The 45,650-nt window shown below is 65.5% G+C and carries 40 protein-coding genes and 1 pseudogene; 29 read left to right on the plus strand and 12 right to left on the minus strand.

Going from position 1 to position 45,650, the window contains the following annotated elements:
- Window positions 1-194: 194 nt before the first annotated feature.
- The 4 genes from B1C78_RS12835 to B1C78_RS12850 all read right to left on the minus strand — a co-directional run bounded on the left by B1C78_RS12835 (window position 195) and on the right by B1C78_RS12850 (window position 5,202).
- Window positions 195-845: a thiol:disulfide interchange protein DsbA/DsbL gene (locus B1C78_RS12835; protein ID WP_077279571.1), complete on the minus strand. Its 651-nt coding sequence runs from the start codon at window positions 843-845 to the stop codon at window positions 195-197.
- Window positions 846-853: 8 nt separating this feature from the next.
- Window positions 854-2,215 (minus strand): c-type cytochrome biogenesis protein CcsB, encoded by a 1,362-nt coding sequence (gene ccsB / locus B1C78_RS12840; RefSeq protein ID WP_139349928.1) that lies wholly within the window; start codon window positions 2,213-2,215, stop codon window positions 854-856.
- A 48-nt stretch (window positions 2,216-2,263) separates the two neighbouring features.
- Entirely contained in the window at window positions 2,264-4,381 is a 2,118-nt protein-coding gene (locus B1C78_RS12845) for a cytochrome c biogenesis protein ResB (protein ID WP_077279572.1), read from the minus strand.
- 203 nt (window positions 4,382-4,584) lie between these two features.
- Window positions 4,585-5,202, minus strand: a complete 618-nt coding sequence (locus B1C78_RS12850) for a c-type cytochrome (RefSeq protein WP_077279573.1) — start codon at window positions 5,200-5,202, stop codon at window positions 4,585-4,587.
- Window positions 5,203-5,387: 185 nt separating this feature from the next.
- Between B1C78_RS12850 and yihA the strand changes: the two genes are divergently transcribed.
- The 3 genes from yihA (at window position 5,388) to dtd (ending at window position 7,782) form a co-directional block, all read left to right on the plus strand.
- Window positions 5,388-5,981 carry a ribosome biogenesis GTP-binding protein YihA/YsxC gene (gene yihA / locus B1C78_RS12855; RefSeq protein WP_077279574.1) on the plus strand — a complete coding sequence of 198 codons (594 nt, stop codon included), beginning with the start codon at window positions 5,388-5,390 and terminating at the stop codon, window positions 5,979-5,981.
- A gap of 416 nt (window positions 5,982-6,397) precedes the next feature.
- Window positions 6,398-7,348, plus strand: a complete 951-nt coding sequence (pip, locus tag B1C78_RS12860) for a prolyl aminopeptidase (RefSeq protein WP_077279575.1) — start codon at window positions 6,398-6,400, stop codon at window positions 7,346-7,348.
- Window positions 7,345-7,782: a D-aminoacyl-tRNA deacylase gene (gene dtd / locus B1C78_RS12865; RefSeq protein ID WP_077279576.1), complete on the plus strand. Its 438-nt coding sequence runs from the start codon at window positions 7,345-7,347 to the stop codon at window positions 7,780-7,782. Before pip ends, dtd begins: the two co-directional genes overlap by 4 nt.
- 89 nt (window positions 7,783-7,871) lie before the next feature.
- On the opposite strand, the gene fnr is transcribed toward dtd, so the two are convergent.
- The gene (fnr, locus tag B1C78_RS12870) at window positions 7,872-8,636 is read right to left on the minus strand and encodes a fumarate/nitrate reduction transcriptional regulator Fnr (protein ID WP_077279577.1); all 765 of its coding nucleotides are present in this window, start codon (window positions 8,634-8,636) and stop codon (window positions 7,872-7,874) included.
- 164 nt (window positions 8,637-8,800) lie between these two features.
- Between fnr and hisB the strand changes: the two genes are divergently transcribed.
- The 10 genes and pseudogenes from hisB to gpmI all read left to right on the plus strand — a co-directional run bounded on the left by hisB (window position 8,801) and on the right by gpmI (window position 16,268).
- The gene (gene hisB / locus B1C78_RS12875; RefSeq protein ID WP_077279607.1) at window positions 8,801-9,394 is read left to right on the plus strand and encodes an imidazoleglycerol-phosphate dehydratase HisB; all 594 of its coding nucleotides are present in this window, start codon (window positions 8,801-8,803) and stop codon (window positions 9,392-9,394) included.
- Between the two features lie 49 nt (window positions 9,395-9,443).
- Complete coding sequence (hisH, locus tag B1C78_RS12880; RefSeq protein WP_077279578.1) at window positions 9,444-10,094, plus strand: imidazole glycerol phosphate synthase subunit HisH; 651 nt, start codon at window positions 9,444-9,446, stop codon at window positions 10,092-10,094.
- Window positions 10,095-10,120: 26 nt separating this feature from the next.
- Window positions 10,121-10,849 (plus strand): 1-(5-phosphoribosyl)-5-[(5-phosphoribosylamino)methylideneamino]imidazole-4-carboxamide isomerase, encoded by a 729-nt coding sequence (gene hisA, locus B1C78_RS12885; RefSeq protein ID WP_077279608.1) that lies wholly within the window; start codon window positions 10,121-10,123, stop codon window positions 10,847-10,849.
- Between the two features lie 90 nt (window positions 10,850-10,939).
- Window positions 10,940-11,710, plus strand: coding sequence for an imidazole glycerol phosphate synthase subunit HisF (gene hisF, locus B1C78_RS12890; protein ID WP_077279579.1), 771 nt, complete (start codon window positions 10,940-10,942; stop codon window positions 11,708-11,710).
- Between the two features lie 100 nt (window positions 11,711-11,810).
- A complete protein-coding gene (hisI, locus tag B1C78_RS12895) occupies window positions 11,811-12,206 on the plus strand; it encodes a phosphoribosyl-AMP cyclohydrolase (RefSeq protein ID WP_077279580.1) in 396 nt (131 codons plus the stop codon).
- Window positions 12,203-12,535 (plus strand): phosphoribosyl-ATP diphosphatase, encoded by a 333-nt coding sequence (locus B1C78_RS12900; RefSeq protein ID WP_077279581.1) that lies wholly within the window; start codon window positions 12,203-12,205, stop codon window positions 12,533-12,535. The genes hisI and B1C78_RS12900 overlap by 4 nt, the downstream gene beginning before the upstream one ends.
- Window positions 12,536-12,578: 43 nt before the next feature.
- Window positions 12,579-12,854, plus strand: coding sequence for a twin-arginine translocase TatA/TatE family subunit (tatA, locus tag B1C78_RS12905; RefSeq protein ID WP_077279582.1), 276 nt, complete (start codon window positions 12,579-12,581; stop codon window positions 12,852-12,854).
- Between the two features lie 59 nt (window positions 12,855-12,913).
- Window positions 12,914-13,187: pseudogene (tatB, locus tag B1C78_RS18085) on the plus strand (Sec-independent protein translocase protein TatB); the annotation flags it as partial.
- Between the two features lie 174 nt (window positions 13,188-13,361).
- Window positions 13,362-14,504: a twin-arginine translocase subunit TatC gene (tatC, locus tag B1C78_RS12915; RefSeq protein WP_077279584.1), complete on the plus strand. Its 1,143-nt coding sequence runs from the start codon at window positions 13,362-13,364 to the stop codon at window positions 14,502-14,504.
- A 213-nt stretch (window positions 14,505-14,717) separates the two neighbouring features.
- Window positions 14,718-16,268, plus strand: coding sequence for a 2,3-bisphosphoglycerate-independent phosphoglycerate mutase (gene gpmI, locus B1C78_RS12920; protein WP_077279585.1), 1,551 nt, complete (start codon window positions 14,718-14,720; stop codon window positions 16,266-16,268).
- 77 nt (window positions 16,269-16,345) lie between these two features.
- On the opposite strand, the gene B1C78_RS12925 is transcribed toward gpmI, so the two are convergent.
- Window positions 16,346-16,867 (minus strand): FHA domain-containing protein, encoded by a 522-nt coding sequence (locus tag B1C78_RS12925; RefSeq protein ID WP_077279609.1) that lies wholly within the window; start codon window positions 16,865-16,867, stop codon window positions 16,346-16,348.
- 312 nt (window positions 16,868-17,179) lie between these two features.
- On the opposite strand from B1C78_RS12925, the gene gspL reads away from it, so the two are divergent.
- From gspL to B1C78_RS12950, 5 genes are all read left to right on the plus strand, one after another.
- Window positions 17,180-18,382, plus strand: coding sequence for a type II secretion system protein GspL (gene gspL / locus B1C78_RS12930; RefSeq protein WP_077279586.1), 1,203 nt, complete (start codon window positions 17,180-17,182; stop codon window positions 18,380-18,382).
- Complete coding sequence (gene gspM / locus B1C78_RS12935; RefSeq protein ID WP_175628308.1) at window positions 18,379-18,864, plus strand: type II secretion system protein GspM; 486 nt, start codon at window positions 18,379-18,381, stop codon at window positions 18,862-18,864. Before gspL ends, gspM begins: the two co-directional genes overlap by 4 nt.
- Before the next feature lie 310 nt (window positions 18,865-19,174).
- On the plus strand, window positions 19,175-21,193 hold the full coding sequence (locus B1C78_RS12940) for a TonB-dependent receptor family protein (RefSeq protein WP_425443978.1): 2,019 nt from the start codon (window positions 19,175-19,177) through the stop codon (window positions 21,191-21,193).
- 144 nt (window positions 21,194-21,337) lie between these two features.
- The gene (locus B1C78_RS12945; RefSeq protein WP_077279589.1) at window positions 21,338-22,042 is read left to right on the plus strand and encodes a fumarylacetoacetate hydrolase family protein; all 705 of its coding nucleotides are present in this window, start codon (window positions 21,338-21,340) and stop codon (window positions 22,040-22,042) included.
- A 69-nt stretch (window positions 22,043-22,111) separates the two neighbouring features.
- Complete coding sequence (locus tag B1C78_RS12950; RefSeq protein WP_077279590.1) at window positions 22,112-22,555, plus strand: DUF4019 domain-containing protein; 444 nt, start codon at window positions 22,112-22,114, stop codon at window positions 22,553-22,555.
- A gap of 157 nt (window positions 22,556-22,712) precedes the next feature.
- On the opposite strand, the gene B1C78_RS12955 is transcribed toward B1C78_RS12950, so the two are convergent.
- Window positions 22,713-22,919: a hypothetical protein gene (locus B1C78_RS12955; protein WP_077279610.1), complete on the minus strand. Its 207-nt coding sequence runs from the start codon at window positions 22,917-22,919 to the stop codon at window positions 22,713-22,715.
- A 32-nt stretch (window positions 22,920-22,951) separates the two neighbouring features.
- Window positions 22,952-26,179, minus strand: a complete 3,228-nt coding sequence (locus B1C78_RS12960; RefSeq protein ID WP_077279611.1) for a sensor domain-containing protein — start codon at window positions 26,177-26,179, stop codon at window positions 22,952-22,954.
- Window positions 26,180-26,562: 383 nt separating this feature from the next.
- Here B1C78_RS12960 and B1C78_RS12965 point away from each other — a divergent pair, with 383 nt between their 5' ends.
- Together B1C78_RS12965 and B1C78_RS12970 are read left to right on the plus strand one after the other, a co-directional pair.
- Entirely contained in the window at window positions 26,563-27,141 is a 579-nt protein-coding gene (locus B1C78_RS12965; RefSeq protein WP_139349929.1) for an HPF/RaiA family ribosome-associated protein, read from the plus strand.
- 50 nt (window positions 27,142-27,191) lie between these two features.
- The gene (locus B1C78_RS12970; protein ID WP_077279592.1) at window positions 27,192-27,641 is read left to right on the plus strand and encodes a CBS domain-containing protein; all 450 of its coding nucleotides are present in this window, start codon (window positions 27,192-27,194) and stop codon (window positions 27,639-27,641) included.
- A gap of 283 nt (window positions 27,642-27,924) precedes the next feature.
- Here B1C78_RS12970 and B1C78_RS12975 read toward each other — a convergent pair whose 3' ends face one another.
- From B1C78_RS12975 to hrpA, 3 genes are all read right to left on the minus strand, one after another.
- Window positions 27,925-28,740, minus strand: coding sequence for an arsenite methyltransferase (locus B1C78_RS12975; protein ID WP_077279593.1), 816 nt, complete (start codon window positions 28,738-28,740; stop codon window positions 27,925-27,927).
- Between the two features lie 58 nt (window positions 28,741-28,798).
- Window positions 28,799-29,854, minus strand: coding sequence for an SO_0444 family Cu/Zn efflux transporter (locus B1C78_RS12980; protein WP_077279594.1), 1,056 nt, complete (start codon window positions 29,852-29,854; stop codon window positions 28,799-28,801).
- A 157-nt stretch (window positions 29,855-30,011) separates the two neighbouring features.
- A complete protein-coding gene (gene hrpA, locus B1C78_RS12985; protein ID WP_077279595.1) occupies window positions 30,012-33,869 on the minus strand; it encodes an ATP-dependent RNA helicase HrpA in 3,858 nt (1,285 codons plus the stop codon).
- Window positions 33,870-34,023: 154 nt separating this feature from the next.
- Here hrpA and B1C78_RS12990 point away from each other — a divergent pair, with 154 nt between their 5' ends.
- Window positions 34,024-34,302 carry a type II toxin-antitoxin system RelE/ParE family toxin gene (locus B1C78_RS12990; protein WP_077279596.1) on the plus strand — a complete coding sequence of 93 codons (279 nt, stop codon included), beginning with the start codon at window positions 34,024-34,026 and terminating at the stop codon, window positions 34,300-34,302.
- A complete protein-coding gene (locus B1C78_RS12995; RefSeq protein ID WP_077279597.1) occupies window positions 34,302-34,595 on the plus strand; it encodes a HigA family addiction module antitoxin in 294 nt (97 codons plus the stop codon). The genes B1C78_RS12990 and B1C78_RS12995 overlap by 1 nt, the downstream gene beginning before the upstream one ends.
- Before the next feature lie 106 nt (window positions 34,596-34,701).
- Here the strand turns inward: B1C78_RS12995 and B1C78_RS13000 are convergent, their stop codons facing one another.
- Window positions 34,702-36,726, minus strand: a complete 2,025-nt coding sequence (locus B1C78_RS13000) for a methyl-accepting chemotaxis protein (RefSeq protein ID WP_077279598.1) — start codon at window positions 36,724-36,726, stop codon at window positions 34,702-34,704.
- A 502-nt stretch (window positions 36,727-37,228) separates the two neighbouring features.
- On the opposite strand from B1C78_RS13000, the gene B1C78_RS13005 reads away from it, so the two are divergent.
- The 7 genes from B1C78_RS13005 (at window position 37,229) to B1C78_RS13040 (ending at window position 45,540) form a co-directional block, all read left to right on the plus strand.
- Window positions 37,229-37,459: a hypothetical protein gene (locus B1C78_RS13005; protein ID WP_139349931.1), complete on the plus strand. Its 231-nt coding sequence runs from the start codon at window positions 37,229-37,231 to the stop codon at window positions 37,457-37,459.
- The gene (locus B1C78_RS13010) at window positions 37,456-38,178 is read left to right on the plus strand and encodes a hypothetical protein (RefSeq protein WP_077279600.1); all 723 of its coding nucleotides are present in this window, start codon (window positions 37,456-37,458) and stop codon (window positions 38,176-38,178) included. Before B1C78_RS13005 ends, B1C78_RS13010 begins: the two co-directional genes overlap by 4 nt.
- A gap of 200 nt (window positions 38,179-38,378) precedes the next feature.
- Complete coding sequence (locus B1C78_RS13015; RefSeq protein ID WP_139349932.1) at window positions 38,379-39,506, plus strand: helix-turn-helix transcriptional regulator; 1,128 nt, start codon at window positions 38,379-38,381, stop codon at window positions 39,504-39,506.
- The gene (locus B1C78_RS13020; RefSeq protein ID WP_077279602.1) at window positions 39,503-40,366 is read left to right on the plus strand and encodes an alpha/beta fold hydrolase; all 864 of its coding nucleotides are present in this window, start codon (window positions 39,503-39,505) and stop codon (window positions 40,364-40,366) included. Before B1C78_RS13015 ends, B1C78_RS13020 begins: the two co-directional genes overlap by 4 nt.
- A gap of 382 nt (window positions 40,367-40,748) precedes the next feature.
- Complete coding sequence (locus B1C78_RS17965) at window positions 40,749-42,728, plus strand: PDZ domain-containing protein (RefSeq protein ID WP_077279603.1); 1,980 nt, start codon at window positions 40,749-40,751, stop codon at window positions 42,726-42,728.
- Window positions 42,729-42,732: 4 nt separating this feature from the next.
- Window positions 42,733-44,664 (plus strand): MORN repeat-containing protein, encoded by a 1,932-nt coding sequence (locus B1C78_RS17455; protein ID WP_175628309.1) that lies wholly within the window; start codon window positions 42,733-42,735, stop codon window positions 44,662-44,664.
- Window positions 44,665-44,841: 177 nt separating this feature from the next.
- The gene (locus tag B1C78_RS13040) at window positions 44,842-45,540 is read left to right on the plus strand and encodes a hypothetical protein (RefSeq protein ID WP_077279605.1); all 699 of its coding nucleotides are present in this window, start codon (window positions 44,842-44,844) and stop codon (window positions 45,538-45,540) included.
- The last annotated feature ends 110 nt before the right edge of the window (window positions 45,541-45,650 follow it).

The following is a 45,650-nucleotide window of genomic DNA, read 5'->3' on the forward strand; positions in this document are numbered from 1 at the left end:
GGGCTCGGCTTTCACGGGGCAGGGGTCACTCATTGTCTGCGGTCAACGCATCAGACTGGCCAACGGGTGGATGGTTCAACGGGACCTCCATTGTCCCATGGCGCACGGACCGTGCAACCGGCTGTGCACCGGATGGTTCATCGGACACGACGGATGGCGGGGCGTGCTAAACCACACGGATCCACCCGCGCGGTTCACTGGCGCGATGCGGTGGTCTCCTGCGCAGCCCGTTCCACCAGGTAGTCCATGACCCCGACCATTCTCTCGAAACTGCCGCTCATGCTCGGGCTGACCAGGTGCCGCCCGTCGACCACCACCGCGGGCACCCCCTCGATGCGGTACTCGCGGGTCATCTGGATGGCCTCGCGCACCTTGGCCGTGACCTCGTCCGAGATCATCGCGGCACGGAACCTGGCGGGATCGACCCCTTGCTGCTCAACGAAGCGCAGCACGGAGCGTTCGTCGGCCATGCGACGACCTTGTGCATGGATGGCATGGAAGAACGGCGTGTGCAGCGTGTCCAGCAGATCCAGGGCCTCGGCGGCGTAGAACACACGGGCGTGGAAGGCCCAGAGGTCGTTGAACACCGCCGGGATGTAACGGAAGGTCACGTTGTCCGCGTGGCGTTCCTTCCACTGGTGCACGTGCGGCTCGAAGTTGTAGCAGTGCGGACAGCCGTACCAGAACAGTTCGACCACCTCCACCCGGCCCGCTTCGGCCTGGGTGGGGACCGGGTCGATGACCTGGTAGTCGATGCCCTCGGCCGGTTCGTTGGCCTTCGCCCCCAGCGCCAGCAGGCTGGAAAGAGCAACCAGTGTCAGGAGTCGTGTGAGTGTGCGTGTCATGTGCCGCCTCAGAGTTCACCGTAGGAATGCAGGCCCGAGAGGAACATGTTCACGCCCAGGAACGCGAACGTGGTGATGAACAGTCCGCCGATGGACCACCACGCCATGCCGACGCCGCGCCAGCCCTTGGTGAAGCGCATGTGCAGCCAGGCCGCATAGTTGAGCCAAACGATCAGCGCCCAGGTCTCCTTCGGGTCCCAGGACCAGTAGCCGCCCCAGGCCTCGGCCGCCCACAGGGCGCCCAGGATGGTGGCGATGGTGAAGAAAGCAAAGCCGATGGCGATGGCCTTGTAGCTGACGTCGTCGATGACCTCTCTCGACGGCAGGCGGGTGGCCAGCAGACCATTCGGGTTGACCCGCTCGCCGCGTGCGCGCAGCAGGTAGGCCACGCCCAGCATGGCGGCGATGGCGAAGCCGCCGTAGCCGACGAAATTGGTGGGCACGTGGATCTTCATCCACCAGCTCTGCAGCGCCGGCACCAGCGGCTCCACGATGTGCGCCTGGCGGTCGGTGATATACCACAGCAGGAAAGCCACCGAGGCGCTGACCACCAGCATCACGAAACCGCCCATGGCCTGGCTGCGGCTGCGCTGCTCGTAGTAGAGGTACATCAGCGTCGTCATCACGGCGAACAGGATGAAGACCTCGTAGAGGTTGCTCACCGGGATGTAACCCCAGGTGGCATCGTGCAGGAAGGTCTCGCGCCAGCGCACGAACAGGCCGGCCAGGCCCATGACCGAGCCGGCCCATGCCAGTGCGGTGCCCACCTGGGCCGGGAAGTCGCTGCGCGCGAACAGGCCGATGAAGGCGGCGGCGGTCAGGATCAGGAACATGGGGGCAATGAACTCCACGCCCGAGACCATGTTGGATGAGCCGACATACCAGAAGCCGGCACCGATCAGGCCGGTCACCGCCATGATCGTCAGGGCGGGCCGCAGGGCCGGCGTGCCGTCCTTGTAGCGGAACAGGCTGGCCAGGTATGCGGTGGTGGCGGCGAAGTACAGCGCACACATCCACATGGTGGCCGACTGGCCGGACACCAGGTACTTGAGGAAGAAATTGGTCTCGTTGCGCGCAAGATCGCCCGTGCCGCTGAATACTCCCCCGTAACTCAGCACGCCGATGAGCGACAACGCGCCCACCACGATGGCGTACGGCTGAAATGCGCGCCAGTACCAGCCCATCCAGACTGTGCCCCCCGCACTCAGCAGCAGCACGCCGATCTCGTAGCGGTCCATGCGCTCCCCGTAGACGGCCAGGATGAACGTGGTTGCGGCAACCACGAACACCCCCCACGCCCAGTCGCGGGTGCTCAGGCTGCGAAAAAAGCCGGGTGATTCAATCTCGATCGCTTCGTGGGGGACAGACATCTATTGCACCTCTCCAGTACATCGCATGCGGCGGTTAGTGGGCAGCCGTCAGGGGGTCTTTTCGGGAGACTCTTGGGTGTCTGCACCGGGCCGATGGCCCAGGGCGGCGGCGGACAGCTGCTGAAACTCCTTCCCGAATTCCACCATATTCCGGTTGCTGGTACCAGCCAGCACCGCGCGGCTGCCCTGTTCTCCCGGCTTGACCCAGACCCAGACACGCCGGTGGGCCACGTAGAACAGCAGGAAGATGCCGAGGGTCAGCATGGCGCTGCCGAAATAGACCACATTCTTGTAGGGGGCTTTGGTGATCATCAGGCCGGAGGCCTCGATGTGGTTGAAATCGGCCAACTGGAAAAACACCGGTGCGCCATAGAATCGGGCGGCATTGATTGCGCTTACGGCGTCCTCGAGGAACACCATGTCCGCCTCGGAGATTTGCTCCACGCCTTCCTCGGCCAGCACCTCCAGGTAGAGGGCCTGCAGGCCGGCGTGAAGGACGCGCACGAACACGTCCGTGACCTGCTCCACCTGATCCGGGGGCGTACGCGTCTCGATCTCATGGGCCAGGGCGTCGTAGCCACCCTGGGCGAACACGTTCAACAGGCGCCCCATGGTCTGCGCCACCTGAGTCTGCATGGCCTCGTCACCCACGGGCATGGCGCCGGAGGTGACGGACTGCTGCACCACCCGCTCGATCACCTCGGGGTTGCTGAGCATGGCCTGGAAGGTCATGAAGCGTTCGATGCCCGTAGGGCCGGGGCCGGCCCCCATGACAGGGTCGCCCATGTGGTCGGCGCGTGCCTGATCTGGCCGGAGGTCTATCAGCCGTTCATGGCCCGGCGCCACGGGAATGTGCAGGAAGCGGAACTCCTGTGTGGCATCCTCGCGCATGCCGCTCAGAAAGAACAGGCGGCCCTCCTCTTCTACCGGGTACATGTAGTTCTCGAACTCCCAGGATTCGCCGGCCTGGTTGCGCAGACGCAGGTGCACACTGGGACCCAGGTGGCGCGTCACCGCCTTACCGTCATCGTCGATAAACCGGTTGGAGTTGTGCACCTCCAGATTCATAATCTCCACCAGCCAGTTCCCGTGGCCATCCACCTCCATGGGATAGTTCTCGAACACCTTGCCTTCGAACTGCACAGGCTCCACGCCCCGGGGCCCGAACGGCCAGATGTTGAAATTCAGCTCGGAGCCGCCGTCGGCGAAGCTGGCCTGGTAGATGGCGTGACCCTTGTAAATGAGGGGGTGGTTCACGCGGATGGTGTGCTCCAGGGGCTCGTCCAGATCGTCGTCGTAGATGACCAGATCGCTCTCGAACAGGCGCGGTGTCCCGGTATCGAAATGCTCCATGCGGAATTCGCGAACCTCCACCCGGAAGGGCAGTTCCTGTACCACGTAGCCGTCGCGCACGGTGATGAACACGATGCCCGCGCTCTGGCCCTCGGCCAGCTCCACGCCGCCGCGAAACGAGGGGTTGTTGGGGCCGAGCCGGCTGATGGCCGGCACCTGCGAGGCCGGGATGTCGCGGGTTTCCACCACCAGGCGGCCGGTGAGCTCGGCCAGCTTCAGGGGCATGCGCCCGTCCAGCAGGGCGCCCACGCAGATGACCACGATGGCGACGTGGGTGAAGAGATACCCCAGGCGGTTGGTGGCCCCCTTCATGGCGGACATCACCTGGTGGTCACCGTGGTCCTTGACCCTGACCCGGTAGCCGCGGCTGGTCAGGGCCCGACGGGCCCTGTCAAGCACGGCGTCGGGGGGTGACTCCAGGTCCAGCGCGACGTTGTGCCGGAAGCTGCGCAGCGACTTTTCCTTCACCGACAGGCGGAACTGGCGCATCTCCCGGATCATGGACGGGGCATGCCGGTACACGCACACGGCGGTCGATGTCACCAGGAACGTCATGATGAACAGGAACCAGCCGGCGGAGTACACGTCGTACAGGGCCATGCCGGCGAAGATCTCGTGCCAGAACGGTCCGAAATTCAGCAGGTATTCCTGGTAGGGGCGGTTCTGTTCCAGAACCGTGCCGATGATGGATGCAATGCCGACGGCCACCAGCAGCGTGATGGCCAGATTCATGGAACCCAGGAACTCCAGAACGATGACCGTAGTGGAGCGTCCCCTGGGCTGGCGCCGGGTCTCGACAGTGGTACTGCTCATTTACCTACTCATCTCCCATCGAGGCCGGGGCCGACCCTATGGGGCCCCTCTCCGGCCAGGGACCCCCTTTACCAACGCGGGCCACTGTGGTTTGACTGCGAACATGCCACAAGTTCACCTGCAACCGGGAGGGAGCCGGGTGCACTGCAGACGAAACGGGGCGGCTAGTGTCGTGTCCCGGACCTGACATGACACCCGGTGGTTCAGTCCCGACTCAATCCGGCCATGTACTGTGAGACCGCCTCGATCTCCTCGTCCGTCATGCGCCGCACGGTGTTGCGCATCATTCGCCCGGCATCGTTGGCGCGCGCGTTGTCGCGGAACTGGCGCAGCTGGTCGGCACTGTACTGGGCGTGCTGACCTGCCACCTTGGGGAACATGGCCGCCGGGTTACCGGCACCGTTGGGGCCGTGGCAGGCGATGCAGGCAGGCACGCCGGTGGCGGCGTTTCCGCCCCGGTAGACCTGCTCACCCAGTTCCACCATCGCTTCGTCAGCGGTCTCCGTGGTGGTGCTTTGTTCGGCGTAAAAGGCGGCCAGATCACGCATATCCTGCTCGCTCAGGCCCGCCACCTGGCCGGCCATGATGGCGTTCTCGCGGCGCCCTTCCTTGTAGTCCATGAGCTGCTTGAACAGATAGGGCTTTCCCTGTCCGGCGAGCTTCGGCCACTCCGGATTGACGCTGTTGCCGTCCTCGCCATGACAGGCGGCACAGGCCGCGGAAAGTTCCTTGCCGCGGGTCGGGTCACCGGCGTCCGCCATCAGCGGGGCGGACAGGGACAGGCCGACGGCGGCCAGGACGATCACGCCATACTTCTTCATCGTGGATTCACTCCTGAGCTTCAAGACAAAAGTAATCTGGTAAGGTGACCGACAGGACAAACCCGGCGCGTTGACCCGGGGGCGGTGAATGTCGAAAAATGGCGGACTGTATACCACAAACACCCCTCACCCGCAAAAGCTTCAGGGGCGCTGCCCCGGGCCCCGAGACCCCGCCGGAGCACCCCTTGAATCCCCTCTACCGTCAGGCCCGTTTCCTCACCAGCGCGGCCCGGATCAAGGGCCTGCCGCCCGACGAGGGGCGCGAAGTCGCCTTTGCCGGTCGGTCCAACGCGGGCAAGTCCAGCGCCATCAACGTGCTGTGCGACCAACGGTCCCTGGCCCGCACCAGCAAGACGCCGGGTCGGACCCAGATGATCAATTTCTTTTCCCTGGACGGGCAGCGCCGGCTGGTGGACCTGCCGGGCTACGGTTATGCCCGGGTGCCGGTGGCGATGCGCGACGCCTGGCGCCGCCTGATGTCCCGCTACCTGAGTGAACGCCAATCCCTGGTCGGGCTGGTGGTGGTCATGGACATCCGCCACCCCCTGACCGGGCAGGACCGCGAGATGCTCGGCTGGGCAGCGGCGCGTGGACTCCCGGTCCACGTGTTGCTTACCAAGGCCGACAAGCTGCGCCGCGGCCCCGCCATGGACACCGCCCGGCAGGTGGCCGCCGCCCTGGGTGAGGCAGGCATCGAGGCCACCGTACAGCCCTTTTCCGCCCTCCGGCGCGAGGGGGTGGAAGATGCACACGGGGTCCTGGATGACTGGCTGTTTTGAAGTGAGAAGTGGGAATTTGGAAGTGGGAAAGCTGAATGCTGATTGCTGAGTGCTGAGTGCTGAGTGCTGAGTGCTGAAGAAAAAAGACCCCGGCACTCCTGTGCCGGGGTCCGGGCCGTCCTGGCCAATTGGTGAATGAAGCTCCGTGGTGACATCCCTGCCACGCCCGGGCCCGGCGTCCTGCCGGGAATGCCCGGATGTCCTGGGTCCTCCCCTCCGTGGTTGCAGGAAAATGATCCGCCTTTGGTGCAAGGGGTGGAAGTGGGCAAAAACCGGGTTTTTGTGAGAATCTTCCACAAATCCTTGTAGGATTTGGCCTACACGGACGCTTTTCGGGGGGCGAGGCCTGTCCGGGGTCCCGGATGCCGGGCCAGCCCCGAACCCGGCGCCTGTCGAGCACAAGCAACGGATTTCCCATGAGAACGCTCTATCCACCCATCGAACCCCATCGCGTTGAAACCCTCCCTGTAGACGATCCGCACCGGCTCCACCTGGAAATCTGCGGACGGTCGGACGGCCTGCCCGTGGTGTTCCTGCACGGGGGTCCCGGGGCGGGATGCGAGCCCTGGCATCGGCGATTCTTCGATCCGGCCCGCTACCGGATCGTGCTCTTCGACCAGCGCGGCTGCGGCCGTTCGAGGCCGCACGCCGCCCTGGAGGACAACACTACCGGGCACCTGGTGGCGGACATGGAGCGCATCCGCGAGCATCTGGAGATCGACCGCTGGGTGGTGTTCGGGGGGTCCTGGGGCTCCACCCTGGCGCTGGCCTACGCCGAGACGCATCCGGAGCGGGTGCTGGGGCTCGTGCTGCGCGGCATCTTCCTGTGCCGGCCTCAGGATATCCAGTGGTTCTACCAGGCGGGTGCCGGGCGTCTGTTTCCCGATTACTGGGCGGATTTTCTGGCCCCCATCCCGGAAGCCGAACGCGCCGACATGGTGGCTGCCTATTACAAGCGGCTCACGGGCGAGGACGAGGTGGCACGCATGGCCGCGGCCAAGGCCTGGTCCGAGTGGGAAGGGCGTGCCGCCACGTTGTTGCCCAACCCGGCGGTGGTCGGTCACTTCCAGGACCCGCACGTGGCGCTGAGCCTTGCCCGCATCGAATGTCACTACTTCATCAATGATGCCTTCCTGGCGCCGGATCAGCTGTTGCGTGACGCCCATCGTCTGGCGCATATCCCCGGCGCCATCGTCCACGGCCGTTATGACGTGGTGTGCCCGCCGGACCAGGCCTTTGCCCTGCACGCGGCGTGGCCCGGCGCCCGGCTGGAGATCATTCCGGACGCCGGCCACTCCGCGGGCGAGCCGGGTATCGTGGATGCTCTGGTGCGGACCACGGACGAACTCGCGGAGCGCTTCGGGTGATCGCACTGCTGCAGCGGGTCACCCGGGCCTCGGTGGCGGTGGAAGACGAGACGGTGGGCGAGATCGGGCCGGGCATCCTGGCCCTGGTGGGTGTCCAGCGGGCCGACACCGAGGCCCGTGCCGCGCGCCTGCTGGAGCGCATCCTGGGCTATCGCCTGTTCGAGGACGCGGCGGGAAGGATGAACCTGAGCCTGAACGACACGGGCGGGGGACTGTTGCTGGTGCCCCAGTTCACGCTGGCCGCGGACACCCGCAAGGGCATGCGCGCCAGCTTCACCCCCGCCGCCGACCCGCAGGCCGGCCGCCGGCTCTTCGAGGAACTGGTGGCACGGGCGCGCGTCGCCCACCCGCAGGTGGCCACGGGACGCTTCGGCGCCCACATGCGGGTGAGCCTGGTGAATGACGGGCCGGTGACGTTCTGGATTGAGGGGTGAGGAAGGCGATTCAAGATTCAAGATTCAAGATTCAAAGGGGGGCTGAACCCCTTGAATCTTGAATGTTGAACCTTGAATTCGGTTTATAGTCAGCCGCCCTTCTTGCCCGAGCGGGGTTCGTCCACGGCCTGGGCGCCGGCGACCTGGTGCAGCCGGTCCATGTCGAGAATCTTCACCAGCTTGCGGTCCACGGCCAGCAGGCCGTTCTCCTGGAAGCGGGTGAACAGGCGGCTGACCGTCTCCACCGCCAGCCCCAGATAGTTGGAGATGTCGTTGCGGGACATGGTCAGGTTGAACTCCTGACGTGAGAAGCCGCGTTTGCCGAAGCGGCTGGAGAGGCTCAGCAGAAAGGCGGCCAGGCGCGCATCCGACGACTTCTTGGCAAGCAGCGTCATCAGGTGTTCGTCGGACTGGATTTCCCGGCTCATGATGCGAAACAGCTGGCGTTGCAGGCCCGGGATCCGGCCTGCGAGTTCCTCAAGCCGTTCAAAGGGGATCTCGCACACGGAAGTGGTTTCGAGCGCCCGTGCCGCACAGGGGTGGGTGCCGTCGCTGATGGCGTCGAGGCCCAGCAGTTCTCCGGGGAGGTGGAAACCGGTGACCTGTTCCTGTCCGTCGTCACTCAACGCCGAGGTCTTGACCGACCCGGAACGCACGGCGTAGAGGGCCTCCATGCTGTCCCCCGGGCGGTACAGGTAGTCCCCCCGGTGCAGGGGGCGCCGGCGGTTGATGATTCGTTCCAGGGCCTCGAGCTCCTGGTCGCTGACGCCCATCGGGATGCACAGGTCATGGAGGCTGCAACTGCTGCAGGCCTGCTTGAGTCCGTGGAGGTCGATGATGTTGTTGGGCGGCATCTGCTTCGGGGTCCCTGGCTCGCGGCGCTGGGCCGGCGCGTCTCCAAGATACCCCAGGGTGGTCAACCCCACAACCTGCCCCAAAGTAATAATACCGTGTCCAAACAGGTGCCTGTGCTATGATGAACGCCCGTTACCCCACTGCGGATTCACCTCAAGCCAGCATGTCCGAGCGAATCGCCGAAGTCTCCCGGGACACCCTGGAAACCCGGATCCGTGTGCGCGTCGACCTGGACGGATCCGGACAGGGCAGCTTTGACACCGGTGTCCCCTTTCTCGAGCACATGCTCGACCAGGTGGCGCGACACGGCGTCATGGATCTGTCCGTCGAGGCCAAGGGGGACCTGCACATCGACGCCCACCATACGGTCGAGGATATCGGCATCACGCTGGGCCAGGCCATGGCCAGGGCGCTCGGGGACAAGAAGGGCATCCGTCGCTACGGGCACGCCTACGTGCCCCTGGACGAGGCGCTGTCCCGGGTGGTGGTGGACTTCTCCGGCCGCCCCGGCCTGGAGTATCACGTGGATTTCCCCAGGGCCCGCATCGGCGAGTTCGACGTGGACCTGTTCGGAGAGTTCTTCCAGGGCTTCGTCAATCACGCCGGCGTGACCCTGCACATCGACAACCTGCGCGGGCGCAATGCCCACCATGTGGCCGAGACTGTCTTCAAGGCCTTCGGCCGGGCGCTGCGCATGGCCGCCGAGGCGGACCCGCGTATCCAGGGCGCCACGCCCTCCACCAAGGGAAGCCTCTGAACAGGCCGGACAACCCACGACACCCCGAAAGCCCCCGGATTACCCTGAAATGAACACCGTGGCAGTGGTCGATTACGGCATGGGCAACCTGCGCTCCGTGGTCAAGGCCCTGGAGCATGAGGCGCCTTCGGGCACCCGCGTGTTGCTCACCGAGGACGCCGCGACGATCGGCGAGGCCGAGCGGGTGGTGTTTCCGGGCCAGGGGGCCGCCCGGGACTGCATGGCGGCCCTGACCGCCCGCGGGCTGGACCGGGTGTTGAAGGGGGTGGCTCTGGATCGTCCCTTTCTCGGCATCTGCATGGGCATGCAGGTGCTCGTGGACTATAGTGAGGAGAACGGAGGCACCGATTGTCTCGGCGTGCTGGGGGGTCGGGTGCGGTTTTTCGGAGAGGATCTGCGGGGGCCGGACGACGGTCTCCGGCTGAAGATTCCCCACATGGGCTGGAACCAGGTACATCAGGAAACCGATCATCCCCTGTGGCGGGGCATCGCCCAGGACAGTCGCTTCTATTTCGTACACAGCTATTACCTGGAGGCCGGTGACCCCGCTCTGGTGGCCGCCTCCACCGACTACGGCATTCGTTTCACGTCGGCCATCGCCAGAGAAAATATCTTCGCCATCCAGTGCCATCCGGAAAAGAGTGCGGCCCCCGGCCTCACGCTGCTGAGAAATTTCATGCGCTGGGACGGCAAGGAGTGAACATGAGTTTCGTGGGAGATACGGGCATGTTGGTGATACCGGCCATTGACCTCAAGGACGGCAAGTGCGTGCGCCTCCGCCAGGGCAGGATGGATGATGCCACCGTCTTTTCGGACGATCCCGTGGAAGTCGCGGGACGCTGGCTGGAGGCGGGTGCGCGGCGCCTGCACGTGGTGGACCTGGACGGGGCGGTGTCCGGCGAGCCGCGCAACGCCGGCATCATCAGCGAGATCGTCGAGCGCTATCCGGACCTGCCCGTGCAGGTGGGCGGCGGCATCCGCGACGACGACACGGTGCAGGTCTATCTGGAAGCAGGGGTACAGTGGGTCATCATCGGCACCAAGGCGGTGAGCGCGCCGCACTTCGTCAATGACATGTGCCTGGAGTTCCCCGGGCGCATCATCGTCGGCCTGGACGCGAAGGACGGCAAGGTGGCCATCGACGGCTGGTCCAAGCTCTCCAACCACGACGTGATCGACATGGCCGTGCACTTCGAGCAGGACGGCGTGGCGGCCATCATCTACACCGACATCTCCCGCGACGGCATGATGCAGGGCGTGAACGTGGACTCCACGGTGAAGCTCGCCCAGGCCGTGCACGTGCCCGTGATCGCCTCCGGCGGCGTGACCAGCCTCGACGACATCCGCCGCCTGTGCGAGGTCAGCGACGAAGGCATCGACGGCGTGATCGTCGGCCGCGCCCTCTACGAGGGCACCATCGACCTCGCCGAAGCCCAGAAACTTGCGGATAGTTGAAATTCAGTTACAAGGGAAAAGATACAAGGTACAGGGGGAAAAACCCCTGGCCTTCAACCCTTGTCCCTTGTCCCTTGTACCTTTCCCCTTATGCTAGCCAAACGCATCATCCCCTGTCTCGACGTCGACCGCGGCCGCGTGGTCAAGGGCGTCAACTTCGTGGAGATCCGCGACGCCGGCGATCCCGTGGAGATCGCCCAGCGTTACGACGCCGAGGGCGCCGACGAGATCACCTTCCTGGACATCACCGCGAGCCATGACGAACGCGAGACCATGGTGCACGTGGTGGAGGAAGTGGCCTCGCAGGTGTTCATCCCCCTGACCGTGGGTGGTGGCATCCGCCGGGTGGAGGACATCCGCCGGCTGCTCAACGCCGGCGCCGACAAGGTGTCCATCAACACCGCCGCGGTCTACAACCCGGAGTTCGTGCGCGAGGCGGCCGAGCGGGTGGGGTCCCAGTGCATCGTGGTGGCCATCGACGCAAAGCGCGTGTCCGCACCGGACGAACCGCCGCAGTGGGAGATCTTCACCCACGGCGGCCGCAAGCACACCGGGCTCGATGCCGTGGACTGGGCGCGCCGCATGGTGGCCTGCGGGGCTGGCGAGATCCTGCTCACCAGCATGGACCGTGACGGCACCCGACAGGGCTTTGACATTGAACTCACCCGCGCCGTCTCCGACGCCGTGCGCGTGCCCGTCATCGCCTCCGGCGGGGTGGGGACCCTGCAGCATCTGGTGGACGGCGTCACCCTGGGGCACGCCGATGCCGTCCTGGCGGCGAGCATCTTCCATTTCGGCCAGCACACCGTGGGTGAGGCCAAGCACTACATGGCGGAAAGGGGCGTGGAAGTGCGCCTTTGAACCGGCCCCGGCGGTCCGGCCCGGGATGCCGCGTGGTTTAAACTTCCGCCATTAGCGTATAAAGTCGCAGATTGCGCCGGATCCGCCGCCCGAGCACCTCATGTCCCCAGACTGGCTAGACACGATTCACTGGAACCCGGACGGCCTGATTCCTGCCATTGCTCAGGAGACGGGCACCGGCAAGGTCCTGATGCTTGCCTGGATGAACCGGGAATCCCTTCAGCGCACCCTGGCCACCGGCGAGGCCGTCTACTGGTCACGCTCGCGCCAGCGCCTGTGGCACAAGGGCGAGAGCTCGGGCAACACCCAGCGGGTGGTGGAGATTCGGCTCGATTGTGACGGGGACACGTTGCTGCTGGAGGTGGAACAGCGCGGCGGGATCGCCTGTCACACGGGTAGGCACAACTGTTTTTATCAGCGCTTCGAGGAGGGCGGCTGGCGGGTGGTCGAGCCGGTGCTCAAGGACCCCGGAGAGATGTATGGTGGCAAGTCATGACCGGCGGTGATGCGGTGCTCAGCGAGCTCGCCCGGGTGCTGGAGGAACGCAAGCAGGCAGCGCCGGACAGCTCCTACGTGGCGGGTCTGTATGCCAAGGGGCTCGACGCCATCCTCAAGAAGGTGGGCGAGGAGGCGACCGAAACGGTGATCGCCGCCAAGGGCGGGGATGCCGCCCAGCTGGTCCACGAGACGGCGGATCTGTGGTTTCACTGCCTTGTGATGCTGGCGCACCAGGGCCTCGGGCCGGAGGACGTGCTCGCCGAACTGCAGCGCCGGTTCGGCGTCTCGGGGATCGACGAGAAGGCCGGCCGGGCCGCAAACAAATAACAATCATTAACTGAATACAGGCATACATTTCGGAGAAAGCATCATGGGTATTGGTGGCATCAGCATCTGGCAGCTCCTGATCATTCTGGTGATCGTCGTTCTTCTGTTCGGCACCAAGAAGCTGCGCAACATGGGCGGCGATCTCGGCAGCGCCATCAAGAGTTTCCGCAAATCGGTTCGCGAAGGCGACGATGCCGACAAGGAAGAGGGCGAAGACACCACGCAGCGCCGCGAGGTCGAGGACCAGACCGAGGGCCGGGTGATCGACGCCGAGGTCAAGAAGGAATCCGACGCCAAGGACAAGGAACGCCAGGCCTGATTCCCCCCGGTCACGACGCGCACAGCGCGGCTGCGTGATCGTGGCGGCAGAGCATTGCCATGTTCGACATCGGCTTCTGGGAAATTCTCATCATCCTGCTGGTGGCCCTGCTGGTCGTGGGTCCGGACCGTCTGCCCGGACTCGCCCGCGAGGCGGGGCTCTGGGTGCGCAAGATGCGCAGCTTCGTGAGCAGCGTGCGCTCGGATATCGAGCAGGAATTCCAGACCGAAGAGCTGCGCAAACTGCTCAATGAACAGAACAAGGAGATCAGTCAGCTAAAGGACATGATGAAGGACACCGAGGAGAGCCTGCGCAGTGAGGTGGAAGAGACCTCCTACCTGGTGAAGTCCATCGAGAAAGAAGTCAAGGACGAACCCGACGCCTCCACCGGTGGCGACTTCGAGTCCGAGGCCACCGAACTCGTGAAGCAGCGCAAGGCGGATGCCTCGGAGAAGACCGCCAACGCACCGAGTACCGCCGAGACGCCTCCCGCACGAAAGGATCGTGATGAGTCCCAAAGCTGAGCGGCCGGAAACCGACGGCTCGCAGGCCGAAGGGACACTACTGAGCCACCTGTTCGAGCTGCGCAACCGGCTGTTGCGCATCGTGCTCGCCATCCTGGTGGTGTTCCTGCTGCTGTTCCCCTTCGCCAACCAGATCTACACGCTGCTGGCCGGGCCGCTGATGGTGCATCTGCCGGAAGGCAGCAGCATGATCGCCATTGAGGTGGCGGCCCCCTTCCTGATCCCGTTCAAGCTGGTGCTGCTGCTGGCCGTGGTGCTCACCATCCCCTACCTGCTCTACCAAATATGGGGTTTCGTAGCGCCGGGACTGTACCGCCACGAGAAGCGCATGGCGGTGCCGCTGGTGATCTCCAGCACCCTGCTCTTCTACGCGGGCATGGCGTTCGCGTATTTCGTGGTCTTCCCGCTGATCTTCGCCTTTTTCACCAGCACGGCCCCGGAAGGCGTGGCGGTGATGACGGATATCGCGCGCTACCTGGATTTCGTGATCATGCTGTTCATCGCCTTCGGCATCGCCTTCGAGATGCCGGTGGCCACCATCCTGCTGGTGTCCATGGGCGCCACGACGCCCGAGAAACTGGCGGCCAAGCGTCCCTACGTGATCATCGGCGTGTTCGTGGTAGGCATGGTGCTTACGCCGCCGGACATCATCTCCCAGACCCTGCTGGCGTTGCCCATGTGGCTGCTGTTCGAGGTGGGTCTGGTGCTGTCGCGCATGATGCAGCGCCGCCGGGCGCGCGAGGCCGCAGCGGCGGAAGGGGCAGACGACTCGGGCTGGGATCAGGATGATCTCGACGAGGGCGGTGCCGCACGGGCCGCAACGGGTCCGCGTCCGGGCCCGGCGCCGGCCGGTGCCGCGGCTGCCGCAAGCGGCGCCGCTTCCGCCGCGCAGGAGCGCCCTGCTGCCCCGGAGGATGATGAGTATCGTCCGCTGAGCGAGGAGGAGATGGATGCGGAGCTGGACCGCCTCGCCGAGGAACAGTCACGTGGCTGGCGCGCGCCCGAAGAGACGCCAACCGATGAGACCGGTGCATCCGGGGACAAGGACGACGAGGCCGAACCGTCTCGCGACGACGCCGGGACCACCGGCAAGCCCGACAAGGACAAGGGCGACGACCGGACCTGAACCTCCGCCACCCGCTGACTCTAGCCCGCATATCTCACCGGGATCGCGGTTCAGGCTCGTCTTCGCCTGCTCCCGCGATCCCGGTGAGATATGCGGGCTAGACTCGCGGTGTTCCGTCGCGACGCATTCCCGGCTTGCTGTTAGAATGTGCCTCCCCGAGCGGGCCCCGGGCCGGGCCCGGACACATGAACCGGATGGAGACGGAACAGCCCCATGAGCGAAGAGCACAAGACGCCCCGCTGCCCCACGCTTCTGGTGATTCTTGACGGTTTCGGCATGAATCCCAGCAAGCTGAACAACGCGGTCCAGGAGGCCCGCACACCGCGTCTGGACGAGTACATGTCCACTCATCCCCATACGGTGCTGGAGGCGTGCGGCCGCGCGGTGGGTCTGCCGGACGGGCAGATGGGCAACTCCGAGGTGGGGCATCTGACCCTGGGCTGCGGGTCCGTGGTGCGCCAGGACCTGGTGCGTATCGACGACGCCATCGGCGACGGTAGCTTCTTCGAGAATTCCGCGCTCACCGGCGCTGTTCTGGCCGCCCGGGATGCGGGTCGGCCCGTACACCTGCTCGGACTGGTGTCCGACGGCGGCGTGCACAGTCACGTGCGTCACCTGCATGCCCTGATCCGCCTGTGCCAGCAACTGGAGGCGACGCCCCTGGTGCACATGATCACTGATGGCCGGGATACCGCACCCAAGTGCGCCGCAAGCTACCTGGAGGCCCTGGAGCCGCTGCTTGAAGCCGCCGGGGGTCGCGTGGCCACGGTGAGCGGGCGTTACTACGCCATGGATCGCGACAAGCGCTGGGACCGCACGCAAAAGGCCTTCGATGCCATCGTTCACGGCAAGGGGGAGCGGGCGGCGTCCGCCGCCGAGGCGATCCGCGCCGCCTACGAGGCCGGCGAGGCCGACGAGTTCATTCAGCCGCGCATCATTGATCCCGAGGGCATGCTCAGGCCCGGCGACTCACTGGTGTTCTTCAATTTCCGCAACGACCGCCCGCGGCAACTGGCCGCGGCGCTGGGGTTGGACGAATTCAAGGCCTTTGATCGCGGCGATTTCCGGACCGTCTCCGTGACCTGTCTGACGGAGTACGACCCGCGTTTCCTGTCGCCCATCGGCTTCCCGCCGGAGCGCCCCTCGGTGACGCTTGCCGAGGTGATCAGCACCGCAGGCATCCGCCAGTTCCATTGTGCGGAGACCGAGAAGTACGCCCACGTCACCTTCTTCTTCAACGGCGGCAAGGAGGAGCCTTTCGCCGGTGAGGACCGCGTCATGGTGCCCTCGCCGCCCGTGGCCACGTATGACCTGCAGCCGGAGATGAGCGCCAGGGAGGTGGCCGACGAGACCATCAAGGCCATCGAAAGCGGCCACTACGGTTTCGTCGTGGTGAATTTCGCCAATGGCGACATGGTGGGCCATACGGCGGTGCGTGACGCGGTCATCGCCGCGGTGGAGGCCATGGACACCCAGGTGGGGCGGGTACTGGATGCCGCGGTGGCGAGAGGGTTCTCGGTGGTGCTGACCGCAGACCACGGCAACTGCGACGAGATGGTCGATCCGGTGACCGGCGAGCCCCATACACAGCACACCATGTACCCGGTGCCCCTGATGATCATCGACAAGGCCCGCTGGCGGCTCACTTCCTGCGGCGGGCTGAGCGGGGTGGCGCCCACGGTGCTGCAGCTCATGGGCATCCCCCAGCCCAAGGCGATGCGGGGTCGCTCACTGCTCCTCGAAGAGGTGTCGGCCGCGGCCTGAGTCTGACCCGCGCATCTCACCGGGACCAAATGAAAAAGGGCGCCGGAGGGCGCCCTTCTCGTCTGAACCCCGGCGATCTATGTGCCTGTTTCCATGCGGGTGCGCTGCGGTTCCCGGTGGAAGTAGTAGATGAGGTTGTCGCCGTTCTCCATGAGCGTCTGGCCGAGGCTGATGTAGCCCGATCCGGTCAGGACCAGTTCCTCCTGGTGGATGTGCACCACTTCGCCGTTGTGCAGGCGCACATAGGTGCCGTTGAGGCTCTGGTCGATCAGCACGAAGTCGTTGTCGCGGAAGACGATCCGTGCATGTTCCCGGGACACGAAGTCCTGGTTGGCCACGAGGTGGCAGGTCTGGCGACGGCCGAGGATGAACGGATCCTTGCGCGCGTGCAGGTTCACGACCTGATCGTGGTAATGGAGCATCAGGGACCCGAGGTTCACCTCGCGGGCGGCCTCCAGGGACTCCAGCGCCGAGCGGTTGAAACGCCGGTCCACCAGGCGGCGCCGATTCTGCGTCACCCACTGACCCCCACTGTCCCGAAACGGAAACTCGGGATGCTTCCCGAAGCGACGACGCTCCCCACGTCTGCGGATATCCATGGCATGCATCCTTAAGGCATCCCCCAATAGGAAGTCTAGGAATCCGGACGGACACCGATCATCCGTTCAGCCGCCTGCCTGAGGCGTGCGTCGGGTCGGCCGGCTGCTGAGTCGGCATTGCAGCCAGTGACCGGCCGGACATTCATTTTCGATCCAAAGTGTAGCCCATCGCCGTGACGGCGGGGAGCCCTGCGCAACCGCCCCGGAAAGATTTGCCGTGCAGCACCCCGTCATGGTGCCCGCGGCGTCCCGGCCGAACCGCCGGCTCTGGTAGCATGGGGCCCCTGACGACCCCATGCAAGAGATACCTGGATGATTCAGCGACAACTCCTGCTGCGCTTGCCGGACGACGAGGGCCCCGTGTCCTACGTGCTGCAGGACAGCGCCGGCAATCTGCTGATGTCGGGCGTCGGCGGGCTCGACAAGGTAGCCGGCCTGGCCGGCAGCGTGCCCGTGCCCGCGGTCCGGGTACTGGCACCCGGCACGCGCGTGCGGGTCGACTGGTCCGAAGTGGCCGCCAGGGGTCGGGAAGCGGAGGGTGACATGCATCGCGTGGCGGCCCCGGCATGGGGCGATGAGAAGGCGCCCGTGGCAGAAGTGGCGCGCGACTGGATGGACGGCTGGGTGCGGCGACTGGCCGATGCGGGCATTCACCCGCTGGCCATGGTGCCCGAGACCACGGTGCTGCCCGCGGACGATCAGGGCGGCTGGCTGCTGTGGCTGGAAGATGACCGGGCCTGGCTGAACACCGGGTCCGGCAGGGGGATCGTCCTGGAGCGTGGCCGTGCCGCCGAAGGGGTTCTCGATCACCTGGCAAGTTCGGATGGAGGGCAAGGTCCCAGGCGCCTGCTGGTCGTGCGCCACGGATCCGAATGGGAGACTGACAGGGCCCTGCATGTACCCGACGCCTTCGGGCGGCTACCGGTAGAACGGCAGGTGAGCGAGGAATCCTTGCTGGAGATCATCGGCCGCGAGATGCCCGGACAGGAGCCGCTCAACCTGCTCACGGGACCCTACGGCCGGCGGCGTCCGGGCCGCTTTCGCGTGCTGGGCCGGTTTGCGGTCATCGTCGTGGTGCTCTGGGCCGGGGTTCACCTGATCCAGGTGCACACCGAGATCCGTTACAAGGAGCATGAACAGACCATACTGGAAGATCGCATCAGGGAGATCTATCGCAGTGCGCATGGTGTCCGGGAGGTCGGCCAGCCGCGGCGGGACATGGAAGCCGCTCTGGTGGATCTGACCCGGGATACGACCGGGTCGGCGGGTGAGTTCCACGATGCGCTGGCGCGGCTCGCGCCCCTGATGGTGGATACGCCGGACCTGCGGGTTCAGACCCTGGATTACCGCCCGGGCTCACTGGACCTGGAACTGCGCCATCATCGCGCCGAGTCTCCGGAACGCCTCAGACAACGCATCCCCTACACCGATGGCTGGTCCGTGGAGATCACGCAGACCCGCGCGACGGACGGACACGCCTACAGCAGCGTGCAACTGCGGAGGGCCGGCCCGTGAGCGCCCCGGCCTCCGCTTCCCGGTCCCCGCTTCGGCGCAACCTGCTGGTCGGCGGGGTGGTGCTGGCCATCGTGGTGGCATACGGGTGGGCGTGGCAGGTGTTGAACGTGCGGGCCAAGGACATGGATCAGGTGGTCAGCGGCCTTTACCGGGACGTGGCCTGGATGCACGCGGCCGCCGAGCGCGCTCACAGTCTGCGGGCGCAGACGGAAGCTGTCGGTGCGGGGCCTCACGAGGGTTCGTTTGCCGAATTGATGGAGCACGTGCGCCGTGACGGCACGGTAGCAGGGACAGTGACGGAAGTCCGCGCAGAACCGTCCGGACAAGCACGGATATCGATCGAGGCCGCATCACTCGATGACCTTGTCTTGTGGCTCGCCACCCTGGAAAGCCGTTACGCCGTGCGTGTCACCGGCTTGATGCTGGAACGTGACGCCCGGGAAGGGCTGGCCAGCGTGCACCTGACGTTGGAGCAGCAATAGTCCGGGGCCTGGTGCAATGTCCGGGCTAACCCGGACATTACACCAAGGCGGCCGGCGGCTTTGTGTAACCCTCTGGGTGCGTGCAATAAATGAGCGCATCTGTTCGTCAAGGCGCGGCGACAGTTTGGACACCGCCGCCGGCCTATCGCGATGCTTGCAGCCTCTGAGCCTGTCTCGCTTGCTCTTCAGTCGAACCNNCTTCTCCTTCCAGAGACGGCACGAGACAGGCTCAGAGATCACAATCATTCGCGATCCTTGGTGCAATGTCCGGGTTAAAGCCATGACGCAACGCTGGATCAATGCCCTGGCCATGTGTGTCCTCGGGCTGCATGGCGCCCAGGCTGTTGCCGAGACCGTGGAACTGGAGCCGGTGACCGTCACCGCCCCGCGCCTGGAACGGCCCTGGCTCGACACGCCCGCGGCGCTTGGCGTGGTGGAGCGCGAGGATCTGGAACAGGCGCGCCAGGGGTTGCAGCTGGACGAGGCCCTGGTGCGTGTTCCCGGGGTGAGCGCCCAGAACCGCTACAATTTCGCGCAGGACCTGCGTGTGTCCATGCGCGGTTTCGGCGCGCGCGCGGCGTTCGGGATCCGCGGCATCAAGATGCTCGTGGACGGATTGCCCGAGACCACCACAGACGGACAGTCGCAGGTGGACGCCATCGACCTGACGGCACTGGAGCGCATCGAGGTGATCCGCGGTCCGTCCTCGGTGCTGCATGGCAATGCCACCGGCGGCGTGCTGGACATCACCACGCGCTCCGGACCGGCGGAGCCCTTCTTCCAGCCGCGCGCAGAAGCGGGCAGTTATGGCTACCGGCGCCTGGGTCTGCAGGCGGGCGGTTCAGGTGACGCCGCCGCCTGGCACCTGAGCACATGGGACCTGGCCATGGACGGGTACCGGGACCACAGCCGCGCCGAGAAACGCCTCCTGCACGCGCGCACGGACTGGGTGCCTTCGGGGCCGCATCGCCTCACGGGGGTGGTCACGCTGCTGGATGCGCCGCGCACCGATGACCCCGGCGCCCTGACCGCGGCCGAGGTGGCCGATGATCGGCGCGCCGCCGCCCCCAATGCGCTGGCCTTCGATGCCGGGCAGTCCGTCACCCAGCAGCGTGCGGGCCTGGTCTACCGGGGCGATATCTCCGGCTCCGAGCGGCTCGAGGCCCGGGTCTTTCACACCTGGCGCGACTTCGACAACCGCCTGCCGTTTGAATCCGGTGGCATCGTACAGTACGAACGCCAGTTCTTCGGCGGCGGCATCCACTACACCCGGGACAACCACATCGGCGATCTGTCCGGGCGCATGACGGCGGGCCTCGATCTGGAGCGCCAGCGGGACATGCGCCGCCGCTACGATAACCTGCAGGGTGCGCGCGGCGATCTCGCGTTGCATCAGCGCGAGATCGCCGAGGCGGCGGGCGTGTTCGTACAGCAGGAACTGGACCTTACCGAACGGCTCGACGTGACCCTGGGTCTGCGCCGGGACCGCGTGCGCTTCTCCATCGATGACCGCTTCCTGGCCGATGGCGACGATTCGGGGCAGCGGGATTTTCTTGAGACCAGCCAACTGGTCTCCGCCAGCTACGCCTGGCAGCCGCAGCACCGCATCTACGCCACCTGGGGCACGGCCTTCGAGACGCCGTCTTTCACCGAGTTCGCCAATCCCGACGGCGGCGGGTTCAATCCCGAGGTGTCGCCGCAGCAGGCGCGCAACCTGGAACTCGGCTTCAAGGGATTCGCCGGTCGCGTGCAGTACGACGTGGCGGTGTTCCGGGTGGACGTGCGCGACGAACTGGTCCCCTACCAGCTGGAGGACCCGGGCGACGACCGCACGTACTACGAAAACGCCGGACGCACCCGGCGTCAGGGTCTCGAGGCGGGGCTGGTATGGTTCCCCACGGTGGACTGGACACTGACCGGTGCCTGGACCTGGTCGGACTTTCACTTCCGCGAGTTCACCGATGACGAGGGCACTTCGCTGTCCGGCCGCAGGCTGCCCGCGATCCCGCGCCAGCAGCTGTTCCTGGAGGCGGCCTGGCGCCCGGGGCGCGATTACGCCATCGCGGACCTGCTGGTCCAGGGCGGTCAGTACGCGGACAACGCCAACACCGAACGCGTCTCCGCGTCCACCGTGGTGAACGTCCGCGCAGGTCGCGTGCTGCGCCGCAATGGCTGGGACGTGGAGGCCTTCGTGGCGCTCAACAACCTCTTCGATGAAGACTACTTCTCCAACATCCGCCCCAACGCCGGCTTCGGCCGCTACTACGAGCCCGCGCCGGGCCGAAACTTCTTCGTCGGCCTGCACGTGAGGGGACGCGGTTTTGATTGAATTCAGCGGAGAAACGGAAGCGAATCTTTGCAGCGCTCAGCACTCAGCCGACAGCTGATAGCTGATAGCTGATAGCTGATAGCCGACAGCCAATTCCCGGAGCGATAGAATGGGGCCCCAACCGCACGGCTGGAGCACATGCCCATGGCACACGTCCTGCTCGAGGACGGCACGTCCGTACTCGTTCACACCCTCTTCTGCATTGGTCACAACTACGCGGCCCATGCCCGGGAACGCGGCACGCCCGTGCCGGAGTCCCCGGCAGTGTTCATCAAGCCGGACACTGCCCTGGTGACGGACGGTGGCCCGATTCGTCTGCCGCGCCAGAGCGATGACGTACATCACGAGGTGGAGATGGTCGCGCTGCTGGGCGACGGTGTGCAGGCATGGGATGGCCGCGATATTCCGGAGGCCGAAAGCCTGTCCTGTGTTCGCGGTTATGCGGTCGGCATCGATGTGACGGCGCGTGACTTTCAGAAGCGCGCCCGCGAGCTGAGCCTCCCTTGGGCGGTGGGCAAGGGATTCGACACCTTTGCGCCGGTGGGGCGCTTCGCGAGCGCACATCGCGTGGACGATCCGCAGCGGCTCGGCTTGCGCCTGGAGGTGAACGGCGAACGGCGCCAGGAGGCGGGCACGGACGGCATGACCTTCGGGCTCGCCTTCCTGATCCATTATCTCTCGACCATCTTCACCCTGACGCCGGGCGACCTGATCTTCACCGGCACGCCCGGAGGCGTGGCCCGCTTCGAGGACGGTGACCGCCTCCAGGCCGCGCTGATTGATGCGCACGGTGACTGCCTCTCCGCACTGGATGTCCGGGCTTGCCGCGAACCACTGGCCCGGCCGTGATAAGCTTTCGGGCCTCTCCCCGGGCGTGACGGGACCGCCCGGATCCCGATTGATCAACGAGGACCCTGGATGATGTATCGAATTGCCCCTATCGGCCTGTTGCTTGTGCTGTCGCTTTCACTGCTCGCCGCCTGCGGGCCGTCGACCACTGCCGAGAATGACGACGGCGTGGACCCCGCCGCCCTGAGCGAGGCCGAACGCTGGCTCGCCCTGGTGGACGCCAACGACTACGCAGGCAGCTGGGCCGCGACCGGGGACCTGTTCAAGGGTGAGGTCAGCGAGGAGGAGTGGCGGGAGAGCATGGCAGTGTTCCGCGAGGACATGGGGGCCGTGCGCGAGCGCACCCTGCAGGATCAGACTCTGGAGACCATCATGCCCGGCGCACCCGAGGGCGAATACCTGATGCTCGAGTACCGCTCCGTGTTCGACCAGCAGGCCCGCGGAGCCGAGCTGGTCGTGCTTATGCGCCAGGACGACGACTCCTGGCGGGTGATCGGGTACTTTCTTCAGTAAAGGTTGAAGGGTTTTGGGAAGGATGAAGGATGAAGGATGAAGGAGGAGTGTAATCCCTGACTTCCCTCCCCTCATGGGGAGGGCCATTGAGGGGTGGTTTCATTCAACCTTCATCCTTCCACCTTCAACCTTCCCAACGTCCTTCATCCTTCATCCTTTAATTCGGCGGTCCCGGCGGCCCGATGTCCTTGTCCTTGGCCACGAGGTAAACGCCGCCGGCGGCCATGGCCATCCACAGGATCAGGGCCCAGCCGCCGATCAGCTCCCAGAGCTGGCCCATGAACAGCAGCATGACGGCCGCCAGCGCCAGGATGATGTTGCCCAGGATGAAATGCAGGCGCTTGCGGTCTTCGAAGGGAGACATGGGCGCCATTGTAACAGCGTCCCCGTTGCTGCTCAGAGTGTGCCCAGGCTGGGATGTTCGGCGCTGGGACGATCCAGGTGATAACCCTGGGCCATGTCGACGCCGAATTCCCGCAGCATCTTCAGCGTGTCGCCATCCTCCACAAACTCTGCCACCGTAACCTTGTCGAGGCCGCGGGCCACGTCGATCATGGCCTTCACGAAGGCCTGATTATCGCGGTTGTTGGGCAGATCGCGGATGAACATCCCATCGATCTTGAGGATCTGGATGTTCAGGTACTTCAGGTAGGCGAAGGTGGAGAACCCCGAACCGAAATCGTCCAGGCAGATGAGGCATCCGGTGTGTTGCAGGGCCTCGATGAACCGTTGCGCGTCCTGCATCTCCACCACGGCCGCCGTTTCCGTCAATTCGATGATGAACCGTTTGGGTTCCACCTTCTGGCGCCTTAGCTCGTCGTCAATGAACTGCGGCAGGGTCGCATCGTCGAGGCTGCGCGCCGAGATATTCACGGACAGCGCGCTCAGCTTCGGGTGCGCCGCCAGCCTCTCGATGCTGCGCTGTATCACCCAGCGGTCGATCTCCAGAATCTGGCCGGTCTTTTCCGCCACGGGAATGAACTGGTTGGGCATCACCAGGCGTCCCTCATCCATGGGGTCGCGCATGCGCACCAGCGATTCCAGGTGGCTCAGGCTGCCGTCCCGCGTGTGATAGATCCCCTGGAAATGCAGCTCCAGCAGGCCCCGCTCCAGCGCCTGGGCGATACGGCTGCTCCAGGTCATGCGCGCCACCATGGCGGCGGCGGTGTTGCGGTTGGCGTCGTAATGGGCCCAGGTGTTCTTGCCGTTGTCCTTGGCCTGGTACATGGCCGTATCGGCATGAGCCACCAGGTCCTCAGCGTTGTCCCCGTGTTCCGGGAAGCAGGCGATGCCGATGCTCGCGGTCAGGCGCAGGTTGCTGCCCCGGAAGCGGAACGGAATGGCGGAGATGGCGTGAATGATGCGCTCCGCCAGGCCCACCGGTTCATCACCCTTGCGCAATTCCACCAGTACGGCGAACTCGTCCCCGCCCAGGCGGGCGAACATCTCGTCGCTGCGGACAAGGCTTGCCACCTCGCCGGCGGCGCGCACCAGCACCGTGTCGCCGGCCCGGTGCCCGAAGGTGTCGTTGATGTACTTGAACTCGTCCAGGTCGAAATAGAGCAGGGCAAAGCGCCCGTCGGTGCGCCGGGCGCGATTGATCATCTGTTCCAGGTGCTGCTGGAATCGGTGACGGTTGTGCAGCCCGGTCAGGGCGTCGTGTTCGGCCAGATAGATGAGCTGTTGCGCGGTCTGGCGCTCGTGGGTGACGTCCTCGTAGATCCACAGTCTGCCGATGATGCGTCCATCGGGGTCCGGGACCGGGTAGGAGAGCTGCGTGAGGATGCGTCCGTCATAGAGATCCACCTCGAAGCGCTCGCTGATTTCGTGCGTGTCCAGCACGTGCAGGATGTGTTTTGAGGCGTGGTCGGGTCTTGCGAAGCGGTGAGTGGAATGCTCCAGCACCTCGCGGCTGGGGCGGCCCACCAGCTCGATACCCTCCGGTATCGCCCACATGCGACGGAAGGCCGGGTTGACGTACTCCACCCGCTCGTGGCGGTCCTCGAAAAGGATGCCGATGCTCATCCCGGACAGCAGCGCGGCCATGCGGCTTTGCTCGCGCTGTGCGACCGACAGCAGTTCCGCCTGCTTGCGCTCGGACTCGCGCAGTTCCGAGAGGGCCTTCATCAGGGCGTCGCGATCCCGGAGGCGTTGGGTGATGTCGTGGCTGATGGCCAGGTAGCGGGCTTCGCCTCCATCGGGTTTGACGTACTGCAGGAAGATCTCCACGGGAACCAGGTTTCCGTCACGGGTCCGGTGGGTGGTCTCAAGGCGCAGGCTGGGCCGGCTTCCGTTGCGCAATGGTTCAACCAGTTGCCGGAAACGCGGTTCCGGGAACTCCGGCTTGATGTCGTAAGGGTGCAGGGTCAGGAGCTCGTCTCGGCTGTAACCCACCTGGTCCACGGCCCCCTGGTTCACGTACGTGAACTGCAGCGTGTCGGGGTCGAACATGAACACGCCATCGAGCAATCGGTCCAGGGTGCTGCGGAAATCCTCCAGTGCCGCGCGCTCGCGGCGCAGCTCCTCGTTGGCAGCCATGAGTCCGCTGGCGTCCATCACGTGGCCCTGCAGATAGAGCAGTTCGCCGTCGTTGCCGTAGATGCCCTGGCCCCGCTCCTGGATCCAGCGTGTTTCCCCCGTTCGGGTCACGATCCGATAAATCAACTCAAAGCGACGATTCTCCTTCAGGGCCTTCTGAGTCTCGTTCCAGAGCAGACCGCGGTCTTCCGGGTGAATCAACGAGCCGATAGTGATGGTGTTGGGGTCGAGGAATTCATGGAGCTGGTAGCCGGAGAGTTCCTCCATGTTGCCCGCCAGGTAGACCAGCGGCCAGTCCGGTGCGTTCTTGTGTCGGTAGACGACACCGTCGATGGTGTCCAGGACGCTGATCAGATCGTCGCTGCTGTAGGCGCTCGCGTGGCGCACCAGGTTCACGAGACCGATGGTGGCGGCCACCGCGCACAGGGCGCGCAGCAGCTGGATCGGGATGCCCGTGGCGGAGAGGAAGTCACCGCTCGTGGGCAGCCAGGCCGGCAGCCCGGCGGCCGCAGTGGTGAGCCAGGGTGTGAGCAGTGCATAGACCAGGAGGGCTGCGCCCACCACGGTGATCCAGGGCGGCAGGTGGCGCTCGTCCGCGATGACGTCGATGCGCCCGCCTCCACTGTTGCGAAGCGCGAGCAGGCCGAATCCGGCCAGCAGTGCGCCGGGAAGGCCGATGAAGTATCGGGCGCCCGCAGCCAGCCCTTCCATGGGATTCGCAGCGGGCAGCATCAGCGCGACGACGGCCGCAGCCACGAGACCATAGAGCCAGACGGGGCTGATGCGAATGCCTTGCCCCTCCGCCAGGGTCCGACGTCCGAATTCCATGAGCGGCACAAAGGAGAGGGTCAGGAGAAGCGTGGCCAGGACGGCCAGCCGGGGGTCACTGCTCTGAAGCCGGTACCACTCCACGAACTCCAGGGTCCCGTGCAGGACGCCGAAGGCCGCCAGCAACCACACGTGGCGGGCGAAGCGAAGCGTGGTATCGCGGCGCGGCAGCACATACGCCACCACGCCCAGGACGAAAAAGGAGAGACCGTAGATCTGGTAGATCAGGCCCGGGTTCTGGCTGAACCAATCGCTCACGGGCGACCCCGCTGGGCCGTCGGACAGGCGGGGCGATGCCCCGGAAAGGGACACATCGGCGATCGTCGCGACCGTGCCGTGGCCGGGCAACCCGTCATCAACTCCCCCTTGTCTAACCCTTTATCTGTCATGACCGCCGAGAGCCTGTGGGAACTGGGCTGCTCCGGGCCGGGCCATGTTTTTTCCCTGACTGAAACCATAGGGGATCGCGGCACCGAATGCCAGAGTTCGCCACGTTGCGGGCCATCTGCGACGGGCATTCCGCGTGGGGTGACGGGTGTCAATGCCGATTCGGTGGAAGCAGCCTATTATTTGAACAAGGCTTCGTGCTGCCTTGCCTCCCCTCATGGGTCCGCCCCCGCCGGTGGACAGGAGTCGATACCGTGAATACCGACCGTGTGCCGTTGGTGGAACTGACGTTTCGCAACATGGACCCGTCCCCCGCCGTGGAGGAGAGGGTGCGTACCCAGATCGACAAACTGGGACAGTTCCATGACCACATCATGGCCTGTCGCGTGGCCATCGAGAGCAGCCACCGCCATCATCACAAGGGCAACCTCTACCACGTGCGCATCGACCTCACCATCCCCGACCACGAACTGGTGGTCAGCCGCGAGCCCTCCGGGCATCACGCCCACGAGGACGTCTACGTGGCCATCCGCGACGCCTTCGACGCCATGCGTCGCCAGCTCCAGGATGCGGTGCGCAAGCAGCGGGGCAAGGTCAAGCACCACGAGACGCCGCCGCACGGCCGTATCCGGGAGATTGCGCCTGCGGCGGATTATGGCGTGATCGAGACCCCGGACGGGCGTGAGATCCGCTTCTCCGGCAAGAGCGTGGTGGACTACGACTTCGCCAGGCTGGAGGTGGGCGACTCGGTCTGGTTTACCGAGGTGGAGAGCGAGGACGGACCGGCCGCGAGCACCGTGCACGTGGAAGGCAAGCACCACATCGTCGGCTGATGGTCGTATGTCATACGTAGGGCACAACGAATCAACAGGAGGCTCCTGCCATGCAAGTGGGTGAGTTCTGCAACCGGGAGGTGATCATCATCGGCGGTGACGAGTCCGTGAAGGCCGCCGCCGAACTCATGCGCCGCCATCACGTGGGTGACGTGGTGCTGGTGGAGGAGCGCGAGGGCCGGCGTATCCCGGTAGGCATCATCACCGACCGCGATCTGGTTCTGGAAGTCATGGTGCCGGGCCTGGACCCGGAGGCGCTGGCCGTCAAGGACATTGTCACCAGCGCGCTCTCCAGCGTACGTGTCGATGACAGCCTGTTCGACGCCCTGGAAATGATGCGCGCCAAGGCCGTCCGCCGCCTGCCGGTGGTGGACGCCGACGGGGCGCTTGCCGGCATCCTCGCCGTGGACGACGTCATGGCCCTGCTCACCGAAATGCTGGGTCACCTATCCGCGGTGGTGGAACGCCAGCGTTCCCGCGAGGCGAGCCAGCGCCCGTGATCCTGTCGGCCGCGCATTTGATTTAACCACGAAGCACACGAAGGGCACGAAGGAAACCAAAACCGTTTTCTCTCGCAAAGAGCGCCAAGTGCGCAAAGGAAACCTGAAGGATTGAATGAATGCGGCGGGCTTTACCTGCCGATGTGGTCGCTATTGGCATCGGCGGCGGGCCCGGCCCGCCCTATGAATCCGCTCTCTTGGCGTGCTTTGCGAGAGAACAGATCCTTTTTCAGGAAATCTTCGTGCCCTTCGTGTGCTTCGTGGTTAATCCGCCCTTGAGCCGTCACACGCCTACGCGTTTGACCGCCTCGATGTGTGCGGATAGCACGTAGTCCTCGACGCCGCGTCCGGGGGCCCAATCTCGGATGAAATCCCGGGACTCGTCCTTCGGTGTGATGCGCACGTCGGAGAAGCCGGCATCCCGGAGTATGGTCTCCAGCTCGTCGACCAGCGATGCGCCGGCCACGCAGCACGCGTGCAGGGCCATGTCATTGGCGATCTCCTCGGGGAGTTCGGTACCCGCCACCACGTCGGAGATGGCCAGGCGCCCGCCCGGCTTGAGGATACGGAAGGCCTCGCGGAAGACCTGCGGCTTGTCCGGGGAGAGGTTGATCACGCAGTTGGAGATGATCACGTCGGCCGTGTTGTCGGGAACCGGCAGGTGCTCGATCTCGCCCAGGCGGAACTCCACGTTGTCGAAACCGCCCTGTTCCGCATTGGCCCGGGCCTTGTTGACCATGGCAGGGGTCATGTCCACACCGATCACGCGGCCCGATTCGCCTACTTCCCGCGCGGCGAGAAAGCAGTCAAAGCCGCCGCCGCTGCCCAGGTCCACTACCACCTCTCCCGGCTTGAGGCTCGCGATGGCACGCGGATTTCCGCAACCCAGTCCCATGTCGGCGCCTTCGGGCGCAACGGCCAGGTCCTCTTCCGTATAGCCGAGTCGTGTGGAGATCAGCGTATTGATGGCGGCATCATCGGACACGCCGCAGCAGCTGGTTGCCGTGCCGCAACTGTCGCCCCGGCTGCTTGATTCGGCCACCTTGGCGTAGCTGTCGCTGACATGGCGGCGAATGTCGTTGGCGGATTTCTGTTGCATGGCATCACCTCGACCTGGAACGGTTTCCAGTCATTCTATATGACTTGGCGGGCGCGGCTCAGCGGCTCTCTGTGATCGCGGCGCCTGCAATGATGAAACGTCGGCGGACGGGCCGAATGGCCAGCATCACGAGCACAACCAGGGCCCCCGCCTCGAGCCAGGGCGGCAGCAGTTCCCGTGCGGCACCCAGCTGGGCAGCAACATCCAGCCCTGTGCGGGCAATGGCGAAGTCCACAAGCATCCCCGCAGTGACGGTGCAGACCACGATGCCGCCGAGATAGCGGACCAGCACGCCGTTGCCCATCTCCCGGCGCAGCACACCGAGGGTCGCCATGCTGGTGATGGGGCCCGCGAGCAGGAACACCAGCGCCGTGCCGGGGGAGACACCAGCCAGGATCAGGCCCACGGCGACCGGCGTTGCGGCGGTGGCGCAGAGGTACATGGGCACGCCCACGAGCGCCATGAGGAGCATGGCGGGCAGCCCGCTGCCGTAGGCGGCCAGCGCCTGGGGTGGTACGAAGGTGATCAGGAGCCCGGCGACCACCAGCCCGGCCAGCAGCCAGACACTGATGTCGTCGAGCACATCCGAGAACGCGTAGCGCAGGCCGCCGGCGAGCCGTGTGCGCATGGGTGGTTCGTTGTGCCCGGGCGCCGCGGCATCGCAACCGCCCGAACAGCAATCATCCTGCGTCGCACCGGGGCACCGGGTTTCAGTGTCGCGCGCGTTGCCCACCAGCAGCCCGGTGGCGATGGCCGTGGTGACGGCCCCGAGCACGCGCGCCGCCATCATGAAGGGGCCGAGCAGGGCGTAGCTGATGGCCACCGAGTCGACACCGATGCCTGGCGTCCCGATGAGAAACGCCGTGGTCGGCCCGCGCCCCGCGCCGCCGCGGTGCAGCGCGATCGCCGTCGGGATCGCTCCGCAGGAACACAGCGGCAGCGGCGCGCCGATCACCGCCGCGCGCGAGACGGCCCCGATGCCCCGCCCGCCCAGCCAGCGCTGCAGCATGGTCTCAGGGATGAAGGCCTTCACCAGCCCTGCCGCCAGCAGGCCCAGCAGCAGCCAGGGGGCGGCCGCGAGTGCGATGGAGAGGGTTTCGTGGAGAAGGGTCATGGCGGGGTGACCATGCAGCGGCGTTGCGACCAATGATTGCAGGCGCAAATCCTCCGTGCCAGTACCCGGACTGTAGGTTGGGGTGAGCACAGCGAACCCCAACACGGCGGAGCTATCCCGCGCCCTCCGCAAGTTGGGGTTCGTTCCTCACCCCAACCTACAGGTTCTTCCTCGCCTCCTCCACCCGCTTCACCGACGCCTTTTCAACGGTGCCCAACTCCTGCGCGAACAGGCCCACACGAAGCTCTTCGATCAGCCAGCGATATCGGATCAGTTCCTCGGACAACGCATCACCCGCCGCCTCGATTCGCGCCTTGCAGTCCTCCCATAGCGGCTCAACATCCACGCGCATGCGCCGGTCCTTGTCGGGGGCCTGGTCGAGCCGGTCCAGCCGCCGTTGGATGGCGGCGAGATAACGCGGGAAGTGCGCCAGCCACTCCCGCGGGGTTTCCAGGAGGAAATGGGGATGAATGAGATGATCGAGCTGATCGCGGACGTCGGCGGCGGCCTCGATCCAGGACAGGGGCAGGCTGCCTTTGAGTCGCGAGCGGATCTCGTGATACGCGGTCAGTATCCGTCCGGCCAGTTCGCACAGCGCCTGCGTCTCGCCCACCAGTTCGCCGCGCCCCGCCTCAAGCCGCGCCCGGAAGGCGTCCGCGTCCCGCGGCCAGGGTTCGTTCATGAACACCCGCTCCACGCCGGCAAATAGCAGGTCGTCCTTGAGCGCCTCGCAGCGGTCCACCGGGTTGTACTGCAGGCACAGGCGCTGGATGTCCGGCAGGTTTCGGTAGAGATACTTCACGGGCTCGCGGGCCTGGAGCATGAACAGCCTGCGCAGCCCGGCGCGGTGAATGCGCCGTGCCTTGGCGGGGCTGTCCGCCAGCACCAGCGCCACGGCGTCCGTGTCATCCCGAAGCGCCGGATAGCCGCGCAATGTCGCGCCGTGCTGCTCGAACTCCACAAACCCGGGCAGCTCGCCGAAATCCCAGTCGGTCAGCCCCGTGCGCTCGAAGCCTTCGGGGCGCTGCGCGTCGAAGGTCTCACGGGCGCGCCCCGACAGCCGTGCCTTGATGGCTTCCAGATCGCGACCGGTGGCCAGTTCCTCGCCTTGCGCATCCACCACCCGGTAACGCAGCACCAGGTGCGGTTCCAGCGCCTCCGGACGCCAGGCGTCGGACGGCACTTCCGTTCCGGTGATCTCGCGCAGCACGCGGGTGATGGCGGGTATGAGCGGGCCTTCCCTCGAACCCAGCCGCTGCACACAGGCACGCGCGAACTCCGGCACCGGCACGAACTGGCGGCGCACACCTTTCGGAAGGCTCTTGATCAACGCGGCGATCTTCTGCTCCAGAAAACCGGGCACCAGCCACTCGCCCGGGTGCGGGTCGAGCCCGTTGAGGGCGGCGAGGGGCACCGTCAGTGTCACCCCGTCATCCTCCGCGCCCGGCTCGAAGCGGTAAGTGAGCGGCAACCGCACACCACCGGTCTCCAGTGAATCCGGGAAGCGGTCCGCGCCCAGTTCCGCGGTCTCCTGCTGCAACAGGATCTCCCGGGTGAGCCTGAGGACTTCAGGGTTCTCCCGCTCCGCTTCCTTGCGCCAGCGCTCGAAGGTCGCGCCGTCGTGCACGTCATGCGGGATGCGGCTGTCGTAGAAGTCGTACAGCACTTGCTCGTCCGCCAGCAGGTCGCGGCGCCGGCCGCGGGCCTCCATGTCCTCGATCTCGCGGATCAGTGCCTGGTTGTGTTTCAGCGCCGGCGCCTTGCTTCGCAGCCGCCCCGCCACCAGCCCCTCGCGCATGAACACCCGCCGGGCGTCCGCCGGATCGATGCGCCCGTAGTTCACGCGCTTCTTCGGGTTCACCGTGAGTCCGTAGAGGGTCACGCGATCGAAGGCCGCCACCGTCCCGCGCCGTTCCTCGAAGTGCGGCTCGAAGTAGTGGTGCTTGAGCAGATGCGGCGCCACGGTTTCCAGCCACCGCGGCTGAATCCCGGCGCACTCCCGTGCGTAGACCCTGGTGGTCTCCATGATCTCCGCTGCCATCACCCACGCCGGGCTTTTCTTGAATAGCCCCGAGGCCGGATGGATGTGGAATCGCCGGTTGCGTGCCCCGAGGTAGTCGCCGCGCTCGGTCTTCATGCCCACCTGGCTCACCAACCCGGCGAGCAGTGAGCGGTGAATCGCTTCCGGTTCCGCCGGCTGCTGATTCTGTTTCAACTCCAACTCGGCCAGCGACTGGCGCAACTGCCCGTGCAGGTCCTGCCATTCGCGCATGCGTATAAAGGACAGAAACCGCTCCCGGCACCAGGCCCGAAGCTTGGACTTCGTGAGATGCTTCTGCTGTTCACGCCAGTCGTCCCACAGGCGCAGCAAGCCGAGAAAGTCGGAGCCCGCCTCGCGGTACTGCGCATGGGCCTCGTCTGCCGCCTGACGTTTCTCCGCGGGGCGTTCGCGCGGGTCCTGGATGGCGAGAAAGGCGACGACGCGCGTGACCTCCGTCACCGCCCCCTCTCGTCCGGCTGCCAGCAGCATCGCACCCAGGCGCGGGTCCAGCGGCAGGCGCGCGAGCCTGCGGCCGGTGTCAGTGATGCGGTGGCGGACATCCACCGCGCCCAGTTCCTCCAGCAGCTTGTAGCCGTCACGGATCAGGCGCGCATCCGGCGCATCCACGAAGGGAAAGCGCTCCGGGTCGCCCAGGTTCAGGTTCGCCATCTGCAGGATGACGGACGCGAGGTTTGAGCGCAGGATCTCAGGGTCCGTGAACCCCGGACGCAGTGCGAAGTCATCCTCTGCATAGAGGCGAATGCAGATCCCCGGCCCCAGCCGCCCGCAACGCCCGGCACGCTGGTTCGCCGATGCCCGGGACACGCGTTCGAGGGAGAGTCGCTGCACACGCGAGCGCCACGCATAGCGGCTCACCCGCGCGAGACCCGAATCAACCACGTAGCGGATACCCGGCACCGTGAGGGCGGTTTCCGCCACGTTGGTGGCGAGCACCACACGCCGACCCGTATGCGGCTCGAACACCTTGTTCTGTTCGCCGGCGGAGAGGCGCGCATAGAGCGGCAGGATTTCCGTATGCTTCGGGTGGTGCTTGCGTAACGCCTCGGCTGCCTCGCGGATCTCCCGCTCCCCCGGCAGGAACACCAGCACGTCTCCCGTGCCCTCGGTGGCCAGTTCGTCCACCGCCTCCACGATGGCCGTGTTCAGATCGCGATCCGATCCTGAGTCGTCGTCCTGCACCGGCCGGTAGCGCACCTCCACCGGCCAGGTGCGCCCGGGCACCTCGTAGACCGGCGCGTCCTCGAAATGCCCCGCGATGCGTTCCGGGTCCAGGGTGGCGGAAGTGATGATGAGCTTGAGATCCGGGCGCCGGGGCATGAGCTGCTTGAGATACCCAAGCAGGAAATCGATGTTGAGACTGCGCTCATGGGCCTCGTCGATGATGAGCGTGTCGTAGGCACGAAGCTCGGGGTCCGCGCGCAACTCGGCCAGCAGGATGCCGTCGGTCATGAGCTTCACGAAGCTCTCGGGTTTTGTGTGATCCGAGAAGCGCACCTTGAAACCCACCGCCTCGCCGATACGCGAATCCAGTTCCTCCGCGATGCGCGCCGCCACCGAGCGTGCCGCGATGCGCCGGGGCTGGGTATGGCCGATAAAGCCGTCCAATCCGCGCCCCAGTTCCAGGCAGATCTTGGGCAGCTGAGTGGTCTTGCCCGAGCCCGTCTCGCCGCAGATGACGATGACGGGATTGTCCGTGATCAGCTTCGCGATCTCGTCGCGGTGTTCCGAGACCGGCAGATCCTCGGGAAATCGCGGCTTGGGCAGGGATGCGCGGCGCGCCTCGCGCGCGGCACGCGAGGCCTCGATGCGCCGCTGGAGTTCAGCGGCCATGCGGTCGGCCGGCTTGCCGGCAGCGATACGTTTCTCAAGGCGCGCGAGATCGCGCGCCAGGGCGGGGCGGTCCCTGGAGAGGCATTCGTCGATCAGGGGTGCCAGGGTGTCGGGGGAGGTCAAGAGCGGAATGGACAGGATGAACAGGATTTTTCGGGATGAACAGGATACTGCAGATTCTCGGGTGCGAGAGCGCGGCTTGTGGTTACCGAACCTTACTTATCGCACTTGGGCTGCAACTATTGATGCGTGATGCGCAACATGCTATATAAGGCTCGTGATCAAATCATTCCGCCACAAGGGATTGCAGCGGTTCTACGAAACCGGCAGTACGGCAGGGATTCAGCCGCGGCATGCGAACCGGTTGAGACTGCTGCTCGCCGCTTTGGATACGGCTGCAAGCATTGAGGATATGGACGTTCCGGGGTTCCGTCTGCACCTCTTGCGGGGTCGGCAAAGGGGGCGTTGGTCCGTGTGGATTAACGGGAATTGGCGGCTGACATTTGAGTTTCGGGAAGGAAACGCCTTCCTTCTTGAATATGAGGATTACCACTGATGGCCATGCATAACCCGCCGCATCCTGGTGAGTTCATCCGGGAAGTCTATCTGGAACCCTTTGGCCTGAGTGCGCGACAGTTGGCCGTAAAGCTCGCCGTGTCGCCGTCCACGCTGACGCGCGTGCTCAACGGCGACAGCGGCGTAAGTCCGGAGATGGCCCTGCGGTTGTCCAAGGCGCTGGGCCGTTCCCCGGAAAGCTGGCTGGCGATGCAGGACGCCTATGACCTGTGGCAGGCACGCCGGCATGTGCGGCTTGACGATGTAGAGGTAATCCGGTTCGACGTGGCGTGAGCTTTGAGCCCGGGTGCTGACGGTTCGGGTTCCGGGCAGGTACGTCCTCTTTTGCGCCGGGCGCGAATTCGTCGCCTACTCCCGCAATCCCGGTGAGCTATGCGGATTAATCAGGGTCCAATGCCGGTATCGGGCTGGCGGGCGATCCTTGCCGGATCTTGAAGCGATTGACCATCCCTTGGAGGGATTCCGCCAACTGGGCGAGCTGTTCGCTTGCCGTGGTGGTCTGACGCGCCCCGGCGCTGGTCTGTTCGGCCACCTCACTGATATTGACCACATTGCGGTTGATCTCCTCGGCCACCGCGCTCTGCTCCTCGGCCGCCGAGGCGATCTGGGCATTCATGTCGTTGATGGTGGCCACGGCCTGACGGATGGACTCAAGCGAGGCGCCGGCCTCGGTGACCTGTTTGACTGAGGACTTGGCCTGGTTGCGGCTGTCATCCATCACCCCGACCGCCTTCTCGGCACCGCCCTGCAGGCGCTCGATCATATCGTGAATTTCCGCGGTGGACTTCTGGGTTCGCGATGCCAGTGTGCGCACTTCGTCCGCCACCACGGCAAACCCACGACCCTGTTCGCCGGCACGGGCAGCCTCGATGGCCGCGTTGAGCGCCAGCAGATTGGTCTGTTCGGCGATCTCGCGGATGACGTCGATCACGGTGCTGATGCTGTCGCTGTGCTGTTCCAGTTGGTGGACCACTTCCGCGGCCCGTTCCACCTCGGTCGCCAGGTCGTCGATGGCATCGATGGTGCGGCCTACCACTTCCTTGCCGTTGGCGGCCTCGGTATCCGCCTGATGAGCCGCCTCGGCAGCACGCGCAGCATTCTGCGCGACCTCGTGGACGGTCGCGTTCATCTGGTTCATGGCGGTGGCCACCTGATCGGTCTCGGACTGCTGCTGCTGGATTCCGGTGTTGGTCTGTTCGGTGACTGCGGCGGTTTCGCTCGCGGCAGCCGAAAGCTGGGTGGTCGCGCCGGAGATGGCTGTCACCATGTCGTGCAGTCGTTCACTCATGTGATTGATGCCCGCGGCGATCCGTCCGAGTTCGTCCCGCCCCTGCCAGGTGGTGTGCACCGTGAGGTCCCCTTCAGTAAGCGCATTGATGGTGCGTTCCACATCCCTCACCGCCCGCCTGACCATGCGAATCACCAGCAATGCCAGGATCACCGCGAACAGCAAACCGAACACGACCAACACGGAGAGAGAGATCAGCTGCATGCGTGCCTGAGCGCGTCCGGCGGCCGCCAGCGTCAGGACCTCCTCGGCCAATCGGCTCTCCACTTCGTGCATCAGATCGATGCGGGCCGTGGCCTGATCGAACCAGTGAGTGCTGTCGACGCCCAGTGTTTCGCCGGGGGGTGTCTCCAGTGCGACGCGGTGCAGTCGTGCCACTTCCTCCACGCCGGGGCCGGCGACAGTGGCGTCTAGGAAGGCCTGAAGGTCCTCCGCAAGTGTGGCATTCAGCCGGTCCAGGAACGCCTGGTATTCCCCCAGGTTTCGGTTGAACCGGGCGAACCGGTCCGGATCGAACCGGCCGGTGGCGAAGACCCCGCCCAGGAGGGCCCGTTCGCGTCCGGCGCGTTCCTTCATCTCCATGAGCGTCAGGTAATTGTCCAGTGCGCGTTGCACCGCCGCGTCGTCAAGCCCTTCGCCCAAGGTGTAAACAAGATCCAGAAGCTCGCGGATGAGCTCTGTGTAATAGCGCCCTGATGCTGCCCCGTCGATGTGCTGGTCATCGACCTGGCCACGCACCGAGGAGAGCCGCTCCAGCCTGTCAATCACGTCGCCGGACTGTGCGGACTGCCGCACGTCTTCCCGCCTCGCGAGATGCTCCCGGACCGTCTGGATCACCGCATCGCTATCGGCACGAATACCGGGCAGGCGGTCGCGGAAGGTCGCGCCTTCGCTGTTCAAAAACACGCTGCTCGCGCCCCGTTCGATTTGCAGCCGATGGACCGTGTTTCCGATGCGGGTACTCAGGTCGATGTCGGCGCCAATGCGGTCCATGTTGGCGAACTGCGAGGCATTCTGCCCGATCTGAAGGGCGCCGAGCCAAACCAGCCCCAGGATCGGCAACAACAGAATCAGCAGCAATTTGCCGGCGAGCGGGATGTTTCTGAGCAGCAGCATTGATCTTGTTCTCCGTCATCACACCTGGCGGTCAGCACAATCCGGTCGGGAGCCCGAGTCCGATTCGTCACGGTCAGCGTTGCCGCAGACGGTCTCCCGCATGGCTGCCCCGGTATTCGGCAAGGGCGCCGTTTCATTGAGCTTTAATAGAACCATCAGGCGATTCGAAGGGCTGGTGATTGATCGACGTCAAGAAAGGTGGGTGATGGATTGGTTTTTTTGTGGAGTCCCCGTCTTGACCGCGGACCGATTGCCGTTCGTTGGAATAATTGCTCCGTCGGTCGGAATACCTCCAACGGATGACGCACCAGCAACAGGCCGCTTAACCCGCATATCTCACCACCCTTCTACTGCGGCCGCCGATCTGCTCGCTGTGACGGGGCGTCTGCTGCAGCGCATCCTTATGACTGCGAGCGTGGCATCCCCGTTTTCGCGATTGCTTGCTAATATCCATGAATCAGGATCTGCGCCCCGCAGGACGGAGTCGTAGGGGACGACGGCAGTGAGAGACTGGACCCCCCGTGATTACCAGGTGCTGGTGGTGACCGGCACGGGTTGCCTTTGCCTGGTGATCCTCGTGCTGGGGACCGTTCTCGGTGTGATCAACGGCGTCATCTCCGCGGAACTCCTCGGCCGGGTGGAGGGTGTCGGGGTGGGTGGCGGCCTCCTGGGCCTGGGCGTGATCATTTACCGCGTCATCAAGGCCTCCCTCGAGCGGGAACCGAAATCATGATGAAGCGTCTGCACGCAAGCCGCGGCCGCGCGCTGCCGGCACTGGTAATCGTCCAGCTGGTGGTGGCCGTCATTGCACTGGCGGTACTGGTGGTGGTGGCCCTGGAAATCCGGCCGCTGCTGGAGGAGAAGGAGCAGCTGGAGGCTTCCATCGGGGATTACCAGAGCCAGATCGCGCGCTACCGGGAGGACATCGAACGGCTCGACGTGCAACTGCAGGAAACCCGGCGCGAGCTGGAGGAGACCCGGGAGCGCCTGGAGCAGACGGCGGACATGAGCCGCTTCACCCACCCCCTGGACCCCGTGGATCTGAAAGACCTGTTCAGCCGGTATCCCCATGCGTCGCGGGGTCTGGAGCTGATCATGCACCTGCGCGAACGCAACGTGGGTTGGCGCCTGGGCGGGCAGAACCCGGACGTGGGCTTCGACTCCCCCAGCTTCGCAGCGTTCGTGCTCGAGGAACTGGGTCTGCTGGAGGGCGGTTTCGAGCCGGGCGAATCCCTGCTCGCCACGAGCCGCCGTTTGTTCGAGCGTCTGCCGCCGACAGGGTCCCCGGAGGTGGGCGATCTGGTCTTCTACCCGGCGGGTTACGTCCTGTTCTTCTACCGTGACCAGGACGGCCAGCCATTTGTCATCGGCATGACTCCCATGGGCATCGCGGCCCTGGATCCCGACTTTGCAGTACCCGTGGGTTTCCGCCGCTCCGGACTGTCCCGCTGACAGAACCCTTTCACTCATTGCGGATTAACGGCCCCGACCAACGGACAGGCGGGCCCGTTCTAGATTGATGGATTCTCCAAAACCCGAATAATGGGTCTCAGGCTTAGAATTAGAATGAATCAAAAAACATTCGTGGGCAGGAATCCTGATCCAGGGAGCGGTGCAGTACGCCACCTGCCGTCAAAGGGGAGCCATCGACAGTGCCTGAGACCGGACAAACGCCGGCGGACATGCTTGCCCCGCTCTACGAGGCCGCCGCCGATCCCGAGCGCTGGCCGCGCTTCCTGTCGTCTCTCGCGGGTTCATTCAATACCGCCACTGCAACGCTGCGGGTGATCGGCAGCCGCGATCCCGTAGTGCATTGGTCGTGCATCACCGGGTTCGACGACACCGTCGACCACGATTACAGGCGCCACCTGATCGCCCGTGACCCGTTCAGGGCTTACCTGAATGCCCAGCCTGCCGGGCGGCTGCATTGCAGCCACGAGGTTATTGAGGACCGGCGCTATGAGCGCTCGGAGCATTACCAGCACGTGTTCCGGCCCAACAACAATTTCTACGCCATGGGCGGGCACGTGGAGCGCAACCGGCGCTGGGCCCTGCAGATCGGCGTGCATCGCCCGCGTTCGGCGGGGCCGTTCCAGGAACGGGAACGGCGGCGCCTGGAGTTCTTCTCGCCGCACCTGCGCCGGGCCGTGCGCATCATGCGCAGGCTGGACACGTTTGAATCGGCCCTGCGGCAGGCGCGCTCCGCGCTGGACCGGTTGCCGTTCGGTGTGTGGTTGCTGGGGCGCGATCTGCGCTGCAGATGGATGAACGCGGCGGCCGAGGACGCGGTTCGCACAGGCCTGTACAGTCTCGACATGCAGGTGAACCGCCTCACGACCACGGACACCTCCACGGCGGCCGCCCTGCGCGCTGCGGCAGGTGCGCTGGACTCGGGCGGTCGGGTGGAGATCGTGCCGCTCGGGGTTTGCGGCGCTTCGTTGGTGCTGATGGACGAGCATGCGCCCGGCGAGGCCCGCAGCCTGGATGATGACGAGGGTCTGCTCGTCTTCCTGATGGATCCGGAACGCGCCCTGGTCCCCGACGCAGAGGCGCTGCGCAGGCTCTATGGTCTGACGCCGGCGGAGGTGCGTTTGCTGTCCGGGTTCGTCCAGGGCCTGGATCTGGGTGAGGCAAGCGCGCGCCTCGGCATCTCGCCGCACACGGCCCGCGTACAGCTCAAGTCGGTCATGCGCAAGACCGGTACCAGCCGCCAGCCTGAACTCATGCGCACGCTCCTGCTGGGGGCGGGTTGCCTGATGCCGGACGAACGCGGCCGGTGAGGGAAGGGATCCTTGCGCTCAGGAATGGCCGCACGCTGACCTTCACGGTCAATGGCACGGACGACGGCCACCCAGTCGTCTATCTGCACGGCATTCCCGGATCACGGCGTGAACCGATGCTCCCGGCTGATGCGGATCTGCGCCTCCGGGTGATCGCACTCGATCGGCCCGGGTACGGCGGCTCCTCGCCCTGTACCGCGTATGGCTTCCACCAACATGCCAACGATCTGGCTGCGCTCACCGATCATCTGAATATTGACCGCTTCTCGCTGTTCGGCTTCTCGGGTGGCGGCGTCTTCGCCCTGGCCTGTGCCGCCGCGCTGGGCAGTCGTGTGGAGCATGTGGTGGTGGCCGGAACGCCGGCCATCGGGCTGAAGAATGACCTGTTGAACGCTGCCGGTGATCTGACGAAGGGCGTGTGGCGGATGGCGCTCGAGGCCCCCGCTGCGCTTCCCGAGGCACTCGCACCTCTGGCCGTGGATACGGACACCCTGGTGCGGACCATGCTGGATGGCCTGTCGACGGTTGACCGCGACCTGCTCCGTACCGACGGCATCCGTGAGCATTACGCGGCCAACATGGCGTGTGCCGTGCAACAGGGTGCCGAACGCTCCGCGGCCGCGATGGCGCGGGACGTGCGGCTGACGGTTCAACCCTGGGGCTTTGATCCGGCGGTGCTCACGCAGTCGGTGCATGTGTTCCACGGGGCGGATGACCCGCTGGTGCATGTGAGCCACGCCCGCGTGCTGGCCTCGGCGATTGCCGATGCCCGTCTGGAGGTCCGTGCCGGCTGCGGGCACTACGCTGCCATCTCTGGTGCGCCAGGGGCGAAACTCTGGCGTCGGGTGCTGCCTGTATAGGGGCTCTATTCGAAAGGTGCGTATCTCTCGCGAAGGCGCTAAGCATGCAAAAGATATTCGAAAGAGCCGCTACCGTAGGTTGGGGTGAGCGGTGCGAACCCCAACTTGGGTGGCCGAGACGACGTCGGCTGTTGGGGGTCGCGTTGCTCACCCCAACCTACGGCAACGGCTTTCACGAATTCCTTGGTGTGCTTAGCGCCTTCGCGAAAGACACATGCATTCCTGAACATGGACCCCACAGCCAGAGGCCTCGCCACAATGCCCGGCTCTAACCCATCTGGGGTATGCACCCACTCAGACGGCCGTCTAGGGTAAACGGGAACCGGCCCGTGTGCCGCCTTCAGTTTTTCGACAAAGCAAGAAAAGAAAGAGGGGAGAAGACATGAAGTCCGCGATCCGTCCGATCATTGTACTGGCCACGGTGGCGCTGCTTGCCGGTTGTCTGGCGACGTTGCCGGGCGCACCGTCCGGTTCGGCCGCCCGGCCCACCGCGCAGAGCGAACCCTTCGCAGACGGGGTCTATCCCACCCAGGCCAGCAACCCCCAGCGTCTGGAATATGACAACGGCGCGGTTTACGTGGGTGACGTGCGCAATGGACGCCCGGCGGGATACGGGGTGATGACCTGGCCTGACGGTGGACGCTACGAGGGGACATATCACAACGGCGTGCGCTGGGGGCGCGGGCGCCTGGATCGTGCCGACGGCGGCTGGTATCAGGGCGGGTACCGCGACAACCGGCGGCATGGTCAGGGGGAGGCCCATAACGCCGACGGCACCGTGGACCAGGGGCGTTTCCACGAGGGGAACTTCGTGACGGGCACCCGGCGCCTCGTCGACGGCACCACCATCACCGGGCCGTTTGAGGATGGCAAACCCAGCGGAAACGTCACGGTGCAGGACACCGAGGGCGTGGTCTATGTTGGCCGCTACCTGGAGGACGGTGCGCGCGAAGGTCTCTACGTACGTGTGCTTGGCGCTGAAGATGACTACTACGAGGTGTGGCGCGGCAACCAGCCGGTGTTCACCACCCTGGGCCCCAACCGGCTCGCGGCAACGGAGCCGTTGGACTGCCGCGTGGAGTCCGTGGGTGACGAGGTCCGTTTTCAGCTGATTCAGGGCGGGTGTGCGGAGGGTCTTGCCCAGGGCGAGGGCGTAGCCCTGGGCGAGGATCGGCGCGTGCTCCTGGACGGGCGCTTCGAGGCGGGCCGGCTGGTGGAGGGCGCGCGCATGGTGTTGCCGCGCCCGCACGACGGCCTGCTTGGCGTCTGGTTCAAGGCACGTACCGAAGAGGATGGTACCGTTCCCGTGCGTGTCGGCGGCCAGATCCGGGCCCGCAAGGTGGACGGGCTAGAGATCTCGGGATTTATGGAAAACAGTGGAGCCGAGGCGGCGGGCATGCAGGTGGGCGACATCATTGTTGCCGTGAACGGTGTGACCCATGGCAGTGACTCCGATGTCTTTCTTGAGGAGGTCAGGGACCGGCGCGCGGGTGACGTGATCCGGGTGGATTTCCTGCGTCCCGGGCCACATGAACCCCAGAGCGTGGATGTCAGGTTGAATCCGCCCGGTGTGCACCAGCGGATCACCATGGCCCTGGGCCGTGTGCCTGATCCTTCGCAAGTGCAGACCATGGAACAGCGCGCCCCGATCCGGGTGACGGCCGCGCAGGCCGAACACGAACTCCCGGCTGATCTGGCCGTGGGCATGTGGGAAGGCGACGCACTGCACGGCGACGCGCAGGTGTACCAGGCCGCGATGCGAATCTATGACGGCGGAACCCATTACGGCGCCCTGCATGGCCAGGGCGTGTGCCTGGTGGAAGGTTCGCCCCAGCGCTGTGAGCACCACCGGGGTGCCCGGGTCGATACCGCCTACCTGCTGGCCCGGCTCAATGCCGACCTGGCCCGGGCCGATGCCGAGTATCGGGAACGCATGGAACGGATCGAGGCGCGCATTGAATCCGAGCGCCAGCATCACCGCCGCATGTACGAGGGCACCATCGCATCCATTGATCGGGAAATCCGCAACCGGCAGAACCACAACGTGGCTCAGGGCCTGATCCGGGGCATTGCGCCTTCGATGCAGGGCAACCGGGCGGAGACCCAGCGCATCACCGCGGAAACCCGCAGGGTGGTCGACCGCCTGGAGCGGGAGAAGGAGCAGCGCACGGCGGACTTCATGCGGGAGCAGGAGCAGATGGAGCGCGAATGGCAGCGCGAAAGGGAGCACGAAATGTACGAAGCGGAGCAACGGCATCGGGACGACGTGAGCCACATCATCGCCCGTCATCAGGGCTACTGCGAAGGCCTGCCCGGGCGCTGGTTCAATGGCAACCATGAATGCGTCTATCACCGGGAGTGACACCATGGTGCGACATAGCCTGATTCTCGCGGCCGGTTTCCTGCTTGCGGCCTGCGTCACCACCGGCGATCCCGCCCCCGCATCCCAGTCTCAGCCCCGGTGCGTGAGCGGCGACTGCGTGGGTGGCGTCGGAGAACGCCACGCGCCGGACGGTGCCCGCTATACGGGGGCCTTCCACGAAGGCCGGCCGCACGGCCAGGGCACCCTGACCGGTCATGACGGAACCGTCATCCAGGGACAGTGGCTCAATGGCGAAGCCCACGGTCCCGGCCGGCTGGTGAGCGATGAGCTGGTCTACGAGGGCGGTTTCTCGGGCGGTCGATTTCACGGCGAGGGCAGGCTGGTGCGGGCCGACGGCACCGTGGAGTCCGGCCGCTTTGCCGACGGGGCGCTGCGGGAAGGCCGGGTGGAGTTCTCGGCCGGCGAGGTGCTGGAGGGCACGTTCACCGAGGGCGCCGAGGCGGTCTTTGCAGATGGCAATCTGACCGCGCAGGACGCCACCTACAGCGGGCGTTTCCGACTCAAGGCGCAGGAGACCCCATGGGGGCGCGTCATCGACAGCGATACACAGCCGGTGGGCGAGCACCAGGTGGTCCATGCGGACGGAGCGCGAGAGGAGGTGCGCTTTGTGAACGGCGTACTGCACGGGCGCGCCTGGCGCGTGGAGGCCGACGGCGTCACGGATTCGGTGGCCCACTGGGAGGAAGGTGTGCTCGTGTTCGACGCCCCGGGTCCGAAGGCGATCGCCGCACGACGGGACGACGCGTCGTGCGTGCTCGACGGTACCCGTCAGTGGGTGTATTTCGGTGACGCATGTCGTAACGGCCTTGCCCACGGGGAGGGCCTTGCCGCGCGCGACGACGGTTCCGCCCTGGTCGAAGGCAGGTTCGAGGATGGGCGTTTCGTCGAAGGCGTCATGCACCGGCGCGACGGCAGCCGGCTGGCCGGGCAGTGGCGGGCGTTTGTACTGCACGGCCAGGGTTCCACTTACGAGGACGGCGATCTGGTCTACCGGGGGGAATTCCGCCAGGGGCAGCGTCACGGCGAAGGTTTCTGCGCGGACCGAGCGAATCTGGTGCCCTGCGAGTTCTACGAGGGCCAGCGCATGGACCAGGCCTACGTGATGGACCAGGCCCGTGAGCAGGCACACAGGGAGGCTGTTGCCGCGCGCGATGCCGCGCGCAGTGCCCGTGCGGCGCTGGACGGGGCGTCGCGTACCATCGATTCCAGCTGGGACTCGCGCCACTGGCGGATGGAACGCGACGTCCAGCGCCGCCGCGACCAGGCGCGCACGGACGCCATCATGGCCCAGCGTCGCGAGGCGTGGGTGCAGCAAGAACAGCAGAGGCAGGAACGCTCACGCCAGCACATGGCGGCGCTGCAGGCTCACCAGGATGCCGCCGTCGAGGCAAGGCGACAGCAGGAGCGCGAGCGCCAGGCGCGCGAGCAGGAGGCCGCGCAGCGGGCACAGGCACAACGTGAACAGCTTCGTGCGCAGATCGCCGCGAATCATGAGCGGGCCGCGCAACAGGATCGCGTCCGGGCGCCGGAGCGTGTCGCGGCACAATCTCCCTCTTCGGGTCAAACCGCCAGTGGCTCATCGGCGGGCCCATCCGGCGATGGCGCCGCGTCCCGCGAAAGGCAGCGCGTGTATGAGCCCATGCCGCAGGTCGTGGTCGGCACCACCGACACCTGGTGGCCCGATCGTGACAGCGCGATCGCCTACGCGCGACTCTCGGCTGCAAACGAGATCAATAGTATCTGTCGGCGAAGGGGCGCCAGAACCGAGAGTCTGACATTCGCGCAAGTCGAACAGGGCATTGCGCCGGGAAGGTGGAACTACGACAACCCCAACTGCAAGGAGCAGACCGGGAGAGGCAGCACGCGCTGGAAATGCGAGGCGAAGGTTAGCAAGCAGTGTTATCGGATGCAGTGACGGTGGCAGGGGGTGCCGTCGGCCGGCGGACCTGGCAGCGCGGGGCCCTTCCGGCGGTCTGGGGGACCGGCGGCACGAGTGCGTAGGACAAGCGGCGGTCCGAGCCGTCTCCTGTGGTCCCGAATGGGGAAATAATAGTTCCGTTAGAGATAACAACACCGTCAGGGAGCACAGGGAATGAGAATCATCGCGATCATCGCAATGCTGGTGTTCGTGGCCGGAAGTGCCGTGGCCGCCGAGCGCAAACCCATCGAGGAAGTGGATGCCGATGCCCTCGCCAGCGACACCCAGGCAACACCGGCCGGTGCCGGCGACAAGCATGCGTCACTCACGTGGTGGATCCCCCACGAGTTCTGGCAGTCGGTGCTGGCACGGGATCCTTCCGTCAGTGCCGCTGACAAGAAGGCGATCCTCGATGCTCTGGAGCCGGTTTCGCTGCTCGCGGTGGTGCAGGCCGACATCTCCCCCCTGGGGGCGTTTCACTTTTACGGCAAGGACGAAGTGCAAAGCACGATGGTGGTGACGTTCGACGACGCCAATAGCCGTTCGCAGCGCCTTTCGCCCATGCAGTCCGTGGGCGCGGATCTTGCCGTACTGTTGGAGGTGTTGAAACCGCTGCTTGGTGCAGCCTTGGGCAACATGGGCGCCAACATGCATTTCTACGTGTTCGACGACCGCGCACCCGGCGCCGGTCGGCAGCTGGATCCCTATGAACCCGTTCGTCTCAGTATCCAGCTCCGCAAGCGCAACGGCGACCTGATGACCGCCCGCGTGGAGCTGCCCATCAACGCCCTGTTTGTGCCGCGGTTGTGTTCCGATGGCCGCGAGGCGCACGTGACCTGGAACTACTGTCCCTGGACGGGCGAGCGCCTCTAGCCCGCATATCTCACCGGTCGGACACCGGTTGCCGCACAGCAGGCTGAAACATAGGTGGAATACGTTGAAATGGTCGTCAACCTCAGCATGAGACTGTTCCCGCCGGAGTC

Origin of the sequence: Thioalkalivibrio denitrificans, from assembly GCF_002000365.1 — a bacterium.
In the GTDB taxonomy this organism is placed as follows: domain Bacteria; phylum Pseudomonadota; class Gammaproteobacteria; order Ectothiorhodospirales; family Ectothiorhodospiraceae; genus Thioalkalivibrio_A; species Thioalkalivibrio_A denitrificans.

Excerpts from the sequence above, each read along its gene's own strand:
- gspL (WP_077279586.1), top strand. The coding sequence starts at position 17,180 with ATGATTCAGCGACAACTCCTGCTGCGCTTGCCGGACGACGAGGGCCCC.
- B1C78_RS13040 (WP_077279605.1), top strand. The coding sequence starts at position 44,842 with ATGAGAATCATCGCGATCATCGCAATGCTGGTGTTCGTGGCCGGAAGT.
- ccsB (WP_139349928.1), bottom strand. The coding sequence starts at position 2,215 with ATGTCTGTCCCCCACGAAGCGATCGAGATTGAATCACCCGGCTTTTTT.
- hisB (WP_077279607.1), top strand. The coding sequence starts at position 8,801 with ATGTCCGAGCGAATCGCCGAAGTCTCCCGGGACACCCTGGAAACCCGG.
- B1C78_RS12945 (WP_077279589.1), top strand. The coding sequence starts at position 21,338 with ATGGCACACGTCCTGCTCGAGGACGGCACGTCCGTACTCGTTCACACC.
- fnr (WP_077279577.1), bottom strand. The coding sequence starts at position 8,636 with ATGCCGCCCAACAACATCATCGACCTCCACGGACTCAAGCAGGCCTGC.
- hisF (WP_077279579.1), top strand. The coding sequence starts at position 10,940 with ATGCTAGCCAAACGCATCATCCCCTGTCTCGACGTCGACCGCGGCCGC.
- B1C78_RS12940 (WP_425443978.1), top strand. The coding sequence starts at position 19,175 with ATGTGTGTCCTCGGGCTGCATGGCGCCCAGGCTGTTGCCGAGACCGTG.
- B1C78_RS12970 (WP_077279592.1), top strand. The coding sequence starts at position 27,192 with ATGCAAGTGGGTGAGTTCTGCAACCGGGAGGTGATCATCATCGGCGGT.
- B1C78_RS12955 (WP_077279610.1), bottom strand. The coding sequence starts at position 22,919 with ATGTCTCCCTTCGAAGACCGCAAGCGCCTGCATTTCATCCTGGGCAAC.
- B1C78_RS12850 (WP_077279573.1), bottom strand. The coding sequence starts at position 5,202 with ATGAAGAAGTATGGCGTGATCGTCCTGGCCGCCGTCGGCCTGTCCCTG.
- B1C78_RS12995 (WP_077279597.1), top strand. The coding sequence starts at position 34,302 with ATGGCCATGCATAACCCGCCGCATCCTGGTGAGTTCATCCGGGAAGTC.
- B1C78_RS17965 (WP_077279603.1), top strand. The coding sequence starts at position 40,749 with ATGAAGTCCGCGATCCGTCCGATCATTGTACTGGCCACGGTGGCGCTG.
- B1C78_RS12925 (WP_077279609.1), bottom strand. The coding sequence starts at position 16,867 with ATGGATATCCGCAGACGTGGGGAGCGTCGTCGCTTCGGGAAGCATCCC.
- gpmI (WP_077279585.1), top strand. The coding sequence starts at position 14,718 with ATGAGCGAAGAGCACAAGACGCCCCGCTGCCCCACGCTTCTGGTGATT.
- B1C78_RS13000 (WP_077279598.1), bottom strand. The coding sequence starts at position 36,726 with ATGCTGCTGCTCAGAAACATCCCGCTCGCCGGCAAATTGCTGCTGATT.
- B1C78_RS12950 (WP_077279590.1), top strand. The coding sequence starts at position 22,112 with ATGATGTATCGAATTGCCCCTATCGGCCTGTTGCTTGTGCTGTCGCTT.
- B1C78_RS12835 (WP_077279571.1), bottom strand. The coding sequence starts at position 845 with ATGACACGCACACTCACACGACTCCTGACACTGGTTGCTCTTTCCAGC.
- hisA (WP_077279608.1), top strand. The coding sequence starts at position 10,121 with ATGTTGGTGATACCGGCCATTGACCTCAAGGACGGCAAGTGCGTGCGC.
- pip (WP_077279575.1), top strand. The coding sequence starts at position 6,398 with ATGAGAACGCTCTATCCACCCATCGAACCCCATCGCGTTGAAACCCTC.
- hisI (WP_077279580.1), top strand. The coding sequence starts at position 11,811 with ATGTCCCCAGACTGGCTAGACACGATTCACTGGAACCCGGACGGCCTG.
- tatA (WP_077279582.1), top strand. The coding sequence starts at position 12,579 with ATGGGTATTGGTGGCATCAGCATCTGGCAGCTCCTGATCATTCTGGTG.
- tatC (WP_077279584.1), top strand. The coding sequence starts at position 13,362 with ATGAGTCCCAAAGCTGAGCGGCCGGAAACCGACGGCTCGCAGGCCGAA.
- B1C78_RS12975 (WP_077279593.1), bottom strand. The coding sequence starts at position 28,740 with ATGCAACAGAAATCCGCCAACGACATTCGCCGCCATGTCAGCGACAGC.
- B1C78_RS12980 (WP_077279594.1), bottom strand. The coding sequence starts at position 29,854 with ATGACCCTTCTCCACGAAACCCTCTCCATCGCACTCGCGGCCGCCCCC.
- hisH (WP_077279578.1), top strand. The coding sequence starts at position 9,444 with ATGAACACCGTGGCAGTGGTCGATTACGGCATGGGCAACCTGCGCTCC.
- B1C78_RS12845 (WP_077279572.1), bottom strand. The coding sequence starts at position 4,381 with ATGAGCAGTACCACTGTCGAGACCCGGCGCCAGCCCAGGGGACGCTCC.
- B1C78_RS13010 (WP_077279600.1), top strand. The coding sequence starts at position 37,456 with ATGATGAAGCGTCTGCACGCAAGCCGCGGCCGCGCGCTGCCGGCACTG.
- B1C78_RS17455 (WP_175628309.1), top strand. The coding sequence starts at position 42,733 with ATGGTGCGACATAGCCTGATTCTCGCGGCCGGTTTCCTGCTTGCGGCC.
- B1C78_RS12900 (WP_077279581.1), top strand. The coding sequence starts at position 12,203 with ATGACCGGCGGTGATGCGGTGCTCAGCGAGCTCGCCCGGGTGCTGGAG.